This window comes from Enterobacter cloacae complex sp. IR5422 (assembly GCF_049238165.1).
GTDB classification, from domain to species: Bacteria; Pseudomonadota; Gammaproteobacteria; order Enterobacterales; family Enterobacteriaceae; genus Enterobacter; species Enterobacter roggenkampii.
The window spans coordinates 57406-115076 of the sequence record NZ_JBMKHT010000003.1 but is presented as its reverse complement, the minus strand read 5'-3'; the positions used below and the strand labels follow the sequence as shown (position 1 = coordinate 115076).

Here is a 57671-nt window from a genome sequence, read left to right as displayed (position 1 = left end):
GCCACCGAAGCGGGACTGCTGGGCAAAAACATTCTCGGCACCGGGTTTGACTTCGAACTGTTCGTGCACACCGGTGCCGGGCGTTACATCTGCGGTGAAGAGACCGCGCTGATTAACTCCCTGGAAGGTCGCCGTGCGAACCCGCGTTCCAAGCCACCGTTCCCGGCAAGCTCCGGCGTGTGGGGTAAACCGACCTGCGTCAACAACGTCGAGACCCTGTGCAACGTTCCGGCTATCCTCGCGAACGGCGTGGAGTGGTATCAGGGCATCTCCTCAAGCAAAGATGCCGGTACCAAGCTGATGGGCTTCTCCGGCCGCGTAAAAAATCCTGGCGTCTGGGAACTGCCGTTCGGTACCACCGCACGCGAAATTCTTGAAGACTACGCCGGCGGCATGCGCGATGGCCTGAAATTCAAAGCCTGGCAGCCGGGTGGGGCAGGGACAGACTTCCTGACCGAAGCCCACCTTGACCTGCCGATGGAATTCGAAAGCATTGGTAAAGCAGGCAGCCGTCTGGGTACGGCGCTGGCGATGGCCGTCGACCATGAGATCGGCATGGTCTCGCTGGTGCGTAACCTGGAAGAGTTCTTCGCCCGTGAGTCCTGCGGCTGGTGTACACCGTGCCGTGACGGTCTGCCGTGGAGCGTGAAGATCCTGCGTGCAATCGAACGTGGCGAAGGCCAGCCTGGCGATATCGAAACGCTTGAGCAACTGTGTCGATTCTTAGGCCCGGGTAAAACCTTCTGTGCCCACGCACCGGGTGCCGTCGAACCTCTGCAGAGCGCGATCAAATATTTCCGCGACGAGTTCGAAGCAGGCATCAAGCAGCCGTTCAGCAATACCCATGCGATTAATGGGATTCAGCCGAACCTGCTTAAAGCGCGCTGGTAACGACAAGAATTTTGATTAACGCTCGGTTTCGACCGAGCCAACTGGAAGCATGCTAATGGCTACGATTCATGTAGACGGCAAAGAATACGAAGTCAACGGGGCGGACAACCTGCTGGAAGCTTGTCTGTCTCTTGGCCTCGATATTCCGTACTTTTGCTGGCATCCGGCGCTGGGCAGCGTCGGTGCTTGCCGCCAGTGTGCGGTGAAGCAATATCAAAACGCGGAAGACACGCGTGGTCGCCTGGTGATGTCCTGTATGACGCCAGCCACCGAAGGCACCTTTATTTCGATTGATGACGAAGAAGCGAAACAGTTCCGTGAAAGCGTTGTGGAATGGTTGATGACCAACCACCCGCACGACTGCCCGGTCTGTGAAGAGGGCGGTAACTGCCACCTTCAGGATATGACCGTGATGACCGGTCACAGCTTCCGTCGCTATCGCTTTACCAAGCGTACTCACCGTAACCAGGACCTGGGGCCGTTCATCTCTCACGAAATGAACCGCTGCATCGCCTGCTACCGCTGCGTGCGTTACTACAAAGATTACGCAGACGGTCAGGATCTGGGCGTGTATGGCGCACATGACAACGTCTACTTCGGTCGTCCGGAAGACGGTACGCTTGAGAGCGAATTCTCCGGTAACCTGGTGGAAATCTGTCCGACCGGCGTATTCACCGATAAAACCCACTCCGAGCGTTACAACCGTAAGTGGGACATGCAGTTTGCGCCAAGCATCTGCCAGCAGTGTTCGCTGGGCTGTAACACCAGCCCGGGTGAGCGCTACGGCGAACTGCGTCGTATCGAAAACCGTTACAACGGTACCGTAAACCATTACTTCCTGTGCGACCGCGGTCGTTTCGGCTATGGCTATGTGAACCTGAAAGACCGTCCGCGTCAGCCGGTTCAGCGCCGTGGCGACGACTTCATCACCCTGAACGCTGAACAGGCGATGCAGGGTGCGGCAGATATTCTGCGTCAGTCGAAGAAAGTGATCGGTATCGGTTCCCCGCGCGCCAGCATCGAAAGCAACTTCGCGCTGCGCGAGCTGGTCGGGGCGGAAAACTTCTACACCGGTATCGCTCAGGGCGAGCAGGAACGTCTGCAGCTGGTACTGAAAGTGCTGCGCGAAGGCGGTATTCATACCCCTGCGCTGCGCGAAATCGAATCGTATGATGCGGTTCTGGTGCTGGGCGAAGATCTGACGCAGACCGGCGCCCGCGCGGCTCTGGCGGTTCGTCAGGCGGTGAAGGGGAAAGCACGTGAAATGGCAGCGGCGCAGAAAGTGGCTGACTGGCAGATTGCGGCAATCCTGAACATCGGCCAGCGCGCGAAGCATCCTCTGTTTGTGACCAACGTCGACAATACCCGTCTGGACGATATTGCGGCGTGGACCTACTGCGCACCGGTTGAAGATCAGGCGCGTCTTGGCTTTGCCATTGCCCACGCGCTGGACAACAACTCACCGGCCGTTGAGCTGGATCGCGACCTGCAAAACAAGGTTGACGTGATTGTTCAGGCCCTGGCCGGTGCGAAGAAACCGCTGATTATTTCCGGTACCAACGCCGGTAGCGCAGAGATCATTCAGGCAGCAGCCAACGTGGCCAAAGCTCTGAAAGGCCGCGGTGCTGACGTTGGCGTGACCATGATTGCCCGTGCGGTGAACAGCATTGGTCTGGGCATGATCGGCGGCGGCTCGCTGGAAGCCGCGTTGAGCGAACTGGAATCCGGTTCCGCTGACGCCGTGGTGGTGCTGGAAAACGACCTGCATCGTCATGCTTCTGCCGCTCGCGTAGACGCCGCGCTCTCCAAAGCGCCGCTGGTGATGGTGATTGACCATCAGCGCACCGCGATTATGGACAAAGCGCACCTGGTGCTCTCTGCGGCAAGCTTCGCAGAAAGCGACGGTACCGTTATCAACAACGAAGGCCGCGCACAGCGTTTCTTCCAGGTTTATGACCCGTCTTACTACGACAGCAACACCGTGATGCTGGAAAGCTGGCGCTGGCTGCACTCCCTGCACAGCACCGTGCAGAGCCGTGAAGTGGACTGGACGCAGCTCGACCACGTTATCGACGCGGTGGTGGAAAAACTGCCTCAGCTGGCAGGCATTAAAGATGCCGCGCCTGAAGCGAGCTTCCGCATTCGCGGCCAGAAACTGGCGCGTGAACCGCACCGTTACAGCGGCCGTACCGCAATGCGCGCCAACATCAGCGTGCACGAACCGCGCCAGCCGCAGGATAAAGACACCATGTTCGCCTTCTCTATGGAAGGGAACAACCAGCCGTCTGCGCCGCGTTCGCAAATCCCGTTCGCATGGGCACCGGGCTGGAACTCCCCGCAGGCATGGAACAAGTTCCAGGCTGAAGTGGGCGGCTCCCTGCGCCACGGCGATCCGGGCGTGCGTCTGATTGAAGCCTCCGAAACCGGTCTGGACTTCTTCACCACCGTACCGGCGAGCTTCCAGGCGCAGGACGGTAGCTGGCGTATTGCCCCGTACTACCACCTGTTCGGTAGCGACGAGCTGTCCCAGCGTTCACCGGTCTTCCAGACCCGCATGCCGCAGCCGTACATCAAGCTCAACCCGGCGGACGCCGCGAAGCTTGGCGTTAACGCGGGCGCGAACATCGCCTTTAGCTATGACGGCCAGACCATCAGCCTGCCGCTGATTATTTCTGAAAGTCTGACAGCAGGGCAGGTCGGTCTGCCGATGGGTATGCCTGGCATCGCGCCGGTTCTGGCGGGTGCGCGTCTTGATAATCTGCAGGAGGCAAAAGCATGAGTTGGTTAACGCCGGATCTTATCGACATCCTGCTGAGCATTCTGAAAGCGATTGTTATCCTGCTGGTGGTGGTCACCTGCGGCGCGTTCATGAGCTTTGGTGAACGTCGTCTGCTCGGTCTGTTCCAGAACCGTTACGGACCGAACCGCGTGGGCTGGGGTGGTTCACTCCAGCTGGTCGCGGACATGATCAAGATGTTCTTTAAAGAGGACTGGATCCCGCGCTTCTCGGATCGCGTGATCTTTACTCTGGCACCGATGATCGCCTTCACCTCGCTGCTGCTGGCGTTTGCTATCGTTCCGGTCAGCCCGACCTGGGTGGTCGCTGACCTGAACATCGGCATTCTGTTCTTCCTGATGATGGCAGGTCTCGCGGTTTACGCGGTCCTGTTCGCAGGCTGGTCCAGTAACAACAAATACTCGCTGCTGGGTGCGATGCGTGCGTCCGCGCAGACGCTGAGCTACGAAGTGTTCCTGGGTCTCTCCCTGATGGGCGTGGTGGCGCAGGCCGGTTCATTTAACATGACCGACATCGTCAACAACCAGGCCGAGATCTGGAACGTGATTCCGCAGTTCTTTGGGTTTATTACCTTTGCTATCGCGGGCGTGGCGGTGTGTCACCGTCACCCGTTTGACCAGCCAGAAGCCGAACAGGAACTGGCCGACGGTTACCACATCGAATATTCCGGTATGAAATTCGGTCTGTTCTTCGTGGGCGAGTACATCGGTATCGTCACCATTTCCGCGTTGATGGTAACGCTGTTCTTCGGTGGCTGGCATGGCCCGTTCTTACCGCCGTTCATCTGGTTCGCGCTGAAAACCGCGTTCTTCATGATGATGTTCATTTTGATTCGCGCAGCGTTACCGCGTCCGCGTTATGACCAGGTAATGTCCTTCGGCTGGAAAGTGTGCCTGCCGCTGACGCTCGTCAACTTGTTGGTAACGGCCGCTGTCATTCTCTGGCAGCAGCCATAAGGGGCTATAGACCATGACCTTAAAAGAATTACTGGTAGGCTTCGGGACCCAGGTACGCAGTATCTGGATGATCGGCCTGCACGCGTTTGCCAAACGCGAAACCCGGATGTACCCGGAAGAGCCGGTATATCTGCCGCCGCGCTACCGTGGTCGTATCGTGCTGACGCGCGACCCGGACGGTTCCGAGCGCTGCGTTGCCTGTAACCTGTGTGCGGTTGCGTGTCCGGTTGGCTGTATCTCTCTGCAGAAAGCCGAGACGGTAGACGGCCGCTGGTACCCTGAGTTCTTCCGCATCAACTTCTCACGCTGCATTTTCTGCGGTCTGTGTGAAGAAGCGTGCCCAACCACGGCGATTCAGCTGACTCCAGACTTCGAGCTGGGTGAGTACAAGCGTCAGGACCTGGTGTACGAGAAAGAGGATCTGCTGATTTCCGGTCCGGGCAAATACCCGGAATATAACTTCTACCGGATGGCGGGTATGGCAATCGACGGCAAAGATAAGGGCGAAGCAGAGAACGAAGCCAAGCCTATCGACGTCAAGAGCCTGTTACCGTAAGGAGAGGGCAATGGAATTCGCTTTTTATATCTGTGGCCTTATCGCCATCCTGGCTACGCTGCGAGTGATTACGCACACCAATCCGGTGCATGCGCTGCTGTACTTAATCATCTCGCTGCTTGCCATTTCCGGGGTGTTCTTCGCACTGGGCGCGCACTTCGCCGGTGCGCTGGAAATCATCGTCTACGCCGGGGCCATCATGGTGCTGTTCGTGTTCGTCGTGATGATGCTGAACCTGGGCGGCTCTGAAATCGAGCAGGAACGTCAGTGGTTAAAACCGCAGGTGTGGATCGGCCCGGCAATTTTGTCGGCCATCATGCTGGTGGTGATCGTGTACGCCATTCTGGGTGTTAACGATCAGGGCATCGACGGCACGCCGATCGGCGCTAAAGAGGTCGGTATTACGCTCTTTGGCCCATACGTTCTGGCGGTTGAACTGGCCTCCATGCTGCTGCTGGCAGGTCTGGTTGTGGCCTTCCACGTTGGCCGCGAAGAGCGTGCTGGCGAGGTGCTGAGCAACCGCACTGACGACCGCGCGAAAAGAAAAACGGAGGAGCGCGCATGATCCCCTTAACACATGGACTGATCCTCGCTGCGATTTTATTCGTTCTGGGTCTGACTGGTCTGGTTATCCGCCGCAATCTGCTGTTTATGCTGATCGGGCTGGAAATCATGATTAACGCCTCCGCGCTGGCCTTCGTGGTCGCCGGAAGCTACTGGGGCCAGACCGATGGTCAGGTGATGTACATTCTCGCCATCAGCCTTGCGGCTGCCGAAGCGAGTATTGGCCTGGCGCTGTTGCTGCAGCTCCATCGTCGCCGCCAGAATCTGAACATCGATTCAGTAAGTGAGTTGCGTGGATGAACATGCTTGCCTTAACCATTATTTTTCCGCTGATTGGCTTCGTGCTGCTGGCGTTTTCTCGCGGCCGCTGGTCTGAGAATCTGTCTGCAACCGTCGGCATGGGCTCTGTTGGCCTGGCCGCGCTGGTGACAGCGTATGCGGGTATCGACTTCTTTAACAACGGGCGTCAGCCTTTCAGCGTGCCGCTGTGGACCTGGATGTCAGTCGGTGATTTCAACATCGGTTTCAACCTGGTGCTGGATGGTCTCTCGCTGACCATGCTCTCCGTGGTCACCGGCGTCGGCTTCCTGATCCACATGTTCGCCTCCTGGTATATGCGCGGTGAAGAGGGTTACTCCCGCTTCTTCGCCTACACCAACCTGTTTATCGCCAGCATGGTGGTTCTGGTCCTGGCCGATAACCTGCTGCTGATGTATCTGGGCTGGGAAGGCGTGGGTCTGTGTTCTTACCTGCTGATCGGTTTCTACTATACCGATCCGAAGAATGGCGCAGCGGCCATGAAAGCGTTCGTCGTGACCCGCGTGGGTGACGTCTTCCTCGCTTTCGCGCTGTTCATTCTTTACAACGAACTGGGCACGCTGAACTTCCGCGAAATGGTGGAACTGGCGCCAGCGCACTTCGCCGCAGGCAACAACATGCTGTGGTGGGCAACGCTGATGCTGCTGGGTGGTGCCGTGGGTAAATCCGCGCAGCTGCCGTTGCAGACATGGCTGGCCGACGCGATGGCGGGTCCAACCCCTGTCTCCGCGCTGATCCACGCTGCGACCATGGTTACCGCCGGTGTGTACCTGATTGCGCGTACCCATGGCCTGTTCCTGATGACTCCGGAAATTCTGCACCTGGTGGGTATCGTCGGAGCGGTCACGCTGGTGCTGGCAGGCTTTGCCGCGCTGGTGCAGACCGACATCAAGCGCGTACTTGCGTATTCCACCATGAGTCAGATTGGTTACATGTTCCTCGCGTTGGGCGTTCAGGCCTGGGACGCGGCCATTTTCCACCTGATGACGCACGCGTTCTTTAAAGCGCTGCTGTTCCTCTCATCTGGTTCAGTGATTCTGGCCTGCCATCACGAGCAGAACATCTTCAAAATGGGCGGACTGCGTAAGTCCATCCCGCTGGTGTATGTTTGCTTCCTGGTGGGCGGCGCGGCGCTGGCGGCTCTGCCGCTGATCACCGCGGGCTTCTTCAGTAAGGACGAAATCCTTGCGGGTGCCATGGCGAATGGTCATATCAATCTGATGGTTGCGGGTCTGGTCGGTGCGTTCATGACCTCCCTGTATACCTTCCGTATGATTTTCATCGTATTCCACGGTAAAGAACAAATTCACGCTCACGCAGGGAAGGGGATTACCCATCACCTGCCGCTGATTGTGCTGCTGGTACTGTCCACCTTCGTTGGCGCGATGATTGTGCCTCCGCTGCAGGGCGTGCTGCCAGACACCACCGAGCTTGAGCACGGTCGCGTTCTGACGCTTGAAATCACCTCCGGTGTGGTCGCTATCGCGGGCATCCTGATTGCGGCATGGCTGTGGCTGGGCAAACGTACGCTGGTCACTGCCGTGGCCAACAGTGCGCCGGGCCGCCTGCTGGGCACCTGGTGGTACAACGCGTGGGGCTTCGACTGGCTGTACGACATGATCTTCGTTAAGCCGTTCCTGGGCATCGCGTGGCTTCTGAAGCGCGACCCGCTGAACAGCCTGATGAACATCCCGGCGATCCTTTCCCGCTTTGCAGGCAAAGGCCTGCTGTACAGCGAGAACGGTTACCTGCGCTGGTATGTGGCGTCCATGAGCATCGGTGCGGTTGTCGTGCTGGCGCTGCTGATGGTGTTGCGTTGATCGTTAAGTGAATTTTATTCGAATTCGTTGAAAATCAGGCCCCTGCTGGGGGCCTTAAAAAGGAATGTAAATCGCCATGTTACTACCCTGGCTAATATTAATTCCCTTCATCGGCGGCTTCCTGTGCTGGCAGACTGAACGCTTTGGCGTGAAGATGCCGCGCTGGATCGCGCTGATCACCATGGGATTGACGCTCGCGCTTGGCCTGCAACTGTGGTTGCAGGGCGGTTACTCACTGACCCAGTCTGCGGGCATTCCGCAGTGGCAGTCTGAGTTCATCCTGCCGTGGATCCCACGTTTCGGCATTACGATCCACCTGGCGATTGACGGTCTCTCACTGCTGATGGTGGTGTTGACCGGTCTGCTCGGCGTTCTGGCGGTACTCTGCTCCTGGCGTGAAATCGAAAAATACCAGGGCTTCTTCCACCTGAACCTGATGTGGATCCTGGGCGGCGTAATCGGCGTGTTCCTTGCCATCGACATGTTCCTGTTCTTCTTCTTCTGGGAGATGATGCTGGTGCCGATGTACTTCCTGATCGCGCTGTGGGGCCACAAGGCGTCCGACGGTAAAACGCGTATCACGGCGGCAACCAAGTTCTTCATCTATACCCAGGCGAGTGGTCTGGTGATGCTGATTGCCATTCTGGCGCTGGTGTTTGTTCACCACAACGCGACCGGCACCTGGACCTTCAACTACGAAGACCTGCTGAAGACCCCAATGTCGCACGGCGTAGAATACCTGCTGATGCTGGGCTTCTTCATCGCCTTCGCGGTGAAAATGCCGGTGGTTCCGCTGCACGGCTGGCTGCCAGACGCGCACTCTCAGGCGCCAACGGCGGGTTCCGTTGACCTGGCGGGCATCTTGCTGAAAACCGCGGCCTACGGTCTGCTGCGCTTTGCACTGCCGCTGTTCCCGAACGCCTCCGCAGAGTTCGCACCGATTGCCATGTGGCTGGGTGTGATCGGTATCTTCTACGGTGCCTGGATGGCCTTCACCCAGTACGACATCAAGCGTCTGATTGCCTACACCTCCGTTTCCCACATGGGCTTCGTGCTGATTGCTATCTACACCGGCAGCCAGCTGGCGTACCAGGGTGCGGTGATCCAGATGATTGCGCACGGTCTGTCCGCAGCCGGTCTCTTCATCCTGTGCGGCCAGCTGTACGAACGTCTGCACACCCGCGACATGCGTATGATGGGCGGTCTGTGGAGCAAAATTAAGTGGCTGCCAGCGCTCTCCATGTTCTTCGCGGTGGCGACTCTGGGGATGCCGGGTACCGGTAACTTCGTCGGCGAATTTATGATTCTGTTCGGCAGCTTCAAAGTGGTACCGGTGATTACCGTGATCTCCACCTTTGGTCTGGTGTTCGCTTCCGTCTACTCGCTGGCGATGCTGCACCGCGCTTACTTCGGTAAAGCGAAGAGCGAAATTGCTGCACAAGAACTGCCGGGGATGTCGCTGCGTGAGCTGTTCATCATCCTGCTGCTGGTCGTACTGCTGGTGCTGCTGGGCTTCTTCCCGCAGCCGATTCTGGATACCTCGCACAGCGCGATGGGCAATATCCAGCAGTGGTTTGTTAATTCTGTTTCTACTACAAGGCCGTAATTCGCCATGACAATAACTCCACAACAACTGATCGCGCTGCTACCGCTGCTGATCGTCGGATTGACGGTGGTGGTTGTGATGCTCTCCATTGCGTGGCGACGCAATCACTTCCTGAATGCCACGCTGTCGGTCATCGGCCTGAACGCCGCGTTAGTCTCACTCTGGTTTGTTGGCCAGGGTGGGGCGATGGACGTCACCCCGCTGATGCGCGTTGACGGTTACGCCATGCTGTATACCGGTCTGGTGCTGCTGGCGAGCCTGGCAACCTGTACCTTTGCGTACCCGTGGCTCGAAGGCTACAACGACAACAAAGAAGAGTTTTACCTGCTGGTTCTGATTGCCGCGCTGGGCGGCATTCTGCTGGCGAATGCGAACCACCTGGCCGCGCTGTTCCTCGGCATTGAGCTGATCTCTCTGCCGCTGTTCGGTCTGATTGGTTACGCCTTCCGCCAGAAGCGCTCGCTGGAAGCAAGCATCAAGTACACCATCCTGTCTGCGGCGGCGTCCTCGTTCCTGCTGTTTGGTATTGCGCTGGTGTACGCACAGTCCGGTAACCTCTCCTTTATGGCGCTCGGCAAGAGCCTCGGTGACGGCATGCTGCATGAGCCGCTGCTGCTGGCGGGTCTGGGCATGATGATTGTTGGCCTTGGCTTCAAACTCTCTCTGGTCCCGTTCCACCTGTGGACGCCAGACGTCTACCAGGGGGCACCGGCTCCGGTGTCGACCTTCCTGGCGACGGCGAGCAAAATCGCCATCTTCGGGGTGGTGATGCGTCTGTTCCTGTACGCGCCGGTGGGTGACAGCGAAGCGGTTCGCGTGGTGCTGGGCATCATCGCGTTCGTCTCCATCATCTTCGGTAACCTGATGGCGCTGAGCCAGACCAACATCAAGCGTCTGCTGGGCTACTCGTCTATCTCTCATCTGGGCTACCTGATGGTGGCGCTGATTGCGCTGCAGAGCGGTGAGATGTCGATGGAAGCCGTGGGCGTCTATCTGGCCGGTTACCTGTTCAGCAGCCTCGGCGCCTTCGGCGTGGTGAGCCTGATGTCCAGCCCGTACCGTGGTCCGGATGCCGATTCACTGTTCTCTTACCGTGGTCTGTTCTGGCACCGTCCGATCCTGTCCGCCGTAATGACCGTGATGATGCTCTCTCTGGCCGGTATTCCGATGACGCTTGGCTTTATCGGTAAGTTCTACGTGCTGGCCGTCGGTGTGCAGGCGCACCTGTGGTGGCTGACCGCGGGCGTGGTGATCGGCTCCGCGATTGGTCTGTACTACTACCTGCGCGTGGCCGTGAGCCTGTACCTGAGCGCACCTCAGCAGCTCAATCGTGATGCTCCAGGCAACTGGCAGTACAGCGCTGGTGGCATCGTGGTACTCATCTCCGCGCTGCTGGTGCTGATCTTCGGTATCTATCCGCAACCGCTGATTGATATCGTGCAGCGCGCGATGCCGCTGATGTAAAAACAAAAAACCCGCCTCGGCGGGTTTTTTGTTGCCCAGCGTCGCTACGCTTGCAGGGCCTACGGGTTTTGTAGGTCGGGTAAGCGTAGCGCCACCCGACTAAGCCAGCTGTTTACGGCTAATCAACGGCCCGTCAATCTTCTTCATCGAGCGGTCCAGCACTTCCTCAATCACCGACGACAGCTCGTTCAGCTCAAACTTCGCGACGTAGCCATCCGCCTTCACCTTACGAATATGGTCTTCGTTGGCGTTGCCGGGAAGGGAAGAGTGGATCACCACCGGAATATCTTTCAGAACCGGGTCGGTTTTGATTTTGCGCGTCAGCGTAAAACCGTCCATCTCCGGCATTTCGAGGTCGGTCAGCACCAGCGCGATCTTATCGGTGATCGGCACGCCCTCAGCCTGCGCCTGTGCGGCCAGCACGCCAATTTTTTCCCACGCGTCTTTGCCGGTGATGTGCAGCTGCGCCGGGATCTCCATCGCCTGCAGACCTTTCTCCAGCATCGAACGCGCCACTTTGGAATCTTCCGCCACAATCGCGACCGCGCCCGGCTTAATATGGAATTTGGTGGTCTTCAGATTGGTGGCGTGCAGGTCGTGATTGGCCGGAGTGATGTCATACAGGATCTGCTCAACGTCCAGCACCATCGCCAGATCGTTGGTATCGCTCTTCTCGTCAAGACACGCAATGCTGGTGATGTAGCGACCGCTGACGGCGGTTTCCGCCGCGTGCACCTGCTTCCAGTCCAGACGCATGATGTTCTCAACCGACTCCACGGCAAACGCCTGCACGCTGCGCGCATATTCGGTGATCAGCAGGATGTTCAGCCCGGTGGTGGGCTTACAGCCCGCCACGGCGGCCAGGTCAATCACCGGGATCACCTGATCGCGGATATTCACCATTCCCATCAGCGGTGATTTCATCCCGGCGGGTTTCGTGAACTCCGGCATCGGCACAATTTCACGCAGCTTAAAGACGTTAATGCCAAACAGCTCAGATTTATTTTCGTTAAGAGAGGTGCCAAGACGGAACAGCAACAGTTCAAAACGGTTCGACAGGGTCAGATTCGCCCTGTCATCAATATCTTTCTGGAAATTATCCATTCTACCCTCGAGAGAAATGCTGACCTTTTAATCGTTATCGGCATCCTGAGGGAAAAATGAAGGACTAAACGCTGACCTGAGCGAAATCTTCGGCCAGCTCACATTCCGGGAACAGCGCGAGGCACTCTGCCAGCAGCTTTTCACAGCCCCGCGCGTCGTAGCGCGAGCTGACGTGGGTGACGATGAGCCGCCCGACGCCCGCGTCACGGGCTAGCTGCGCCGCCTGTCGCGTCGAGCTGTGGCCCCGGCCGTTGGCTTTCTCTTCCATCGCCGTTTCAAGGGTCGCTTCATGTACCATCACGTCAACGCCCTGGGCCAGCGTGAGCGCCGCCCGGCACGGGGCCGTGTCGCCAAAAATTGCCAGCTTCTTGCCGGGCTGCGGTGCGGCGAGATAATCCTGCCCATTGATGACGCGCCCGTCCTCCAGCGTGACGGTCTCGCCGTGCTTCAGGCGCTGGAACAGCGGCCCGGGTTTTACGCCATCGGCCATTAGCGCGGCGGCATCCAGCGCGCCGGGTTTGTCATGCGCGTCAATACGGTATCCATAGCACTCGACAGGGTGATTGAGCGGCTGAGCGCTCACCTTATAATCGCCGTCATCGAAAACCAGGCCTTCGCTAATCTCAACGACCTCCAGCGGATAATCCGTCCACGACCCGCTCAGGCGCAGCGTGGTTTCAACGAATTCACGAATACCCGCAGGCCCGTAAATCGTCAGCGGGTTGGCGTTACCGGCCATCGAGCGGCTGCACAGCAGGCCGGGAAGGCCAAACAGATGGTCGCCATGCAGATGGGTGATAAAAATTTTATCCAGCTTGCCGGGGTGATAAGCGGTGTGTAACAGCTGATGCTGCGTCCCTTCACCACAGTCAAACAGCCACAGCCCGCCGCGGGTGGGGTGTTTAAGATCCAGCAGAATCGCCGTCACATTTCGTGAGCGGGTTGGCACGCCCGCGGACGTACCCAGAAAAATCAGTTCCATAACGCAATCAGCCCTTTGCTGAACGGGGAGGGGTTTAGTATAACGTGATGAACCCCAGGAAGGAGACTGACATGATCCAGTGGCAAGATTTACACCATAGTGACCTCACCGTTCATTCACTTTACGCCCTGCTGAAACTGCGCTGCGAAGTGTTCGTGGTTGAACAGACCTGCCCGTATCAGGACATCGACGGCGACGATCTCGTCGGTGAGAACCGCCATATTCTTGGCTGGCGGGATAACGAGCTGGTGGCGTATGCGAGGATTCTGAAAAGCGAGGACGCATTCGAGCCTGTCGTGATTGGTCGGGTCATCATCAGCGGCAAAGCGCGCGGTGAAAAACTGGGCTATCAGCTGATGGAGAAAACGCTGGAGGCATGCCAGAAACAGTGGCCGAACAAGGCGTTATACCTGGGCGCACAGGCGCACCTGCAGTCCTTCTACGGCCACTTTGGTTTCGTGCCGGTCACCGAAGTATACGACGAAGACGGCATTCCCCACGTCGGCATGGCGCGGGAAGCGAAGCAGGCGTAATGGCGAGTCGTTGGCTATAGTTAGCGAACTGGTGTACTAACATGGAGAAAAATATGTCATTTCAATCCTGGGATACCCGTATCGACGACGACCTGGCCTTACTGAGCGAAACGCTGGAAGAGGTGTTACGTTCCTCGGGCGACCCTGCCGATCAGAAATATATTGAGCTAAAAGCCCGTGCCGAGCAGGCGCTGCATGAAGTGAAAAACCGCGTCAGCCATGCGTCTGATAACTACTACTACCGCGCCAAAAAAGCGGTGTACCGTGCCGATGATTACGTGCATGAAAAACCGTGGCAGGGTATTGGCGTGGGTGCTGCCGTAGGCCTGGTACTGGGGCTGCTGTTGGCCCGTCGTTAAGCCGCTTAACCACTCCCTATACGTGGGTACTGCTATTTATGGCCAGTACCCCGTATAATACGAGGTTTTAACAGGGAGAGGTTCGCGTGAATTCGATTTTCCTCGCGCTGGAGCAATTGCGTAACCAGCTTTCGCAAGCGTTACCCGCAACGCCCGGCATACGTCATTTCGACGTCTCTTTCCCGTTAAACGATGCCTTCGACCCTCTCGCCTGGCTTGGGGCGCAGCAGTGCTATCCGCAGTTTTACTGGCAGCAGCGTAACGGCGATGAAGAGCTGGCCGCGCTGGGGGCGGTTATCACCTTTTCCTCTCTGGCGTTAGCCACGCAGTTTTTGCGCGAGCAAAACGCGGCAGGTGATACCCGCATCTGCGGCCTGAACGCCTTTAATCCGGAGCAGGGCAGCCTCTTTTTACCGCGACTGTTCTGGCGACGTACCGCCGGCACCGCTACGCTGCGCCTGCAGCTGTGGAGCGATTATTCACTTCAGGAAGATGCCCATGCCGCGCGGGATTTTTTACAGCGGCTCCAGCCAGCCAGGCCTATCCGCCCGCTGGCCGTTCAGGTTGAGCACGAAAACCATCAGCCGCAACGGGCCGAATGGCTGAGACTTGTCCGCAGGGCGACCGAAACCATCGCGCGCGGTGATTTTGAAAAGGTTGTCCTTGCGAGGGCCACCGATCTTCAGTTTACACAGCGCATTAACCCCGTCGCGCTGATGGCGGCCAGCCGCGCCCTCAATTTACATTGCTATCACTTCTGCATGGTATTCGACGCCAGCAATGCGTTTCTCGGCTCGACGCCCGAGCGTCTCTGGCGGCGACGCGGCACGCTGCTGCGCACCGAAGCGCTGGCGGGCACCGTCGCCAGCCATACCGATGATAAAAAGGCGCAGCGTCTGGGCGAGTGGCTGCTGAACGACGATAAAAACCAGCGCGAGAATATGCTGGTCGTGGAAGATATCTGTCAGCGTCTTCAGCACTCTACGCAGACGCTTGAGGTACTGCCTGCCCAGGTGGTACGCCTGCGTAAGGTGCAGCATTTGCGCCGCTGTATCTGGACCGCGCTCAAACAGGCTGACGACGAGCAGTGCCTGCATATGCTACAGCCGACGGCGGCGGTTGCCGGGCTTCCGCGACAGCCAGCGCGCGAGTTTATTCAGAAGGTTGAGCCCTTTAACCGCGAGTGGTACGCCGGTTCGGCCGGGTATTTATCTCCTGACCAGAGTGAGTTCTGCGTGGCGCTGCGTTCAGCCCGCGTCCATGAGGACTCGCTGCGGCTCTATGCCGGCGCCGGTATTGTCAGCGGATCTGACCCGGAGCAGGAGTGGCAGGAGATTGAAAACAAAGCGGCCGGGTTGCGCTCTCTGCTCCTAAGGGATTAATACTGAATCGCGCAATCCCGATTCACATCAAAATTCCAATTTTTTCTATTATTTATACTGTGTCGCATTCTTGATACCGGACAATCTCATGTCAGTAAGTTCTTTTAACCGACGCTGGGCGGCGGTGATCCTTGAAGCCCTGACGCGCCATGGCGTCAGGCACGTGTGTATTGCACCGGGTTCTCGCTCAACGCCGCTGACGCTGGCGGCCGCCGAAAACCGGGCGTTGATTCACCACACCCACTTTGATGAGCGTGGCCTCGGGCATCTCGCGCTGGGTCTGGCGAAGGTCAGCAAAGAACCCGTGGCGGTGATCGTCACTTCCGGTACTGCCGTGGCGAACCTCTATCCGGCTCTGATTGAAGCCGGGTTAACCGGTGAAAAGCTGATTCTGCTGACGGCCGATCGTCCCCCTGAGCTTATCGACTGCGGCGCCAATCAGGCCATCCGTCAGCCGGGGCTCTTTTCTTCGCATCCTTCGCAGACGATTTCGCTGCCGCGTCCCACCCAGGATATTCCGGCGAGCTGGCTGGTCTCCACCGTCGATCACGCCATGGAGACGCTGCGCGGCGGGGCGCTGCATATCAACTGCCCGTTTGCCGAGCCGCTGTACGGCGAGCTGGACGACACGGGTCTTGACTGGCAGCAGTCTCTCGGTGACTGGTGGGGGAGTGAGAAACCGTGGCTGCGCGAGCAGACGCACCTTGAGAGCGCGAAACAGCGCGACTGGTTCTTCTGGCGGCAGAAGCGCGGCGTGGTTATCGCCGGGCGCATGAGCCCTGCCGAAGGCAAGCTGGTCGCCGAATGGGCGCAAACCCTGGGCTGGCCGCTGATCGGCGACGTGCTTTCCCAGACCGGTCAGCCGCTGCCGTGCGCGGATCTCTGGCTGGGTAATGCCAAAGCGGTCACCGAGCTGTCGCAGGCGCAGATTGTGGTCCAGCTTGGATCGAGTTTAACCGGCAAGCGGTTACTGCAGTGGCAGGCCACCTGCACACCGGACGAATACTGGCTGGTGGACGCGCTGGAAGGGCGTCTTGATCCGGCGCACCACCGCGGTCGTCGTCTGGTCAGCCGTATCGACGCCTGGCTGGCGCTCCATCCGGCTGAAAAACGCAAACCCTGGGCGGTTACCCTCCCGGACCTGTCGCGCCAGGCGTGGGAACTGACCCATGCGCGCTGTGAAGCGTTCAGCGAGGCCGGGCTGGCGCACCGTATTCGCCAGTACCTGCCCGAGCAGGGGCAGCTGTTTGTCGGCAACAGCCTGGTCGTGCGGCTGATTGACGCCTTTTCGCAGCTGCCCGCGGGCTACCCGGTGTACAGCAACCGTGGTGCCAGCGGCATCGACGGGCTGATCTCTACGGCGGCGGGCGTGCAGCGCGCCAGCGCAAAATCGACGCTGGCCATCGTGGGGGATCTCTCCGCGCTCTACGACCTCAACGCGCTGGCGCTGCTGCGTCAGGCGTCTGCCCCGTTCGTGCTGATCGTGGTTAACAACAACGGCGGACAGATTTTCTCCCTGCTGCCTACGCCGCAGAGCGAGCGCGAGCGCTTCTATCTGATGCCGCAGAACGTGCAGTTCGAACACGCCGCGGCAATGTTCAGCCTGAAATACCATCGCCCGGAAAGCTGGGAACAGCTGGATGCGGCGCTAAGCTCCGCCTGGAAGCAGCCGGGCGCGACGCTGATTGAGCTGGTGGTGAACGAGGCTGACGGTGCGCAGGCCCTGCAAAGCCTGCTGGCGCAGGTGAGCCAGCTGTGATCCTCTCGGGCGTGCAGCAGGCTGGAAAACCAGGCTATCCCTGGCTGGTCTTTTTGCACGGTTTTTCCGGCGATTGCCGCGAGTGGCAGGGGGTTGGTGAGCGGCTTTGTGATTACCCCCGGCTGTATCTGGATCTGCCGGGACACGGTAGATCCCAGGATCTGGGCGTGACGGGCTTCGACGAGATGAGCGCGTTGCTTACCCGAACTCTGATTAGTTACAACATACTGAAATTCTGGCTCGTCGGGTACTCCCTCGGCGGCCGCATTGCGATGTTCCATGCCTGCCAGCAGCCGAAGGGGCTGTTGGGTGTGACGGTAGAAGGCGGCCATCCGGGCCTGCAGGATGCCGATGCGCGACAGGCGCGGCTGGCATCCGACCGCCGCTGGGCGACGCGTTTTCGCAGCGAACCGCTGGAAAAGGTATTCGCTGACTGGTACCAACAGCCCGTGTTTGCCTCCCTGACGGACGCCCAGCGCGACGCGCTGATTACCCTGCGCAGCCAGAACAACGGCGCGGCGCTGGCGATGATGCTCGAGGCGACGTCGCTGGCCGTGCAGCCCGACCTGCGTACCGCGTTAAGCGCACGTGATTTCACTTTTGATTATCTCTATGGCGAACGTGATGAGAAGTTTGCGGCCCTTGCTGCGGAGCTGAACGCCGTCTGCCATGCAATTCCCAACGCCGGACACAACGCCCACCGGGAAAACCCCGACGCGGTTGCCGCGAGTCTGGCTCAGATACTGCGTCTTCGAATAAAGGACACTCTATGATCTATCCTGATGAACACATGCTTTACGCCCCGGTTGAATGGCAGGACTGCTCCGAAGGCTACACCGACATTCGTTACCACAAATCCACCGACGGTATTGCCAAAATCACCATCAACCGCCCGCAGGTGCGTAACGCCTTCCGTCCGCTGACCGTGAAAGAGATGATTCAGGCCCTGGCGGATGCGCGCTATGACGACAACATCGGCGTGATTGTCCTGACCGGCGAAGGCGAGAAAGCGTTCTGCTCCGGTGGCGATCAGAAAGTGCGCGGCGACTACGGCGGATACCAGGACGATGCGGGTACGCACCACCTGAACGTCCTCGATTTCCAGCGTCAGATCCGCACCTGTCCAAAACCGGTGGTGGCGATGGTGGCGGGCTACTCCATCGGTGGCGGCCACGTGCTGCACATGATGTGCGACCTGACCATTGCCGCTGAAAACGCCATCTTCGGCCAGACCGGCCCGAAAGTGGGATCTTTCGACGGCGGCTGGGGTGCCTCCTACATGGCGCGCATCGTCGGGCAGAAAAAAGCCCGTGAAATCTGGTTCCTGTGCCGTCAGTACAACGCGCAGGAAGCGCTGGATATGGGCCTGGTGAATACCGTGGTGCCGCTTGCCGATCTCGAAAAAGAGACCGTGCGCTGGTGTCGCGAAATGCTGCAAAACAGCCCGATGGCGCTGCGCTGCCTGAAAGCGGCACTCAACGCCGACTGCGACGGTCAGGCGGGTCTGCAGGAGCTGGCGGGCAACGCCACCATGCTGTTCTACATGACCGAAGAGGGTCAGGAAGGGCGCAACGCGTTTAACGAAAAACGCCAGCCAGACTTCAGCAAATACAAACGGAATCCGTAATGCGTCGCGCGCAGGTTTACCGCTGGCAGATACCGATGGACGCGGGCGTGGTGCTGCGTGAACGGCGGTTAAAAACCCGTGACGGTTTCTTCGTGCATCTGCAGCAGGGCGAGCGGGAAGGCTGGGGCGAGATTTCGCCTCTGCCGGGGTTTAGCCTCGAGTCGCTGGATGACGCGCGGGCGGCCTTGCTGGCGTGGGCGGACGCGTGGCGCGAGGGGGCGGATCCGGCGCTGCCGGACGTCCCTTCCGCGGCCTTTGGTATCAGCTGCGCGCTGGCGGAGCTGGACGGCAGCCTGCCGGAAGCGGGGAATTACCGCGCGGCGCCGCTCTGTACGGGCGATCCGGACGAGCTGTTCGCGCAGCTCTCCGCCATGCCGGGCGAGAAGGTCGCGAAAATCAAAGTCGGGCTTTATGAAGCGGTACGTGACGGCATGGTCGCCAACCTGCTGCTGGAGGCGATCCCCGATCTGCATCTGCGTCTGGACGCCAACCGTGCCTGGACGCCGCTTAAGGCGCAGCAATTTGCAAAGTACGTCAATCCGGCGTACCGCAGCCGCATTGCCTTCCTCGAAGAGCCGTGCAAAACCCGCGAGGATTCGCGCGCGTTCGCTCGCGAAACGGGGATTGCCATCGCCTGGGATGAAAGCCTGCGCGAGGCCGATTTTGAATTCGCTGCCGAGCCCGGCGTCAGCGCGGTGGTGATTAAACCTACGCTGACCGGCAGCCTGGCGAAAGTGCGCGAGCAGGTCGCGGCGGCGCACGCCTTAGGGCTGACGGCGGTCATCAGCTCGTCGATTGAGTCCAGCCTTGGGCTAACCCAGCTGGCGCGCATTGCCGCCTGGTTAACGCCTGACACGGTCCCCGGCCTCGACACGCTGAACCTGATGCAGGCTCAGCTTCTTCGCCCGTGGCCGGACAGCGCGCTGCCGTGCCTCGACGTCGCGGCGCTGGAGCCGTTGCGATGAGTTTTACCGACTGGCCGTGGCGGCACTGGCGTGCGCAATTTACCGATAAACCGGCCCTGAGGCTGAACGACGAGGTGCTCAGCTGGCAACAGCTGTGCGCGCGCATCGACAGCCTTGCGGCGGGCTTTCACCGTCAGGGCGTGGAGGAGGGCGACGGCGTGCTGCTGCTGGCCCATAACCACCCGCACACCCTGCTGGCGTGGCTGGCGCTGCTCCAGTGCGGGGCGCGTATTCTTCCCGTTAATCCGCAGCTGCCGCGCCCGCTGCTGGACGTGCTGCTCCCGCAGATGACGCTGCGCTTTGCGCTGGTGCTGGAGGGCAGCTACGACGGCCTTCCTGCCCTGAGCATGCGCGAGACCGCCGATGCGTATTGCGCTGCGTGGCAACCGGCGCGGCTGGCCTCCATGACGCTGACCTCCGGCTCCACCGGTCTGCCGAAAGCAGCGGTCCATACCTGCGAGGCCCATCTCGCCAGCGCGCGCGGCGTTTTGTCGCTGATGCCCTACGGTGAAGACGACGACTGGCTGCTTTCGCTACCGCTGTTCCACGTTTCCGGCCAGGGGATTTTATGGCGCTGGCTGCAGGCTGGCGCGCGGTTAACCGTGCGCGAGAAACAGCCTCTGGAGCAGGCGCTGTGCGGCTGCACCCACGCCTCGCTGGTGCCAACCCAGCTCTGGCGTCTGCTTAATGCCCACCAGCCTGTCGCACTGAAAGCGGTGCTGCTGGGCGGGGCAGCCATTCCTGTTGAATTGACCGAACAGGCGCGAGAGCAGGATATTCGCACCTTCTGCGGCTACGGTCTGACCGAGTTCGCCTCTACCGTCTGTGCGAAAGAGGCCGACGGCGAGCCGGACGTGGGCTATGCGCTGCCGGGCAGAGAGGTGCAGGTCGTTAACGGTGAAGTCTGGATCAGAGCGCAAAGCATGGCCTCAGGCTACTGGCGGGACGGCGCGCTGATACCGCTGACCAACGCGCAGGGCTGGTTTGCCACTCGCGATCGCGGGGAATGGCATGACGGCCGTCTGACGATCCTCGGCCGCATGGATAACCTCTTTTTTAGCGGCGGAGAAGGGATCCAGCCGGAATCGCTCGAGCGCGTTATCGCCACGCACCCGCAGGTTAACCAGGTGTTTATCGTTCCGCTGGACGACGCTGAATTCGGGCAACGTCCGGTGGCGGTGGTGGAGTGCGAGCCGGGAACGGATATCACCACTTTACCCGACTGGGTCAGGGACAAGGTGGCGCGTTTTGAACAACCCGTCCGCTGGCTGCTTTTGCCGACCGAACTCAAAAATGGCGGCATTAAAGTTTCGCGCCGCGCGCTGCAGGAGTGGGTGAACGCAACGCTGAAGGGATAATAGCCGTTTCAAATAGTTACAATCTACTGGCCTGCCGCACGCAGAGTGCTTGATCCCCGGAAGACCCAGGTTAAAATCTCGCGGTTTTGGGACTTCTCTATAAAAATTGTGCGGGATCACGACAATGAAAAAAGTGGCATTACTGGGCTTCGGCCTGATGGTTGTATCTGCGGCGGCGAACGCCATTAGCATTAACGGCTCGGCGGGTCAGGATTATACCCACCTGGGCTTCGGCATGGGTACCGAGACATCCGGTCTGGCGATGACCGGCGGCTGGACGCATAACGATGACGACGGCGACGCGGCAAGCCTCGGCCTGGGCCTCAACATTCCTCTGGGCCCGTTCCTGGCGACCGTCGGCGGTAAAGGTATCTATACCAACCCAAATGACGGTGACGAAGGATATGCGGCGGCAGTGGGCGGCGGCCTGCAGTGGAAAATTGGCGACAGCTTCGGCCTGTTTGGCGAGTACTACTACTCTCCAGATTCCCTCTCAAGCGGTATCGACAGCTATGAGGAAGCCAACGCCGGCGCGCGCTGGACCATCATGCGTCCAATCACCATCGAAGCAGGCTATCGCTATCTGAACCTGGCCGGTAAAGACGGCAACCGCGACAACGCGCTGGCCGACGGTCCGTACGTGGGCGTGAGCGCAGGCTTCTAATCTCTCCGGCGCGGCATGCTGTCGCGCCAGTTTCTCCTCTTCTCCACCCCGCGTTTGCGCTATAGTGTTTTGACCAAATAAGCGGGAGAACACAATGATTAACGTGGAGATGTTATCCACCGGCGACGAAGTGCTGCATGGACAAATTATTGATACCAATGCTGCCTGGCTTGCCGATCTTTTCTTTGAGCAAGGATTACCGTTAACGCGCCGCAATACGGTGGGCGACAATCTTGAGTCACTGGTCGCTGTTCTGCGCGAGCGCAGTGAACAGTGCGACGTGCTGATTGTGAACGGCGGGCTCGGCCCCACCAGTGACGATCTCAGTGCCCTGGCCGCCGCGACCGCAAAAGGCGAAGGGCTGGTGCTGCATGAGGCGTGGCTCTCGCAGATGGCGCGTTTTTTCTCCGAACGTGGCCGCGTCATGGCCCCCAGCAACCGCAAACAGGCTGAAATTCCCGCCAGTGCTGAACTGGTCGATAACCCGGTCGGTACCGCGTGCGGGTTTGCCATGCAGCTGAACCGCTGCCTGATGTTCTTCACGCCGGGCGTGCCCTCAGAATTTAAAGTGATGGTCGAGCAGCAGATCCTGCCGCGCCTTCGCCAGCGTTTTACCCTGCCGGAACCCCCGCTGTGCCTGCGTCTGACCACTTTTGGCCGTTCGGAAAGCGATCTGGCTCAGAGCCTCGATCACCTCTCACTCCCGCCGGGCGTGTCTATGGGCTATCGTTCATCCATGCCGATCATTGAGCTCAAGCTGACCGGACCGGCCACCCAGAAAGAGGCGATGCTGGCGCTGTGGCCTGAGGTGCAGCGCGTAGCGGGTGAAAGCCTGATCTTTGAAGGCACGGAAGGGCTACCGGCGCAGATTGCGAAGCATCTGCAGTCGCGTCAGCTGAGTGTGACCTTAAGCGAGCAGTTCACCGGTGGCCTGCTGGCGCTGCAGCTGTCGCGCGTCAACGCGCCGCTGCTGGCCAGCGAAGTGGTGCCGTTCCAGCAGGAGACTCTCGCGCAAACCGCCCGCTGGGCGTCCGAGAGAAGGGTGAAGCATTTTGCCGGTCTGGCGCTGTTTGTCGGCGGGCTGGATGAGGAATACCTCAACTTCGCGCTGGCGACGCCTGAGGGCACCCACGCCCTGCGGGTAAAAATGAGCATTACCCGCCACAGCCTGGCGGTGCGTCAGGAGGTGTGCGCCATGATGGCGCTGAACATGCTGCGCCGCTGGCTGAATGGCAAAGAGGTGGCCAGCGAGCACGGCTGGATTAACGTGGTTGAATCGCTGTTCGTGGAGTAACGCCTGTGCCGGGGCCTTTCGCCCCGGCCATGTTCACCCGAGCGCCTTTGCCAGCAGCGTAATCGGATGCTCGCAGCGCTTGCTGGTGGACATCTCAATCTGCCACTTGCAGGTTTCGCAGTCCGTCACCACGATATCCGCGCCGCTCTCCTCAATCTGACGGAACAGCGGGGCGCCGATCGCCTGCGACGTTTCGTAGTTTTCACGCTTAAAGCCGTAGGTTCCCGCAATCCCGCAGCAGCGTGAGTCCAGCACCGTCAGCTCCAGCCCCGGAATTAACCGCAGCAGCTCAAGCGTATAGAGCGACCAACCCATTTTCTCCATATGACACGGCGTGTGGTACACCACTTTCAGGGGTAATTTCCCCAGCGGCAACGTCTGTCCGCTGTCCAGCTTGCGCCACAGGAAGCGCGTCGCCAGCTCGATGTGCTCGCGCAGGCCGGTGTTGTCCACGTCCAGCAGATGCGGATACTCGTCGCGCAGGGTGAAGGTACAGGTGGATGAGGTCGCCAATACCGGTATGCCTTTCTCGACAATCGCCTCGCGCAGGGAGGTGACATTGCTTTGAGCCTGCCTGCGCGCTTTATCGGTAAACCCGTTGGCAATCAGCGGCACGCCGCAGCACTTTTCTTTATTCAGTAGCTGAACGCCCGTTCCCATGGCGTTCAGCACCTTCAGCAGATCTTTACCCAGCTGCGGGTGGTTGTAATTCACATAGCAGCCGTGGAAAAAAGCCACCTGCTCGGCGTACTGCGCCTGCTCCGCCGCCACGGATTTATACCAGCGGCGGAAGGTGCCGTGAGAATATTTCGGCAGGCTGCGGTGATGGTCTATCTTCAGCGTGGCATCCAGCAGCTGGCGCACCGGCTTGAGAGCGGTCGCGGCATTCACCAGCGGGGCAAACGGCGTCGAGACGCTGCCCAGCAGATCGGTGTGGCTCAGAATCGCGTCCCGCAGCGACGGCTTTTGCGTGCTGTAGCGCGCCCGGGCGCGCTGGATAATATCGCCGATTTTCACATCCGACGGGCAGGCGACTTCGCAGCGTTTGCAGTTAATGCAGTATTTCAGCGCTTCATCGTACAGCTTGCCGTCCTTCAGGCGCAGACGCTCGCCGTCCGGCCCGGCCTGCTTTGGCCCGGGATAGCGTGGGTTCACGCCGCTGACCGGGCAGACGGTGGTACACACCGTGCATTTGATGCAGCTTTCAAAACGGGTATCGTTCATTGTTCAGCCTCCGTGCGCTGGCTAATCTGCTCTGCCACATACAGCGCCGTGACGGCGCAGACTCCGCCACCGCATCCCTGGGTAATGGGATCGTACCCGCCCAGCAGCGAGCCGATGGCAAAGAGATTACTGACGGGCTTACCGGCAAGCTGCGGATGCAGCTTGTTATCGACAATCACGCCGAACTGCTGCCAGGGCTGCGGCGAGAAGAAATCACTCTGATACCAGTCCGCGCGGGAGGCTCGCTGGCGAACATCCAGCCCCATAATGGCTTCCCGGATGCCCTCCCGGCTGCTCAGCAGCCCGTTGCTGAAGAAGCTGCCGCTTGCCAGCACCGTATAGCGGGCGCGAAGCGGAATATCGTCGTGGCTGCGCGTCCAGATTTCGCTCACCGCGCCGTCTGTCAGGGTGATTTTTTTCACTTCATCACCTGCCATCCAGACGCCACCCTGCGCAACAAACTTACGCTGGAGCTGGGTATGCAGGCGAATGCCGGGGACAGACGGGGGCAGCGTGGGCAACAAACCGAGCGTGCTGGGCAGACGGTCTGAGAGCCAGCGCCAGAGTCGGTTATCGTTCAGGCCAAAGCACGCGGGCATCAATAGCGCATCGCATCCTTCCGCAAGCGGGCTGAGCGCCTCATACAGCAGCGGCCATTTGTCCTCGTTATCCAGAAAACGGGCAATATTCACCGCGCGAAATTCGCTCGGGTTATCGCGCAGGACATCAAGCTCAGGCAGCTCTATCTCTGCCGTTTCGGCGTTAACGCCCTGGCGACAAAGTGACGCCGCCGCGAGATGGGGCTGAAAATCCAGAAAGCCGCTAATCCCTACCACCCGCACGCGTCCCGCGCGAATGGGAGCAACGGGCACTTCCTCCGGGCTGAGCCAGGCGGAACGCAGGGTGCCGAGCGGCGTAACGCGCTGGTGATTGAATCTGGCGCTGCCCTGCAGACGCGCGCCGCACTCCGCCAGCAGCGCTTCGGTTTCCAGCGCAAAGCGGTCAATATGCTGTGCACCAACCAGGTGATAAGGGTGCTCCGGCGGCAGCTTATCGCGGTACGCTTCGTCCACCAGATCCAGCGAGCCCGACGAGAAGTGCAGGGCGCTCTGCCCCCGGGTGATAATGGCGCAGCGCAGCCCCTGCTTCGTGAGCTTAATGCCGCAGAGCAGGCCCGCCAGCCCGCCGCCGACAATCACGGTATCAAATTTCATCGTGTTGCTCCTTCTCCAGACCGCAAAGCCCCTGGTAGACCCAGCGGGTAAATTCACTTTCACGCAGGGCATCGCCCCAGGCGACAGGCTGAATGCCTTTCCAGCGCTCGTTTAAAAACGCGCTGAGCTGATCGAGCGACTGGGTGGCGGTGGTGGTATGAAAGCGCTGCAGCAGCCCCGCAGCACGGCAGGCGCACAGCTCGCCCTGACAGGTGCCCATTCCGACGCGGGTGCGGCGGCGGAGATCGAGCAGGCTGTTGACCGTCAGGTTCTCCACCGCGTACTGCACTTCACCGGCCGTCACGGCTTCGCACTCGCACACCAGGCTGCGGCTCAATCTTCCTTCACCAAGCCACGGTGGCGTTCTGTCGCCGTGGCGGTATACCGCGGACCCGCGCAGCGGCGCGGGCAGGGAGATGATTTTCTGCAGCGTTTTTTCGGTGGACTGACGCGATCCCGGCAGCGGCTGTTCTGCCGTGACGCACGGCTCGGTATTTCCGAGCTTGCGGCAGACGGCATCGGTCGCCCACTCGGCCATCAGGCGATAGGTCATCAGCTTGCCGCCGGTGATGGTGATAAACCCGTCCATGCCGTCGCGCGCGGCGTGATCGAGCAGCACGATGCCCCGGCTGACGTTCCGTCCGCTCGGGTCGTTGTCGCTGGCGACCAGCGGACGCACGCCCGCGTAGGCGCGCAGAATGCGCGTCTGGGCCATTACCGGGGCCAGTTTTTCCCCTTCCCGCAGCAGGATATCCACCTCTTCAGCGGTGACGCGGTTGTAATCAATCTCGCTGTAGTCCACGTGCGTTGAAGTCGTCCCGATTAACGAAATGGTGTCGCCCGGAACGAGGATATCGGCGTCAGACGGCTTGCGGCAGCGGTTAATCACGTGGTTATTGATGCGGTGGTCGAGGATCAGCAGCGAGCCTTTCGCCGGGAACATGCGCACCGACAGGTCCGCATGTTCCGCAATACGCTGGCCCCAGATCCCCGCCGCGTTAACCACTACGGCGGCATACAGCTCGCCGTGCTCGTTGTACTGCGTATCAAACACCCGCACCCCACAGATGCGATGACCTTCGCGAATAAGCCCGGTCACTTCATGTCCGGTCAGAATGCGTGCGCCATGCTCACGGGCGTCCAGCATATTGGCGGCGGTCAGGCGGAACGGATCGACGGTACCGTCAGGGACTTTCACCGCGCCGATAAGCGCCGGGTTAACCGACGGTTCCAGCCGCCGCGCCAGCGCCGGATCCATGGCCTCCGCCTGAATGCCCGCGGCAGTGCAGGCGGTAATAAAGGTGTCCTGAAAGGCGAGGTCATCTTCGGGAAGGGTAATAAAGAGGCCGTCGGTCGGCTCAATGCAGTGGCGTGCGATACGCTTGAGGATCTGGTTTTCAGCAATACATTCGCGCGCGGATTCCGCGTCGGTGACCGCATACCGGGCGCCGCTGTGCAGCAGGCCGTGGTTCCGTCCGGTTGCGCCCGTGGCGATATCATGGCGTTCCAGAAGCGTAACGCTTAAGCCGCGAAGGGCGCAATCGCGCGCGATCCCGGCGCCGGTTGCGCCACCACCAATGATTATCACATCACTATAACGAGGATCGTGACTGGTCATTGTTTACCCTCTATGTTCGTTTTTTATCATTTAGCCATAGTAATTTTGTGGTTTGTTTGATTTCGAACATAAACGCGCGGAATTCGAAAGTGAAACGTGATTTCATGCGCTTTTTTGCGCATTCTGTCATATTTCTGTAACAATCTGTGCGTTGATTCACAGTAACAATCACCGTGATTTCTTAACATCCCCGCCTCTGGAATTCAGGTGCGAGCCACCTGCTCACTCATTTCAAGGCCACGGAGGCTGTTATGCTCAGTATCTTCAAACCTGCGCCCCACAGGGCGCGTCTGCCAGAGGCAGAAATAGATCCGCTCTATCGCCGTCTGCGTTGGCAAATCTTCCTGGGGATCTTCTTCGGGTATGCGGCGTACTACCTTGTACGTAAAAACTTCGCGCTCGCCATGCCGTATCTGGTGGAGCAGGGCTTCTCCCGCGGCGATCTGGGGTTCGCGCTGTCGGGGATATCCATCGCCTACGGTTTTTCCAAATTCATCATGGGTTCCGTGTCGGATCGCTCGAATCCGCGCGTGTTCCTGCCTGCCGGTCTGATCCTGGCGGCAGCGGTGATGCTGTTTATGGGCTTTGTGCCATGGGCAACCTCCAGCATTGCCATCATGTTCGTGCTGCTGTTCCTCTGCGGCTGGTTCCAGGGAATGGGGTGGCCGCCGTGCGGACGCACCATGGTGCACTGGTGGTCGCAGAAAGAGCGCGGCGGCATCGTGTCGGTGTGGAACTGCGCCCATAACGTGGGCGGCGGTATTCCGCCGCTGCTGTTCCTGCTGGGGATGGCCTGGTTCAACGACTGGCACGCGGCGCTCTACATGCCTGCCTTTGGTGCCATTCTGGTGGCGATTATTGCTTTCGCCCTGATGCGCGATACGCCGCAGTCCTGCGGCCTGCCGCCGATTGAAGAGTACAAAAACGACTATCCGGATGATTACAGCAAGGAGCACGAAGAAGAGCTGACCGCAAAACAGATCTTCATGAAGTACGTCCTGCCGAACAAGCTGCTGTGGTACATCGCGGTGGCGAACGTGTTCGTTTACCTGCTTCGCTACGGCATCCTCGACTGGTCCCCGACCTACCTGAAAGAGGTGAAGCACTTCGCGCTGGATAAGTCCTCCTGGGCCTATTTCCTGTATGAATATGCCGGGATCCCAGGCACGCTGCTTTGCGGCTGGATGTCAGATAAGGTGTTTAAAGGCAACCGCGGCGCGACGGGCGTGTTCTTTATGACCCTGGTCACCATCGCGACCGTCGTTTACTGGCTCAATCCGCCGGGCAACCCATCAGTAGACATGGCCTGTATGATCGTCATCGGCTTCCTGATTTACGGTCCGGTGATGCTGATCGGTCTTCACGCCCTGGAGCTGGCGCCGAAGAAAGCGGCGGGAACGGCGGCGGGCTTTACCGGCCTGTTCGGCTACCTCGGCGGTTCGGTCGCGGCGAGCGCCATCGTGGGCTATACCGTTGACTTCTTCGGCTGGGACGGCGGCTTTATGGTGATGATCGGCGGAAGCGTGCTGGCGGTACTGCTGCTGATTGTTGTGATGATCGGGGAAAAACGTCACCACGCGGAAGTGCTGGCGCGTCGTCAATAAGGAGCTTTGCGATGAAATTAACTCAGTTAGCAACCGGCCTGCTGCTGGCGGGCCTGATGACAGGCTCCGCGCTGGCGGCGGATAAAATCGTTATTGCCCACCGCGGTGCGAGCGGCTATCTGCCGGAGCATACGCTCCCGGCGAAAGCGATGGCCTATGCGCAAGGCGCGGATTACCTGGAGCAGGATCTGGTGATGACGAAGGACGACCAGCTGGTCGTCCTGCACGACCATTATCTTGACCGCGTGACGGACGTGGCAGAGCGTTTCCCGAATCGCGCCCGCAAAGATGGCCGCTTCTACGCCATTGACTTCACGCTGGCGGAGATCCGCTCCCTGAAGTTCACCGAAGGCTTCGAGATTGAAAACGGCAAGAAGGTGCAGGTCTATCCGGGACGTTTCCCGATGGGCAAATCTGACTTCCGGATCCATACCTTCCAGGAAGAGATTGAGTTTGTTCAGGGGCTGAACCACTCCACCGGTAAAAACATCGGCATCTACCCGGAAATCAAAGCCCCATGGTTCCACCATCAGGAAGGGAAAGACATTGCCGCGAAGACGCTGGAGGTGCTCAAACAGTACGGCTACACCAGCAAGCAGGACAAAGTCTACCTGCAGTGTTTTGACGCCGCCGAGCTGAAGCGCATCAAAACCGAGCTGGAGCCGAAGATGGGGATGGATCTCAATCTGGTGCAGCTGATTGCCTATACCGACTGGAATGAAACCCAGGAGAAGCAGCCGGACGGCAAGTGGGTGAACTACAGCTACGACTGGATGTTTAAGCCGGGTGCGATGAAGCAGATTGCGCAGTACGCCGACGGCATCGGGCCGGATTACCACATGCTGGTGGCGGAAGGCTCAACGCCGGGACACGTGAAGCTGACGGCGATGGTGAAAGAGGCGCATGCTAGCAAGATGCAGGTGCATCCGTACACCGTGCGTGCAGACCAGCTGCCGCCGTATGCCACGGATGTGAATCAGCTTTATGAGGTGTTATATAACCAGGCGGGCGTGGACGGACTGTTTACGGATTTCCCGGATAAAGCGGTCAGCTTCCTGAAGGATTAACGCTGAAATTGCCGGGTGGCGGCTGCGCCTTACCCGGCCTACGAACTGCGGTTTTGTAGGTCGGGTAAGCGAAGCGCCACCCGACACCATCACATCTCGATCTCGATATCGCCTTTTGCCCGGCAGCAGCAGGGCAAAATTTCCCCTTCGTTGATAAAGGCCAGCGGTTCGGTCAGCCAGTCCACCTGGCCGGCGACCAGACGGCAGCGGCAAGAGCCGCAGTAGCCGGAACGACACTGGTACTCTACTTCGACCTGATGCGCCTCAAGCGCTACCAGCAGAGAAGGGTGCTCTTCCCGACACAGTACCTCAGTGCCGGAAAGACGTAACGTGACGCGTGGCATCAGAGCTGGAAGTCGCTCAGGTCGTCGGTGTTGACTTCAGAATCAATCTGACCGACCAGATAAGAACTCACTTCCACTTCCTGCGGCGCAACCTGCACGTTATCGGACACCAGCCAGGTGTTGATCCACGGGATAGGGTTAGAGCGCGTCTGGAACGGCAGGTCGAGACCGACCGCCTGCATGCGGATGTTGGTGATGTACTCAACGTACTGGCACAGGATGTCTTTGTTCAGGCCAATCATGGAGCCGTCGCGGAACAGGTAGTCTGCCCACTCTTTCTCCTGCTGAGCCGCCAGCACGAACAGGTCGTAGCACTCCTGCTTGCACTCTTCGGCGATTTCCGCCATCTCCGGATCGTCCGTGCCGCTGCGCAGCAGGTTCAGCATGTGCTGGGTACCGGTCAGGTGCAGGGCTTCATCGCGGGCAATCAGACGGATGATTTTGGCGTTGCCTTCCATCAGCTTGCGCTCGGCAAAGGCGAAGGAGCAGGCGAAGCTGACGTAGAAGCGGATCGCTTCCAGCGCGTTAACACTCATCAGGCACAGGTACAGCTGTTTTTTCAGCGCGCGCAGGTTCACGGTGATGGTTTTACCGTTCACATGGTGAGTGCCTTCGCCCAGCAGGTGCCAGTAGCTGGTCATCTCGATCAGCTCATCATAGTAATGGGCAATGCCTTCCGCGCGCTTCTGGATCTGCTCGTTGGTGACGATATCGTCAAATACCACCGCCGGATCGTTCACGATGTTGCGGATGATGTGTGTGTAAGAGCGGGAGTGGATCGTCTCGGAGAACGCCCAGGTTTCCACCCAGGTTTCCAGCTCAGGAATCGAGATCAGCGGCAGCAGCGCCACGTTCGGGCTACGGCCCTGGATGGAGTCCAGCAGCGTCTGGTACTTCAGGTTGCTGATGAAGATATGTTTTTCGTGATCCGGCAGAGACTGGTAGTCAATACGGTCGCGGGAGACGTCCACTTCTTCCGGACGCCAGAAGAAGGAGAGTTGCTTTTCAATCAGCTTTTCGAAGATGTCATATTTTTGCTGATCGTAGCGTGCCACGTTGACCGGCTGGCCGAAGAACATCGGCTCTTTGAGCTGGTCGTTTTTCGTCTGTGAAAAGGTGGTATATGCCATGAGTGTGTCCTAAAAACGTAGGCCGGGTAAGCGTAGCGCCACCCGGCATTTACATTAGATCTTACATGCGCCGCTTTCGCAGCCATCGTCCTGAATTGACGGAACCAGGTCATCCTGCGCGTCTTCCGCACCGTCACGGGTGTTGTGATAGTACAGCGTTTTCACGCCAAACTTGTAGGCGGTGAGCAGGTCTTTCAGCAATTGCTGCATCGGAACCTTGCCGGACGGGAAGCGCGTCGGGTCATAGTTGGTATTGGCAGAGATCGACTGGTCGATAAACTTCTGCATGATACCCACCAGCTGCAGGTAGCCGTCGTTGTTTGGCATTTCCCACAGCAGCTCGTAGTTGTCACCCAGCGTCTCGTAATCCGGTACCACCTGACGCAGCACGCCGTCTTTCGAGGCCTTGATGCTGACGTGGCCGCGCGGCGGCTCAATACCGTTGGTGGCGTTAGAGATCTGCGAAGAGGTCTCGGACGGCATCAGGGCAGAGAGCGTGGAGTTACGCAGGCCGTGAGTCTTGATGGACTCGCGCAGGCCTTCCCAGTCGAGGTGCAGCGGCTCGCTGACGATCGCATCCAGGTCTTTCTTGTAAGTGTCGATTGGCAGAATGCCTTTCGCGTAGGTGGTTTCGTTGAACCACGGGCACGCGCCTTGCTCTTTCGCCAGCTCGTTGGACGCTTTCATCAGGTAGTACTGAATCGCTTCGAACGTCTGGTGCGTCAGGTTGTTGGCGCTGCCGTCGGAGTAACGCTTGCCGTTTTTCGCCAGCCAGTAGGCGAAGTTGATCACGCCGATACCCAGGGTACGACGCCCCATCGCACCGCGTTTCGCGGCCGGGATTGGGTAATCCTGGTAGTCCAGCAGGGCGTCGAGCGCACGAACCGCCAGCACGGCCAGCTCTTCCAGCTCGTCCAGGCTCTTGATGGCACCCAGGTTGAACGCGGACAGCGTACACAGCGCAATTTCACCGTTTTCGTCGTTCACGTCTTCCAGCGGTTTGGTCGGCAGGGCGATCTCCAGGCACAGGTTAGACTGGCGCACTGGTGCAACCACCGGATCAAACGGGCTGTGGGTGTTGCAGTGGTCAACGTTCTGGATGTAGATACGGCCGGTAGAGGCACGTTCCTGCATCATCAGGGAGAACAGGTCCACCGCCTTCACGCGCTGCTTGCGGATGCTGTCGTCTTTTTCGTATTTGGTGTACAAACGCTCGAATTCGTCCTGATCGGCGAAGAACGCGTCATACAGGCCCGGGACGTCGGACGGGCTGAACAGGGTGATCTCTTCGCCCTTCAGCAGACGGGTGTACATCAGCTTGTTGATCTGCACGCCGTAGTCCATGTGACGCACGCGGTTGCCTTCAACACCACGGTTGTTTTTCAGGACCAGCAGGCTTTCCACTTCCAGGTGCCACATAGGGTAGAACAGGGTCGCAGCACCGCCGCGCACGCCGCCCTGAGAGCAGGATTTTACTGCCGTCTGGAAGTGCTTATAGAACGGGATACAGCCGGTGTGGAACGCTTCACCGCCGCGAATCGGGCTGCCCAGCGCACGGATGCGACCGGCGTTGATGCCGATACCGGCACGCTGGGAAACGTATTTCACGATGGCGCTGGACGTGGCGTTGATGGAATCCAGGCTGTCACCACACTCGATCAGTACGCAGGAGCTGAACTGACGGGTTGGGGTGCGCACGCCAGACATGATTGGCGTCGGCAGTGAAATCTTGAACGTCGATACCGCATCGTAGAAACGCTTCACGTAATCCAGACGGGTGTCACGCGGATAGTTAGAGAACAGGCAGGCAGCCACCAGAATATAGAGGAACTGGGCGCTTTCGTAGATCTCACCGGTTACACGGTTCTGAACCAGGTATTTGCCTTCGAGCTGCTTCACCGCTGCGTAGGAGAAGTTCATGTCGCGCCAGTGATCGATAAACCCGTTCATCTGCTCGAACTCTTCTTCCGTATAGTCTTCCAGCAGATGCGTGTCGTATTTGCCCAGCTCAACCATTTTCACCACGTGATCGTAAAGCTTCGGCGGCTCAAACTGGCCGTAGGCTTTTTTACGCAGGTGGAAAATCGCCAGACGTGCAGCGAGGTACTGATAATCCGGTGCTTCGCGGGAGATGAGGTCCGCCGCCGCTTTAATGATCGTTTCGTGGATATCAGACGTTTTGATGCCGTCGTAGAACTGGATGTGTGAACGCAGTTCAACCTGGGAGATAGATACGTTGTTCAGTCCTTCTGCTGCCCAGTCGAGAACTCGATGGATTTTGTCCAGATTGATACGCTCGGTAGTACCGTCGCGCTTTGTCACCAGCAGACTCTGATTCATGTGGGGTTTACCTGTCCGTGAAATAAAAAAATATCCCCCGCTTATCCACAGAACCGTCTTGTGACTAACTCTGTGGATAAATACTACATATAGGGGGTTTGCGATAAGAAAAACGCTATATGGTGAGTATTCTAGTAAGGATTCTTTTCAGTACAAGGGTTGATTTTGACGTTAAATTGAGGTTGTGAAAGGGTAAAAAAGGCTAAGTCCTCGTACCGTAAGGCCTGGAAGACATGTCAATAATTAAGAAAAAAAATTCAAAATTTGATCGAGTGCTGATTTCTTCAACGGGCGGTCAGAATTGCGCAACATGATGTCGCGCAATCTTTATAAGAATAACGAATGACGTTAGTCGTTTTTGGCGGTTGTATGCAACATATAGTTAACATCAACGCCCGGTGCGAGTTTGAATTTATTGGTCAGCGGATTGTAGTGCAGACCGGTGATGTGCTGCTCCTTGAGCCACGTCTGGTCGACCCAGCTTAACAGTTCCGCAGGCTTGATGAATTTCTTCACGTCATGCGTGCCTTTCGGCACCATGCGCAGCACATACTCCGCGCCAACGACGGCCATCAGCCAGGCTTTACCGTTGCGGTTGATGGTCGAGAAGAAGACCTGTCCACCCGGTTTCACCAGTTTTGCACAGGCGTGCACCACGGACTGCGGATCGGGAACGTGTTCCAGCATCTCCATGCAGGTCACCACATCGTACTGATGGGCATGTTTTGCCGCGTGTTCTTCCACGGTTTCCTGCACGTAGTCCACCTGTATGCCAGACTCCAGCGCATGAAGACGAGCAACCTGCAGCGGTTCAAAGCCCATATCCAGGCCCGTGACGTTCGCCCCTTCGCGCGCCATGCTTTCCGCCAGGATACCGCCACCGCAGCCGACATCGAGCACTTTTTTACCGAACAGACCGCCGGAGCGCTCCGCGATATAGCCCAGACGCAGCGGGTTAATACGGTGCAGCGGTTTGAACTCGCCTTCGAGATCCCACCAGCGGGACGCCACCGCTTCAAATTTGGCAATCTCTTCGTGGTCAACGTTGTGAGCCACCGGGGATTTTTCGGCATTCATGGGCGCTTTTACTCCTTATTTAGCAAGACGAATGAGTATATCAGGCAATCCCTGTGAATAAAGCGTATAGGTTTACCTCAATCACCTCGGCTGTGTTATAATTTGCGACCTTTGAATCCGGGATACAGTAGAGGGATAGCGGTTAGATGAGCGACCTTGCGAGAGAAATTACACCGGTTAACATCGAGGAAGAGCTGAAGAGCTCCTATCTGGACTATGCGATGTCGGTCATTGTTGGCCGTGCGCTGCCGGACGTCCGCGATGGCCTTAAGCCGGTACACCGTCGCGTACTATACGCCATGAACGTATTGGGCAATGACTGGAATAAAGCCTATAAAAAATCTGCCCGCGTCGTCGGTGACGTCATCGGTAAATATCACCCGCATGGTGATATCGCCGTTTATGACACCATCGTTCGTATGGCGCAGCCATTCTCCTTGCGCTACATGCTGGTAGATGGTCAGGGTAACTTTGGTTCAGTCGACGGCGACTCCGCTGCGGCGATGCGTTATACGGAAATCCGTATGTCGAAAATCGCTCATGAGCTGATGGCCGACCTGGAAAAAGAGACCGTTGATTTCGTCGATAACTACGACGGCACCGAGCGCATCCCAGATGTGATGCCCACCAAGATCCCGAACCTGTTAGTGAACGGTTCGTCCGGTATCGCGGTCGGTATGGCAACCAACATTCCGCCGCACAATATCACCGAGGTGATCAACGGCTGTCTGGCTTATATCGACGATGAAGACATCAGCATTGAAGGGCTGATGGCACACATCCCGGGCCCGGACTTCCCGACGGCGGCGATCATCAACGGTCGTCGCGGCATTGAAGAAGCGTACCGTACCGGCCGCGGCAAGATTTACATCCGTGCCCGCGCTGAAGTAGAAGCGGACGCCAAAACCGGCCGTGAAACCATTATTGTTCACGAGATCCCGTATCAGGTGAACAAAGCGCGTCTGATTGAAAAAATCGCCGAGCTGGTAAAAGAAAAACGCGTTGAAGGCATCAGCGCGCTGCGTGACGAGTCTGATAAAGACGGTATGCGCATCGTGATTGAGATCAAACGCGACGCGGTGGGTGAGGTTGTCCTGAATAACCTGTACTCCCAGACGCAGCTTCAGGTCTCCTTCGGTATCAACATGGTTGCGCTGCACCATGGTCAGCCGAAGATCATGAACCTGAAAGAGATCCTGAGCGCGTTCGTCCGTCACCGCCGTGAAGTGGTGACCCGTCGTACCATCTTCGAACTGCGCAAAGCGCGCGACCGTGCACACATCCTTGAAGCGCTGGCGGTTGCGCTGGCCAACATCGACCCGATCATCGAGCTGATCCGTCGTGCGCCAACCCCGGCGGAAGCGAAAACCGCGCTGGTTTCCCGTCCGTGGGATCTGGGCAACGTCGCCGCGATGCTGGAACGTGCGGGCGATGACGCGGCGCGTCCTGAATGGCTGGAACCTGAGTTCGGCGTGCGTGACGGTCAATACTACCTGACTGAACAGCAGGCCCAGGCGATTCTGGATCTGCGTCTGCAGAAACTGACCGGCCTTGAGCATGAAAAACTGCTCGACGAATACAAAGAGCTGCTGGAACAGATTGCTGAGCTGCTGCATATCCTGGGCAGCGCAGAGCGCCTGATGGAAGTGATTCGCGAAGAGCTGGAGCTGGTCCGCGATCAGTTCGGCGACGAGCGCCGCACCGAAATCACCGCCAACAGCGCGGACATCAACATCGAAGACCTGATCAACCAGGAAGACGTTGTGGTGACCCTGTCTCACCAGGGCTACGTGAAGTATCAGCCGTTAACGGACTACGAAGCACAGCGTCGTGGCGGTAAAGGTAAATCTGCAGCACGTATTAAAGAAGAAGACTTTATTGACCGCCTGCTGGTGGCGAACACCCATGACACGATCCTCTGCTTCTCCAGCCGCGGTCGTCTGTACTGGATGAAAGTCTATCAGCTTCCGGAAGCAAGCCGTGGCGCACGTGGTCGTCCAATCGTCAACCTGCTGCCGCTGGAAGCGAACGAACGTATCACCGCCATTCTGCCGGTACGCGAGTACGAAGAGGGCGTGAACGTCTTTATGGCGACCGCCAGCGGTACCGTGAAGAAAACCGCGCTGACCGAATTCAGCCGTCCGCGTTCTGCCGGTATTATCGCCGTGAACCTGAACGAAGGCGACGAGCTGATTGGCGTGGATCTGACCTCGGGCTCCGATGAAGTCATGCTCTTCTCTGCGGCCGGTAAAGTGGTGCGCTTCAAAGAAGACGCCGTCCGTGCAATGGGCCGTACCGCGACGGGCGTTCGTGGTATCAAACTGGCTGGCGAAGACAGCGTTGTTTCTCTGATTATTCCGCGCGGTGAAGGGGCTATCCTGACCGTCACGCAGAATGGTTACGGTAAACGTACGGCGGAAGGGGAATACCCAACCAAGTCTCGTGGCACGCAGGGCGTTATCTCCATCAAGGTGACCGAGCGCAACGGTTCCGTTGTCGGCGCGGTGCAGGTAGACGATGCCGACCAGATCATGATGATCACCGATGCCGGTACGCTGGTGCGTACCCGCGTGTCTGAGATCAGCGTGGTGGGTCGTAACACTCAGGGCGTGATCCTCATCCGTACAGCGGAAGATGAAAACGTGGTGGGTCTGCAGCGCGTTGCCGAGCCGGTGGATGACGAAGAGCTCGACTCCATCGACGGTAGCGTCGCGGAAGGCGATGAGGACATCGCGCCAGAAGCCGACACCGACGATGACGTAGCGGATGACGCTGACGAGTAATGTCTCCTGATGTAAAAAAGGGCCGGATTCCGGCCCTTTTCTTTTGCAGAAGCAGATAAGTCAACGTTGCGACCTGGCGCGTTTACCGCTACCTTAACCACATTCTTTTGACCCCGACGGCGGAGCCTCGCCCCCTTGAAATACCTCGTCTCCTTTCGTACTACGCTGAAAGTCTCTCGCTATCTGTTTAGAGCGCTGGCGCTCCTGCTTTGGCTGCTGGTGGCCTTGTTCTCGGTGTTTTACATCGTTAATGCGCTGCATCAGAAAGAAGCGGAGATCCGCCAGGAGTTTAACTTAAGCTCCGACCAGGCCCAGCGCTACATTCAGCGAACGTCTGACGTCATGAAGGAGCTGAAGTATATTGCCGAGAATCGTCTGACGGCGGAAAACGGTATTCTTGCGCTCCGCGGGCGTAACGACAAAACCGAAGTTCCGGACTTCCAGCCGCTGTTCCCGGATTCCGATTGCTCCACCATGAGCAATACCTGGCGCGGGTCGCTGGAATCGCTAGCCTGGTTTATGCGCTACTGGCGCGACAACTTCTCCGCCGCCTATGACCTGAACCGCGTCTTCCTGATTGGCAGCGAAAATCTCTGCATGGCTGACTTTGGCCTGCGCGACGTGCCCGTTGAGCGTGACAATGCGCTGAAAAGCCTGCATGAACGTATTGTGAAATACCGCAATGCACCACAGGACGAGCGCGGGAATAACATCTTCTGGGTGAGCCAGGGCCCGCGCCCCGGCGTGGGCTATTTCTATGCCCTGACGCCGGTTTATCTCGGGAATCGCCTGCAGGCACTGATGGGGATTGAGCAGACCATCCGCATGGAAAACTTCTTCACCCCTGGCAGCCTGCCCATGGGGGTGACCATTCTGGATGAAAACGGCCATCAGCTGATCTCGCTTGCCGGGCCCGATAACCGGCTGAACGTCGAACCGCACTGGATGCAGGAGCGGTCGTGGTTTGGCTATACCTCGGGCTTCCGCGAGCTGGTGCTGAAGAAGAGCCTGCCGCCTTCGTCACTGAGTATCGTCTATTCGCTGCCGGTGGATATGGTACTTGAGCGGATACGCATTCTTATCATGAATGCAATTCTGCTCAACCTGCTGGCGGGGGGCGCGCTGTTTACGCTGGCGCGCATGTATGAGCGGAAAATCTTTATTCCCGCCGAAAGCGACGCCCAGCGCCTGGAGGAACACGAGCAGTTTAACCGCAAGATTGTTGCCTCGGCGCCGGTGGGGATCTGTATCCTGCGTACCCAGGACGGGACCAACATCCTGAGTAACGAACTGGCGCATAACTACCTGAACATGCTGACGCACGAAGACCGGCAGAGGCTGACGCAGATTATCTGCGGTCAGCAGGTTAACTTCGTTGACGTGCTCACCAGTACGCACACCAACCTGCAGATAAGCTTTGTCCATTCCCGCTATCGCAATGAAAACGTGGCGATTTGCGTGCTGGTGGATGTCTCCGCGCGCGTGAAGATGGAAGAGTCGTTGCAGGAGATGGCGCAGGCGGCGGAGCAGGCCAGCCAGTCAAAATCCATGTTCCTTGCGACCGTCAGCCACGAGCTGCGTACGCCGCTGTACGGGATTATCGGTAACCTCGATCTGTTGCAGACGAAGGAATTGCCGAAAGGCGTCGACCGGCTGGTGACGGCGATGAACAACTCCTCCAGCCTGCTGCTGAAAATCATCAGCGATATTCTCGACTTCTCTAAAATTGAGTCCGAGCAGCTGAAAATCGAGCCGCGCGAGTTTTCACCGCGCGAGGTGATGAACCACATTAGCGCCAACTATCTGCCGCTGGTGGTGCGTAAACAGCTGGGGCTCTACTGCTTTATTGAACCGGACGTGCCGCTGACGCTGCACGGCGATCCGATGCGCTTGCAGCAGGTCATCTCTAACCTGCTCAGCAACGCCATCAAATTTACCGATACCGGCTGTATTGTGTTGCACGTCTGCCGGGCAGGAGATTACCTGAGCATTCGCGTGCGCGACACGGGGGTCGGCATTCCGGCGAAGGAGGTGGTTCGTCTGTTCGATCCGTTCTTCCAGGTCGGTACCGGCGTGCAGCGTAACTTCCAGGGCACCGGACTGGGGCTGGCGATTTGTGAGAAGCTCGTCAGCATGATGGACGGCGATATCTCTGTGGATACCGAGCCCGGCATGGGCAGCCAGTTCACCATCCGCATTCCGCTCTATTCGGCGCAATATCCGGCAAAAGCCACGGTAGACGGGCTGAGCGATAAGCGCTGCTGGCTGGCGGTGCATAACGCCTCGCTGAATGACTATCTGACGGCGCTGCTGACCCACTGCGGCGTGAGGGTGTGCCGCTATGAAGGTCAAACACCGGACGTTGACGATGTGCTGATCGCCGACGAGATGCAAGAGCAGCAGTGGCAGGGGAGAGGGTCGGTGCTCTTCTGCCGTCGCCACATCGGCATTCCCGTCGAGCGCGCGCCTGGGGAATGGGTACACAGTGTTGCGACGCCGCACGAGCTGTTGAGCCTGCTGGCACGCATCTACAAAGTGGAGCTGGAAGAGCGCGACGGCGCGGGCGGATTGCCGTCACCGGAGTCTCTGGCGTCGGTGAATGACGATATGATGATTCTGGTGGTGGATGACCATCCGATTAACCGCCGCCTGCTGGCTGACCAGCTTGGATCGCTGGGCTACCAGTGCAAAACCGCCAATGACGGCGTGGATGCGCTGAACGTGCTGAGTAAGAATCATATTGATATCGTGCTGAGCGATGTCAACATGCCTAACATGGACGGCTACCGTCTGACGCAGCGCATCCGGCAGCTTGGCCTGACGCTGCCGGTGGTGGGCGTAACGGCGAACGCGCTGGCGGAAGAGAAGCAGCGCTGTCTGGAGTCAGGCATGGACAGCTGTCTGTCGAAACCGGTGACGCTGGACGTGCTGAAGCAGACATTGTCGATTTACGCAGAGCGCGTGAGAAAAACGAGAATATAAAAAAGGCCCGGAAGGGCCTTTTTTATTTGCCCGGCGACGCTGCGCTTGCGCGGGCCTGCGGGGTCTGTAGGCCGGGTTAGCGTGAGCGCCACCCGGCATAGACAGCGGAGATCAATCTTTGTCAGTTGCACTCAGCGTGACGGAGGAGAGATAGTTCAGCAAAGCAATATCGTTGTCCACACCCAGTTTCATCATCGCTGATTTCTTCTGGCTGCTGATGGTTTTAATACTACGGTTCAGCTTCTTGGCAATCTCGGTCACCAGGAAACCTTCTGCGAACAGGCGCAGAACTTCACTCTCTTTCGGCGACAGACGTTTGTCACCGTAGCCACCCGCGCTGATTTTTTCCAGCAGACGAGAAACGCTTTCAGGCGTGAACTTCTTGCCTTTCTGCAGCGCCGCAAGCGCTTTAGGCAGATCGGTCGGTGCGCCCTGTTTCAGCACAATCCCTTCGATATCCAGATCCAGTACCGCGCTCAGGATCGCCGGGTTGTTGTTCATGGTCAGAACAATGATCGAGATATCCGGGAAGTGACGTTTAATATATTTGATGAGCGTGATCCCATCACCGTATTTGTCTCCGGGCATGGAGAGATCGGTAATGAGCACGTGTGCATCAAGCTTTGGGAGGTTATTGATCAGTGCTGTAGAGTCTTCAAATTCACCGACTACATTCACCCACTCGATCTGTTCAAGTGATTTGCGAATACCGAACAGTACAATCGGATGGTCATCGGCAATAATTACGTTCATATTGTTCATGTATAAGGCTACCTTGCTACAGCAAGCTTTTGACGTAGGCGTCAATGTCGCTGATGTATTTTTCAATGCCAGAGGCATCTTTCTCACGAATTAGATGTTCCAGCGTTTCACATAACTGCTTGCCGGGAACCAGATTAAGCATGGCAAACACCCCTTTAAGCCGGTGTGCTGTCTGTGCCAGCGCTGCAAAATCATTCGCAGCGGACTCAGTATACAACCGCTTAACATCATCTGGTACTGTATCAACAAAGAGTGAATAGTATCCGCTGGCGTGAAGCTCGGCATTTTCATTACCGCCAAGCGGGGATTCCGCTATCTCTTCCTGCGCCAGCTGCTCTTCTATTAGTTGTAGTACAGCTTCCTGCATCGCATTGCTTATATTAAAGTTGACGCGCAGCTGGCCAGGGCCGATTTTCCGCACGCCTGACTCATCATCGCTTAAAAGCAAGCCGGAGGCAGTAAGATTAGACGGATTATCAGTTAAAAACAGATCAAATTCTTGACTTGCAAGTCTTTCATCCGGCGTGATGCAGGCCGCCCCCCAGTTTTCTAACTGACGAACGACAATATTGCGGATCTCGTTCGAGGTCACATCGACCATCACCACGACATCATCCAGCAGACGCTCTTCATCTTCTTCCTGCGGATTGGCCGCCATTTTCACGTGCAGAGAATAGCGGGTGCCGAGGGATTCACGGGCTTTGATATTCAGATGGCCGCCGAGCTTGCGCGCCAGCTGATCGCACAGCCAGAAGGTGAGGGCATTGGCCTTGCCGTAGCGATCGCTTTGCGTGTCGTTCAGGAACGGGAAGTGGAGATTATCAATTTCACTCGTGGTGACGCCTTCCCCGGTGTCGAGGATGCGGAACGTCAGGCGGTCTTCTGCCGACTCCTCCGTACTGACTTCGAGGGTGATCTTGCCGATCTGCGTGGTCGTCACCGCGTACTGAATAATCATCAACAGTATGCGGCGCAGCGCTTCACGATCGCCGTGGCGCTCGTCATTTGCCGGAAGATTGTTATTGATCAGCAGCTGCAACCCTTTACGCTTAATCACGGGCAGGACTTCCGGAACGACTTCATCGATCAGGTCCTGAATAGAGAAGAGGGTTGGTGTTCCTTTCCAGAAATCATTCTCCAGCATGTTCGCCAGCTGGATCTCGTCAACCATTCTGACCAGCGAGTCGGCCTGACAGGCAAGCTGGTGGCTTTCTGACGTATTTAACGCCGCCGCCTGGGTCGCCAGCGTTTTTAACGGCTGCTTAAAGGCATCGCCAATGTTCTGCATAAATGCGGCGCGCCCCTGCTGGTTTTTCTCATACAGTCTTTGCGCCTGCTTGAGCTTTTTATTCACCAGCACCTCGCGATCCTGATCGCGAATGATGAAAATTTGCGTGCGGGAGGCGACCTGGCTGCGGAACTGACGGATCTCGTACAGCTCATTGTTGATGGTGGCCTGGATCACCCCCTGGTGCTGATCCGCCATGGTGGTGATGTTCTGCAGGTTAAGATGTGGCAGCAGATGGTCGGCAATTTTATTGCTCATTACCGTACGATTCGCTTCCTGATCGTGAACTAAGACCCCAAGCGGCAGCACGGAAATAATCTCTTCATTTAGCGCACGTAACACGCGCAGTTCATTGCTGGTGCCTGCCGGGACCGCAGAGGCGTCGCTCTGACGCCCCGGCTGGAAACGGAAGGTGCTGTAGCCAAACAGCGCCAGCGCCAGCAGACCGATATTCAGCAGCAGAGGCAGCAGGATATTTTGCAGCGTGTCGAGCAACAGCGTGCCAAACGGCACCTGCCACACCAGACGCATACCGGTCGAGTTCAGGGATGAGGCAATTTCGATTTTTGAGCCGTTAAAGGAGATCGAGACGCTTTCTGCGGCCTCTTTGTCAGATGCCGCACGCATGTTCTGGGTGCTGTTGTCGGGCTCCAGACGGAAGCTGTCGAGCGGCATGTCCGGCGGGATTAAATCGTTAATCGGTAAATCGAAGGCCACAACCGTCGCCAGATGTCCTGGCTGGTTGAAGGTGGTGCGCAGGGTAAAATAATGACCGTTTTGCCAGGCCAGACGACGCAGGGAAGAGAAGCTCTCACGTTCATCAAGGGCATTCGCCTGCTGCAGCATCTCTGCCCGGCGGGAGTCGACGATGCTGCCCACGGTGGTCTCTTTAAACCCGGAAGAGAGATCTTTTAACGGCAGCGTGGAGATCAGGATCATGCTGTTGTCCTGACCGTTCAGATAGTACATCGACCATGGCACCGTTTCGGCACCCCAGAGAGTATCCAGATAGGTCGAAATACGCTGTGTCATCTCGAGCGTTGCGCTGTCGTGAGAGCCAAAAATGAGCGCCTCAGTCTTACGCTGCGGTTTTTCGAGGTAATAGACATCCTGCTTAAGCCGCGTCTCCTGAAGTCCATCTCCGGATGAGGAGGCCGGGGTGGCCGCAATATTGTCGTAAATCTGCCAGGTGGCGTAGCGCCAGGTATCGATGCGCTTATGCACGGCGTGGGTGATATCGACGACCTGATAGCTCTTATCCTTCAGCCAGGCGTTAACCGCGCTTTGTACCATCACCCCCATGGTCACTAACAGCACAACGATCAAAAGAAGAAAGAAACGGGTGATGCTCCCGGGGAGGAGGGAGAATTTGCTCGGGGCGGTGGTTTCAGTCTGACTCATTGATATCTTTAACCCGTCATGGTCATGCTCTGTGGCGATAGGGCAGTATAAAGGGTAATAACTGAATTTCCAGCGCCACCGTCCGGGAACAGGCGACTTTTTCAACGGACAATACCGGCGGCGGGTGGCGCGGTAAACATGTACAAACTCGTCCTGCGCGTACAAATAAAAAGTGCGGCTGGCCAGCAAATAGCACGAATTAACAAGAAATTAAGTTTTACATCAATTGTGTGTTAGCGAACGATCGCAGGGGAGAATTTAGTTAATAGTCGTTACAATTTCGGTGCGGTAGCACAAAAAATGAGGCGTTGCGTAAAGAAAGGTAAAAAAAAACCGAATGCGAAGCATCCGGCTCAATTAGGGATAAACAGACATTCAAAACTGAATGACGGTAATAAATAAAGTTAATGATGATAGCGAGAGATATTTTAGAGATTAGCCGCGATCTTGTTTTGTCATTCAGTGCTGTAACGATTTTTATTATAAGTTATTGATTACTATATGTATGATTTTTCTTTTGATTATAAGTGCTAAATTTATAAGCTATTTGTGCTTTGTAAAAGTTCCTTGATATTTACATTTTGAAACATCTTGATGGACAAATGAAACATCTTCAAAGTTTTCGTATCATATTCGCATTGGATTATTCTGTAATTTTGCGGAGAATGAAATTGCCGACTGGTTAATGAGGGTTAACCAGTAAGCAGTGGCAATTATAAGGCATATAACAGAGGGTTAATAAAATGAAAGTTAAAGTACTGTCCCTCCTGGTACCAGCACTCCTGGTGGCAGGCGCAGCAAATGCGGCCGAAATTTATAACAAAGATGGCAACAAATTAGATCTGTACGGCAAAGTCGATGGTCTGCACTATTTCTCCGATGACGATAGCGCAGATGGCGACCAGACCTACATGCGTCTTGGCTTTAAAGGCGAAACTCAGGTTAACGATCAGCTGACCGGTTACGGCCAGTGGGAATACCAGATTCAGGGTAACTCAGGTGAGAACGAAAACAACGCCTGGACCCGTGTGGCGTTTGCCGGTCTGAAATTTGGTGACGCGGGTTCTTTCGACTACGGTCGTAACTACGGTGTGGTTTACGATGTAACTTCCTGGACCGACGTTCTGCCAGAATTCGGCGGCGACACCTACGGTTCTGACAACTTCATGCAGCAGCGTGGTAACGGCTTTGCGACCTACCGTAACAGCGATTTCTTCGGCCTGGTTGATGGCCTGAACTTCGCTGTTCAGTATCAAGGTAAAAACGGTAGCGTAAGCGGTGAAGATCAGACTAACAACGGTCGTGAAGCACTGCGTCAGAACGGTGATGGCGTTGGCGGTTCTATCACTTATAACCTGGGCGAAGGCTTCGGTATTGGTACTGCCGTGTCCAGCTCTAAGCGCACCAGTTCCCAGAACGACATGGGCTTCGGTACTGGCGACCGTGCTGAAACCTACACCGGTGGTCTGAAATACGACGCGAACAACATCTACCTGGCTGCTCAGTATACCCAAACCTACAACGCGACTCGCGCAGGCGATCTGGGTTGGGCTAACAAAGCGCAGAACTTCGAAGTGGTTGCTCAGTACCAGTTCGACTTCGGCCTGCGTCCATCCGTGGCTTACCTGCAGTCTAAAGGCAAAGACATCGAAAACTTCGGCGATCAGGATCTGCTGAAATATGTTGATGTGGGTGCGACTTACTACTTCAACAAAAACATGTCCACCTACGTGGATTACAAAATCAACCTGGTTGATGAAAATGAATTCACCCGTCAGGCGGGTATCGGTACTGACGATATCGTCGCGCTGGGTCTGGTTTACCAGTTCTAATCGCGCCATCGTGTGACGTAAGGGGCCTGATGGCCCCTTTTTTTGTGCCTTTCTGATTCTCACAACTCACCTGTTTTGGTGTACTCTTGCCGCCCTGGCATGAGGATAATAATGAATGGACATGACTTTTTTACGCGCCAGCTTTCTGGCTATGCTTTTTTTCCTGACCGCGTGTGACGATCCCGCGCCCGTGGCGAAAACCGACGCACCTGCCGCGACGGTGCTCGAAGGCAAAACGATGGGCACCTTCTGGCGCGTCAGCGTGATGAACCTCGATAAAACGCGCACGGATGAGCTTCGCGGCAAAATCCAGGCACAGCTGGACGCCGACGATCAGCTGCTGTCGACCTATAAAAATGACTCGGCGCTGATGCGCTTTAACCTCTCAACCAGCACCTCTCTGTGGCCGGTGAGCGAGGCGATGGCCGATATCGTGACCGAGGCAATGCGCGTAGGTTATAAAACCAACGGGGCGATGGATGTCACCGTCGGCCCTCTGGTGAACCTCTGGGGATTTGGCCCGAATAAACAGCCGGTGAAGACGCCCGAACAGGCGGCCATTGATGACGCCCGCGCCCGGACCGGGCTACAGCATCTGACCGTCATCAACCAGTACGGGCAGCAGTACCTGCAGAAAGATATTCCCGATCTGTTTGTCGATCTGTCGACGGTCGGGGAAGGCTATGCGGCGGATCATCTTGCTGCACTGATGGCGCAGGAGGGGATTTCCCGTTATCTGGTCTCCGTGGGCGGCGCGTTGGTCAGTCGGGGCATGAACGCCAGCGATAAACCGTGGCGCGTGGCGATTCAAAAACCGACGGATCGGCAAAATGCCGTGCAGGCGATAGTGGATATCAACGGACATGGCATCAGCACTTCCGGAAGCTATCGCAACTATTATGAGCTTGACGGGAAGCGTATTTCGCACGTGATTGATCCGCAGACCGGCCGCCCCATCACGCATAACCTGGTCTCGGTGACGGTCATTGCCCCCACCGCGCTGGAAGCGGATGCCTGGGATACCGGATTAATGGTTCTTGGCCCGGAGAAAGCCAAAGAGGTGGTTCGTCAGGAAGGGCTGGCGGTTTATATGATCACCAAAGAGGGCGACGGGTTTAAAACCTGGAGCTCGCCGCAGTTCAACAGTTTCCTGGTCAGCGACAAAAATTAAAAAGCAAGGTTGCGGGTTTTTTATCGGTGGCGCTCAGGCACGCTCTATGTATGCTTATACGAGGAGCCGATCATGAAAAACCCAACCTTCACTACCGATGAGGATCGCTGGCAGGCCGTGCTGGCCCGCGATCCGCTCGCTGACGATCAGTTTGTCTTCGCCGTGCAGACGACCGGTATTTTCTGCCGTCCGTCATGCCGCGCCCGCCACGCGCTGCGTAAAAATGTCCGCTTTTATCCCGATGCCCGGCACGCCGCTCAGGCGGGCTTTCGTCCGTGCAAGCGCTGCATGCCGGACAAGCGCGATCCGCAGGCGCAAAAGCTGGCAAAAGTGGAACACGCCTGCCGGCTTCTGGAGCAGGATCCTGCGCTAACTCTGGAGAGGCTGGCGGAGCAGGTTGCCATGAGTCCTTTCCATTTCCACCGCCTGTTTAAATCCGTGACCGGCATGACGCCAAAAGCCTGGCAGCAGGCGGCGCGGGGTCAGCGTCTGCGCACCGCGCTTGCGCAGGGAGACAAAATTACCGATGCCGTGCTGGCAGCGGGATTTCCCGACAGCAGCAGCTATTATCGTAAAGCCAACGATGCGTTGGGCATGACGGCGAAGCAGTACCGTAAAGGAGAGGTGGCCGTTCGGTATGCCATCGATGACTGTTCGTTAGGACGCTGTCTGGTCGCCGAAAGCGAGCGGGGGATCTGCGCGATTCTGCTGGGTGACACCGATGCTGAATTAACCGCAGAGCTTGCCACGCAATTTCCAAAAGCGACGCACGCGCCGCGGGACGACGCCTTCGTACAGCGGATCCACCAGGTCATTGCCAGTATTGATAACCGCGACGTACCGCTTGCGCTGCCGCTGGATATTCGCGGTACCGCGTTCCAGCAGCGCGTCTGGCAGGCCCTTCGCGCAATTCCCTGCGGTGAAACGGCAAGTTACCAGCAGGTGGCGCAGGCGATTGGTCAGCCCAGTGCGGTACGCGCCGTCGCCGGAGCATGTGCGGCCAACACGCTGGCGATTGTGATCCCCTGTCATCGCGTGGTTCGCAACGACGGCGCGCTGTCGGGCTATCGCTGGGGGGCGGCGCGAAAAGCGCTATTACTAAAACGTGAGGCGAAACGCCGGGAGGGATAATGCTCGATCTTTTTGCGGATGCTGAACCCTGGCAGGAGCCGCTTGCGCCGGGGGCGGTTATCCTGCGCCGCTTTGCTCTCTCCCGTGCGGGGGCGTTGCTTGCCGGTATCAACGAGGTGACGGCGGCTTCACCGTTTCGCCATATGGTGACGCCGGGCGGCTACACCATGTCGGTGGCCATGGCCAACTGCGGCGAACTGGGCTGGGCGACAAACGAACGTGGGTATGTGTATGCTCCGAACGATCCCACGACAGGTCGGCCGTGGCCTCCCATGCCTGCGGTTTTCCAGGCACTTTGTCACGAGGCTGCCGTGGCGGCGGATTATCCTGACTTCCGTCCTGACGCCTGTCTGATCAACCGCTACGCCGTCGGGGCGAAGCTCTCGCTGCACCAGGACAAGGATGAGCCCGATCTGCGCGCGCCTATCGTTTCGGTATCGTTAGGCCTGCCCGCCGTCTTTCAGTTTGGGGGATTACGCCGCAACGATCCGCTCAAACGCATCATGCTGGAACATGGCGATGTGGTGGTGTGGGGCAGGGAATCGCGGCTTTACTATCACGGCATTCAGCCGCTGAAACCCGGCGTTCACCCCCTCACGGGCGAGTACCGCTTTAATCTGACCTTCCGTCAGGCGGGGATGCGTAAACTAAAATAAGAATTATTCTTGATGTCCGCGCAGGGCAGTTTACACTGCTCGCTGATTTTTTATTGTCCGGATTGCCTGCATGCAACTACTTCTCCTCGTCTGGCGTCAGTACCGCTGGCCCTTCGTCGCCGTCATGGCGTTAAGCCTGGCCAGCGCCGCGCTGGGTATTGGCCTGATCGCGTTTATTAACGTGCGGTTGATTGAAATGGTCGACACCTCGCTCTCCGTATTGCCGGAGTTTCTCGGCCTGCTGCTTCTGTTGATGGCGGTTACGCTCGGCTCCCAGCTGGCGCTGACTGCGCTCGGCCACCATTTCGTTTTCCGTTTGCGCAGCGAGTTTATCAAGCGCATCCTGGACACTCAGGTCGAGCGCGTCGAGCAGCTCGGCAGCGCCTCCCTGCTGGCGGGGCTGACCAGCGACGTTCGCGCCATTACTATCGCGTTCGTTCGTCTGCCGGAGCTGGTGCAGGGGATCATTCTGACCTTCGGCTCGGCGGCCTATCTCGCCTGGCTCTCCAGCAAAATGCTGGCGGTGACTGCGCTGTGGATTGCCATCACCATCTGGGGCGGTTTTGTGCTGGTGTCCCGCGTCTATAAACACATGGCGGTGCTGCGCGAAACCGAAGATAAGCTCTATAACGATTACCAGACGGTACTGGAAGGGCGCAAAGAGCTCACCCTGAACCGCGAGCGCGCCGAGTATATCTTTAACCATCTCTATATTCCGGACGCGCGCGAATACCGGCACCATATCATTCGCGCCGATACCTTCCACCTGAGCGCGGTGAACTGGTCAAACATTATGATGCTGGGCGCCATTGGCCTGGTGTTCTGGATGGCGAACAGCCTGGGCTGGGCGGATACCAACGTCGCGGCAACCTACTCACTGACGCTGCTGTTTTTGCGCACGCCGCTGCTCTCGGCGGTGGGCGCATTGCCCACCTTGCTGAGTGCGCAGGTGGCCTTTAATAAACTCAAAAAATTCGATCTCGCGCCGTTTAAGCCCGAATTCCCGCGCCCGCAGGCCTTCCCGAACTGGCAGACGCTCGAGCTGCGTAACGTCACGTTCCGCTATCAGGACAGCGCCTTCTCCGTGGGGCCGCTCAATCTGACGATCCGCCGCGGCGAGCTGCTGTTCCTGATTGGCGGCAACGGCAGCGGTAAATCGACGCTGGCGATGCTGCTCACCGGGCTTTATCAGCCGCAGTCGGGCGAGATTTTACTGGATGGCACGGCGCTGAGTGCGGAGAAGCCCGAGGACTACCGCAAGCTTTTCTCGGCGGTGTTCACCGACGTCTGGCTGTTTGATCGGCTGCTGGGGCCGGAAGGGCAGCAGGCCAATCCTGCGCTGGTGGAAAAATGGCTGGCGCACCTGCAGATGTCGCACAAGCTGGAACTTCAGGACGGCAAGATCCTTAACCTCAAACTCTCCAAAGGGCAGAAAAAACGCGTGGCGCTGCTGCTGGCGCTGGCGGAAGAGCGTGACATCATTCTGCTCGACGAGTGGGCGGCGGATCAGGACCCGCACTTCCGCCGCGAGTTTTATCAGGTGCTGCTGCCGCTGATGCAGGAGATGGGCAAAACCATTTTCGCCATCAGCCACGACGATCATTACTTTATTCACGCTGACCGCTTGCTGGAGATGCGCGACGGCAGGCTGAGCGAGCTGACCGGTGAAGCGCGCGATGCGGCCTCGCGTGACGCGGTGGCGCGAACGGCCTGATGCCCGTGTGCCGGGTGGCGGCTTCGCCTTACCCGGCCTGGGATTTTGTAGGCCCGTGCAAGCGTAGCGCTGCCGGGCACAATGATTTGCACGAAATGCCGCTTTTTTCTCCATCCCGGCCCGTTGTTTATTCTTATTTACATATCCTCGCGCTATGCTTAATACCAACTTATTTCATGGATTTATGATTGATGTCGGTATTAAAGAAAAACAGCGCCAGGCAGCGTGACCAGGAACGTGCGCGACTGATCTGGCTTCTCACGACCGATAAAGCGGTCACGTCTACGCTATTAGGCAAACTGACCCTGGCTGAGCAATATGATGTCGGCACGTTAGCCGACGATATTGCTGAGGTAGGTGCGCTGGTTGCTCATCTCCCGCCGCCGGATCTGGCGGACACCCTGGAAGCGCTTCCCTCGGAAGAACGTCACGCCCTGTGGCGGCTGGTGCAGGATCACGAGCGCGGACAGGTGCTGCTTGAGGCCTCGGAAAACGTCTGGGACGACCTGATCGACGAGATGAGCGACCGGGATATTCTTGACGCCCTGCAAACGCTGGATATCGACGAACAGATTTACCTGGTTCAACACCTGCCGCGAAACCTGACCGGCCGCCTGCTGGCGTCACTGCCTGCCGATGAACGCGCGCGCGTGCGCCAGGTGATGCATTACGAGAAAAACAGCGTCGGCGCGATTATGGAGTTTGGCGTTATCACGGTGCGCCCGGACGTGACGCTCGGCACCGTGCAGCGCTATCTGCGCCGCCTGGGCAAAATGCCGGATAACACCGATAAGCTGTTTGTCACCTCCCGGGATAAAACCCTGCTTGGCGAGCTGGAGCTGAAAACCATCCTGCTCAACAGCACCCAGCGGAAGGTGAGCGAGGTGATGGAAAACGAGCCGATGGTCTTCTCCCCGGAGGACGATGCGGAAAAAGCGGCGCGTACCTTCGAACGTGATGACCTCGTGAGTGCCGCCGTCGTGGACTCCGTCGGCAAACTGATGGGGCGTCTGACCATCGACGAGATCGTTGACGTGGTTTATGAAGAAACCGATAACGATCTGCGTGCGCTGGGGGGGATCAGCGCGGAAGATGACGTCCATGCTTCCGTCGGCAAGGCGGTGAAAACGCGCTGGGCGTGGCTGGCCATTAACCTGTGTACCGCGTTCATCGCTTCCCGCGTGATTGACGGCTTTGAACACACCATTTCGCAGCTGGTGGCGCTGGCCTCGCTGATGCCGATTGTGGCCGGGATTGGCGGCAACACCGGAAACCAGACCATTACCATGATCGTCCGCGCGCTGGCGCTGGAAAAAATTCAGCCCGGCAACTTCGCCTTTCTGATCTTCAGAGAGATGGGCGTAGCGCTGATCAACGGCCTGGTATGGGGCGGCATTATGGGCGGCATCACCTGGTGGCTGTATGACGATATGGCGCTAGGCGGCGTGATGATGCTGGCGATGGTGCTGAATCTGCTGGTGGCATCGATGATGGGCGTTATTATCCCGTTGACCATGACCAAACTGGGGCGCGACCCCGCGGTGGGGTCGAGCGTGATGATCACCGCCATCACCGATACCGGCGGTTTCTTTATTTTTCTTGGGCTGGCGACGATTTTTCTGCTTTAAGCCGACGCTTAATGCGGGCGGGAAGCAGCACCATGACGATTATCCCGCCCAGCACGCCAATCGCCAGATTGCCGGTTGATACCGTGGCGGCAACGGTGACCAGCATGACGACCGTTTCTGCAATCGGGGCCGTTTTCAGCGCGGCCGGCTGAAGGCTGTGCCAGCTGAAGGTTTTGACGGCGACGATGGCCATAATGCCCGCCAGCACCGCCATCGGGATGTTGGCCATCACGTCGCTGAGCGCCGTCACCAGGATCAGCAGCACGATGCCCGCAGCGAAGGTTGAAATTCGGCTTCGGCCTTTCCCCATCTCTACGTTAACGATGGTTTGTCCGATCATCGCGCAGCCTGCAATCCCACCGTAAAATCCGGCCAGAATATTGCCGACGCCTAATCCAATGCTTTCGCGGCGTTTACTTGACGGCGTCGCGGTCAGCTCATCCACCAGCTTTGCGGTCAGCAGGGATTCCAGCAGGCCGACAAACGCGATGCTCAACGCGCACGGCCAGATTATGCTCAGCGTCTGTAGATTGAGTGGGACCAGAAGTTCGCTAAGACCCGGCCAGCCGCCGCTCATGGCGCCTTCATCGCCCACGGTCGGCAGGCTTTGCCCGGTTGAAACGGTAAACAAGGTTAACAGCACAATCGCAATCAGTGGGGAAGGGATGCTTTTGAAATAGCGCGGCACCCACAGCACGATCAGTACCGTCAGCACGAACAGGCCCACAATCAGCGGGCTTCGGCTCCAGAAATGCGGAACCTGCGCAAAGAAAATCAATATCCCGAGGGCGTTAACAAACCCGGTCATGACCGACTGGGGAATAAAGCGCATCAGTCTGGCCATGCCGAGGAGGCCAAACAGAATCTGAATTACGCCAGCCATGAGCACGGCGGGAAGAATGTACTGTACGCCGTGCTCATGCACCATGGGCCCAATAACCAGCGCCACGGAACCGGCCGCGGCCGTGACCATCGCCGGGCGACCGCCCAGTACAGACAGGGCAAGACAGAGCACAACGGAAGCGATCAGGCTGACCTTCGGGTCAACGCCCGCCACAACGGAAAATGAGATGACCTCGGGGATCAGCGCCAGGGCGGTAATCACGCCAGCCAGCGTTTCACGCGTCAGCTGCTTAGGGGAACGCAGCACGCTGGCGACACGGTTTTCGGGAGAGACAGCAGAATGGGGTAGGGACATAACGTTTCGCTGGTTAGGGCAGGCTTCCGTGCGCGCGATCACAAAACGCAACATACTAGCCAGTTAAACCGCGCTTTACCAGACGCTTCGATAATTCCTCACAAACAATCCATCATTAAATTTCACAATTACAATAATTTCGTAACCTTTAAACAATATTTAAAAGTTGTTACCGTGCCCCCGCAGCTTGTTTCACCTGCACTTTCCACGCATCAAGCACTTTTACACTAAGGCATAAATTATGAAAAAAATGACTGCCATGCTCTTTTCTCTGGCCGTGGGGCTTAACACCGTCTCCATGGCGGCGAAAGCTGACGCACCAAAAGAGCAGGAAACGGACGTCCTTTTAATCGGTGGCGGTATCATGAGCGCCACGCTGGGAACCTATCTGCAAGAACTGCAGCCGGACTGGTCAATGACCATGGTCGAGCGCCTTGATGGCGTGGCGCAGGAGAGTTCGAACGGCTGGAACAACGCCGGTACCGGCCATTCGGCACTCATGGAACTGAACTATACGCCGCAGAAAAAGGACGGTTCCATTAGTATCGAGAAGGCGGTAGAGATCAACGAGGCGTTCCAGGTTTCTCGCCAGTTCTGGTCTCACCAGGTCAACAGCGGCGTACTGCACGACCCGCACTCTTTCATCAACACCGTACCGCACATGAGCTTTGTGTGGGGCGAGCAGAACGTCAACTTCCTGCGCGCGCGCTACGCCGCACTGCAGCAGAGCACGCTGTTCCGCGGAATGAAATACTCTGAAGACCACGCGCAGATTAAAGAGTGGGCTCCGCTGGTCATGGAAGGTCGTGACCCGAACCAGAAAGTGGCGGCGACCCGTACCGAAATTGGTACCGACGTCAACTACGGTGAAATTACCCGTCAGCTGGTGACGTCTCTGAAGAAAAAAGAGAACTTCAACCTGCAGCTCAGCACCGAAGTGCGCGGTTTCAAGCGCAACGCGGATAACAGCTGGAGCGTGACCGTTGCCGATCTGAAAAACAACGAAGCCGAGCACGTCATCAAGGCGAAGTTTGTCTTTATCGGTGCGGGCGGTGCCGCGCTGAAACTGCTGCAGGAGTCCGGTATTCCGGAAGCGGATGACTACGCGGGCTTCCCGGTGGGCGGTCAGTTCCTGGTGTCCGATAACCCGGAAGTGGTGAATCGTCATCTGGCAAAAGTGTACGGTCAGGCTTCCGTGGGCGCGCCGCCAATGTCTGTTCCGCACATCGATACCCGTATGCTTGACGGCAAACGCGTGGTGCTGTTTGGCCCGTTCGCGACCTTCTCCACTAAATTCCTGAAAAACGGCTCCCTGTGGGATCTGCTGAGCGCAACCACCACCTCTAACGTCAAGCCGATGATGGACGTGGGGCTGGATAACTTCGATCTGGTGAAATACCTGATTAGCCAGGTGATGCTGTCTGACGACGACCGTTTCGAAGCGCTGAAAGAGTACTATCCTGAGGCGAAGAAAGAAGACTGGCGTCTGTGGCAGGCGGGTCAGCGCGTGCAGATCATCAAGCGCGATCCGAAAGAGGGCGGCGTGCTGCGTCTGGGCACCGAAGTGGTGAGCGATAAGGACGGCACCATCGCCGCGCTGCTGGGGGCGTCACCGGGTGCGTCTACCGCTGCGCCAATCATGCTGCACCTGATGGAAAAAGTGTTTAAAGATAAAGTCGCCAGTCCGGAATGGCAGGCGAAGCTGAAGACCATTATTCCATCCTACGGCACGAAGCTGAACGGTAACGTGAGCGCGACGGAGCAGGAGCTGGAATACACCAGCCGCGTACTGCAGCTGCAGTACATCAAACCGCAGGCTGCGGATGCTGCGCCAAAAGCGGAGCTGAAGCCTCAGCCGGAAAACAAACCGGTTGCGGATATCGCGCTGTAAGGTAAAAAAGCCGGGTGGCACTGACGCCTACCCGGCGTATGTTCGGTGTTATTTTGTAGGTCGGGTAAGGCGAAGCCGCCACCCGACTTAATTTCAACGTACGACAGCCTGCTCAATCTTCTCTTCAGCTTTCCACACGCGATACTTCACTTCCACATTTTCAGGCGTATAGACCACGATCGGCAACTTGCTGTTGTAGCGCAGCAGGCTGTTGTCGCCCAGATAGGCGGTCACAAATTTCTTCTCTTTCTTGCCATCCGGGCAGGCCATCATGGTGGAGACTGGAGAGGTGACTTTATCAAAGACGTAATAGTCGTAACCCCAGCCTTCCAGCGTTTTGCTTTCCAGCTGACCACCCAGACGATGCTGGTTGCAGTCCACTTCCAGCGTCTTGCCAATTAACAGCTCCACTTTGTAGTTCGCTTCATCCTGCTGAACCGGAAGCTGAATCACCTGACGCGTCATCCCTTTATCCGCTTTCGGATACGGGGCGACTTTTTCCAGCGGCTGCTCTTTAGGTGTTTCGCTGGCGAAAGCGCTGGTGCTGACACACGCGGCGGCGATGAGTGCGATGGCAAATTTAGGTGCGTTTTTCATTGTCATTCCTTTATGTCAAAACGATCCTGCACAGGTTAACATAGCGACCGTGAATGATTGGTGTTATTTACTTACATTTTCAATATATACAGCGTAATAAACCAGCTATTTGTTATTTATGCAGGTGTTTGTACTGGCGTGGAGTCTGACAGGCGTTTGTGTTATTTTAGACACTATATAATGTTATTCATCTGTAAAAGGGAAGAGAGATGGTTCGTGCAAAACTGAAAACGCCTGAAGGCCGCAAGTTCCTCCTGGCGCTGCTGGTCGTGTTTATGATTGCTGCCGCGTGCGTGGGGCGGGCCACGATTGTTGGCGTCATCGAACAGTACAACATTCCTCTCTCTGCCTGGACAACCAGCATGTATGTCCTGCAATCGGCGATGATCTTTGTCTACAGCCTGGTATTCACCGTTCTGCTGGCTATACCGCTGGGTATTTTTTTCCTGGGCGGACGTGAGAAGCACTAAGCACCGATTTGCGATAACTGAGCCATCCTGCGGGGTGGCTTTTTTTATGCCTGATAATTTTTATTCGCCTTTCCAGGATATTCTGTTGAGAGCACCTTTGTTTACAGAAAGCAGGAGAGGCTTAATGCAATCCCGGTTTGCCACGCTCCGCCAGATCCCAAAAGGTGTCTGGGTGGTCGGTGGAGTAAGTATGTTGATGGATATCTCTTCGGAGATCATTCACAGCCTGCTGCCATTGTTTATGGTCACGACGCTGGGCGCCAGCGTGATTTTCATTGGTTTGATTGAAGGCCTGGCTGAGGCCACTGCGCTGTTTATCAAGGTGTTTTCCGGCGCCATCAGTGACTATCTGGGCAAGCGTAAAGGGCTGGCGGTTCTGGGCTACGGTCTTGGCGCGTTGAGTAAACCGTTGTTCGCTATCGCCTCTTCTTCAGGCATGATTCTGGGGGCACGCTTAATCGACCGGGTCGGGAAGGGGATCCGGGGAGCGCCGCGCGATGCGCTGGTTGCTGACGTTACGCCGCCGGAACTTCGCGGCGCGGCCTTTGGGCTGCGTCAGTCGATGGACACCATCGGCGCATTTCTCGGGCCGCTGCTGGCAGTAGGATTGATGCTGCTGTGGAACGATGATTTTCGCACGATTTTCTGGATCGCGGTGATCCCCGGCGTGCTCGCCGTGGCGCTGCTTTTCTTCGGCCTGCATGAGCCGAAAACGCCCGTCGAACATAAACGCACGAACCCCATCAAAAAAGAGAACCTCAGGCGTCTCGGGAAAGGCTGCTGGTGGGTGATTGGTCTGGGGGCCATCTTCACGCTCGCACGCTTCAGTGAAGCCTTTCTTGTCCTGCGCGCACAGCAGTCGGGGGTGCCGCTGGCGCTGATCCCGCTGGTGATGGTGGCCATGAATCTGCTCTATTTCCTCTCTGCCTATCCGTTTGGCAAGTTATCGGACCGGATGAGCCACACCCGGCTACTGCAGTGGGGTCTGGTGATGCTGATTGGAGCAGATATTGTGCTGGCGCTGAGCACCCACTGGGCTGGAATGCTTCTGGGCGTTGCGCTTTGGGGAGTGCATATGGGGATGACGCAGGGGCTGCTGGCGGCAATGATCGCAAAAACGGCGCCTGCAGATCTGCGCGGTACCGCCTACGGCATTTTTAGTCTGGTCAGCGGCGTGGGATTGTTAGTCGCCAGCCTGGGGGCAGGAGCCATCTGGGAAACGTTTGGGGCGGAATATACGTTTTATGCCGGGGCGGTGATTTGTCTGGTAACGCTTGTGTACCTGCGCAAAACGCCGGACGAGGCGAAATAAAAAACCAGCCATAAGAGGCTGGTTTTCAATGTATTTTTGGTCGGCACGAGAGGATTTGAACCTCCGACCCCCGACACCCCATGACGGTGCGCTACCAGGCTGCGCTACGTGCCGACGCATAGAAAGAATACTACTCGATTCCGTTTTGAATGCAAGGAAATCCGTCGCTAACTGGTTTATTATTAATCAGTTAGCGACAAAACGCTTCTCATCCGTCAGGACCTGCAGCAGCAGGCTC

The 57671-nt window shown here is 57.7% G+C and carries 46 protein-coding genes and 1 tRNA gene (2 of these 47 only partly in view); 32 read left to right on the top strand and 15 right to left on the bottom strand.

Going from position 1 to position 57671, the window contains the following annotated elements; translation table 11 throughout:
• The 9 genes from nuoF to nuoN all read left to right on the top strand — a co-directional run.
• Positions 1-891, top strand: partial view of an NADH-quinone oxidoreductase subunit NuoF gene (nuoF, locus tag ACOTXT_RS02850; protein ID WP_008500209.1) — the 3' portion only. Its footprint begins 447 nt before the window's first position; only the last 891 of its 1338 coding nucleotides appear in the window; its start codon lies beyond the left edge, outside the window; its stop codon occupies positions 889-891.
• Between the two features lie 55 nt (positions 892-946).
• Complete coding sequence (gene nuoG / locus ACOTXT_RS02845) at positions 947-3670, top strand: NADH-quinone oxidoreductase subunit NuoG (RefSeq protein WP_055321571.1); 2724 nt, start codon at positions 947-949, stop codon at positions 3668-3670.
• Positions 3667-4644: an NADH-quinone oxidoreductase subunit NuoH gene (gene nuoH, locus ACOTXT_RS02840; protein WP_055321570.1), complete on the top strand. Its 978-nt coding sequence runs from the start codon at positions 3667-3669 to the stop codon at positions 4642-4644. Before nuoG ends, nuoH begins: the two co-directional genes overlap by 4 nt.
• A gap of 13 nt (positions 4645-4657) precedes the next feature.
• The gene (gene nuoI / locus ACOTXT_RS02835; protein ID WP_003861491.1) at positions 4658-5200 is read left to right on the top strand and encodes an NADH-quinone oxidoreductase subunit NuoI; all 543 of its coding nucleotides are present in this window, start codon (positions 4658-4660) and stop codon (positions 5198-5200) included.
• A 10-nt stretch (positions 5201-5210) separates the two neighbouring features.
• Complete coding sequence (nuoJ, locus tag ACOTXT_RS02830; RefSeq protein ID WP_008500212.1) at positions 5211-5765, top strand: NADH-quinone oxidoreductase subunit J; 555 nt, start codon at positions 5211-5213, stop codon at positions 5763-5765.
• On the top strand, positions 5762-6064 hold the full coding sequence (gene nuoK / locus ACOTXT_RS02825) for an NADH-quinone oxidoreductase subunit NuoK (RefSeq protein WP_003861496.1): 303 nt from the start codon (positions 5762-5764) through the stop codon (positions 6062-6064). Before nuoJ ends, nuoK begins: the two co-directional genes overlap by 4 nt.
• Complete coding sequence (gene nuoL / locus ACOTXT_RS02820) at positions 6061-7902, top strand: NADH-quinone oxidoreductase subunit L (RefSeq protein ID WP_023325763.1); 1842 nt, start codon at positions 6061-6063, stop codon at positions 7900-7902. Before nuoK ends, nuoL begins: the two co-directional genes overlap by 4 nt.
• A gap of 76 nt (positions 7903-7978) precedes the next feature.
• A complete protein-coding gene (gene nuoM, locus ACOTXT_RS02815; RefSeq protein WP_008500214.1) occupies positions 7979-9508 on the top strand; it encodes an NADH-quinone oxidoreductase subunit M in 1530 nt (509 codons plus the stop codon).
• Positions 9509-9514: 6 nt separating this feature from the next.
• The gene (gene nuoN / locus ACOTXT_RS02810; protein WP_008500215.1) at positions 9515-10972 is read left to right on the top strand and encodes an NADH-quinone oxidoreductase subunit NuoN; all 1458 of its coding nucleotides are present in this window, start codon (positions 9515-9517) and stop codon (positions 10970-10972) included.
• Between the two features lie 99 nt (positions 10973-11071).
• On the opposite strand, the gene ACOTXT_RS02805 is transcribed toward nuoN, so the two are convergent.
• Positions 11072-12076, bottom strand: coding sequence for a chemotaxis protein (locus ACOTXT_RS02805; RefSeq protein ID WP_333164069.1), 1005 nt, complete (start codon positions 12074-12076; stop codon positions 11072-11074).
• A 64-nt stretch (positions 12077-12140) separates the two neighbouring features.
• A complete protein-coding gene (rbn, locus tag ACOTXT_RS02800) occupies positions 12141-13058 on the bottom strand; it encodes a ribonuclease BN (RefSeq protein WP_055321569.1) in 918 nt (305 codons plus the stop codon).
• 71 nt (positions 13059-13129) lie between these two features.
• Between rbn and ACOTXT_RS02795 the strand changes: the two genes are divergently transcribed.
• The 10 genes from ACOTXT_RS02795 (at position 13130) to ACOTXT_RS02750 (ending at position 22999) form a co-directional block, all read left to right on the top strand.
• Complete coding sequence (locus tag ACOTXT_RS02795) at positions 13130-13591, top strand: GNAT family N-acetyltransferase (RefSeq protein ID WP_023294116.1); 462 nt, start codon at positions 13130-13132, stop codon at positions 13589-13591.
• A 53-nt stretch (positions 13592-13644) separates the two neighbouring features.
• Complete coding sequence (elaB, locus tag ACOTXT_RS02790; protein WP_045351798.1) at positions 13645-13950, top strand: stress response protein ElaB; 306 nt, start codon at positions 13645-13647, stop codon at positions 13948-13950.
• A gap of 86 nt (positions 13951-14036) precedes the next feature.
• Complete coding sequence (gene menF / locus ACOTXT_RS02785; protein WP_333164073.1) at positions 14037-15332, top strand: isochorismate synthase MenF; 1296 nt, start codon at positions 14037-14039, stop codon at positions 15330-15332.
• Positions 15333-15420: 88 nt separating this feature from the next.
• Positions 15421-17091: a 2-succinyl-5-enolpyruvyl-6-hydroxy-3-cyclohexene-1-carboxylic-acid synthase gene (menD, locus tag ACOTXT_RS02780; RefSeq protein WP_069598616.1), complete on the top strand. Its 1671-nt coding sequence runs from the start codon at positions 15421-15423 to the stop codon at positions 17089-17091.
• On the top strand, positions 17088-17864 hold the full coding sequence (menH, locus tag ACOTXT_RS02775) for a 2-succinyl-6-hydroxy-2,4-cyclohexadiene-1-carboxylate synthase (protein WP_333164078.1): 777 nt from the start codon (positions 17088-17090) through the stop codon (positions 17862-17864). The genes menD and menH overlap by 4 nt, the downstream gene beginning before the upstream one ends.
• Positions 17861-18718, top strand: coding sequence for a 1,4-dihydroxy-2-naphthoyl-CoA synthase (gene menB, locus ACOTXT_RS02770; RefSeq protein WP_008500223.1), 858 nt, complete (start codon positions 17861-17863; stop codon positions 18716-18718). The genes menH and menB overlap by 4 nt, the downstream gene beginning before the upstream one ends.
• On the top strand, positions 18718-19683 hold the full coding sequence (gene menC, locus ACOTXT_RS02765; RefSeq protein ID WP_055321565.1) for an o-succinylbenzoate synthase: 966 nt from the start codon (positions 18718-18720) through the stop codon (positions 19681-19683). The genes menB and menC overlap by 1 nt, the downstream gene beginning before the upstream one ends.
• On the top strand, positions 19680-21041 hold the full coding sequence (gene menE, locus ACOTXT_RS02760) for an o-succinylbenzoate--CoA ligase (RefSeq protein ID WP_055321564.1): 1362 nt from the start codon (positions 19680-19682) through the stop codon (positions 21039-21041). Before menC ends, menE begins: the two co-directional genes overlap by 4 nt.
• 124 nt (positions 21042-21165) lie before the next feature.
• On the top strand, positions 21166-21705 hold the full coding sequence (locus tag ACOTXT_RS02755; protein WP_023294110.1) for a YfaZ family outer membrane protein: 540 nt from the start codon (positions 21166-21168) through the stop codon (positions 21703-21705).
• Positions 21706-21799: 94 nt separating this feature from the next.
• Positions 21800-22999 carry a nicotinamide mononucleotide deamidase-related protein YfaY gene (locus ACOTXT_RS02750; protein ID WP_021241545.1) on the top strand — a complete coding sequence of 400 codons (1200 nt, stop codon included), beginning with the start codon at positions 21800-21802 and terminating at the stop codon, positions 22997-22999.
• 33 nt (positions 23000-23032) lie between these two features.
• Here the strand turns inward: ACOTXT_RS02750 and glpC are convergent, their stop codons facing one another.
• From glpC to glpA, 3 genes are read right to left on the bottom strand one after another with little or no spacing between them, the layout of a single operon-like run.
• Positions 23033-24223 carry an anaerobic glycerol-3-phosphate dehydrogenase subunit GlpC gene (glpC, locus tag ACOTXT_RS02745; RefSeq protein WP_055321563.1) on the bottom strand — a complete coding sequence of 397 codons (1191 nt, stop codon included), beginning with the start codon at positions 24221-24223 and terminating at the stop codon, positions 23033-23035.
• A complete protein-coding gene (glpB, locus tag ACOTXT_RS02740) occupies positions 24220-25437 on the bottom strand; it encodes a glycerol-3-phosphate dehydrogenase subunit GlpB (protein WP_055321562.1) in 1218 nt (405 codons plus the stop codon). Before glpB ends, glpC begins: the two co-directional genes overlap by 4 nt.
• The gene (glpA, locus tag ACOTXT_RS02735; RefSeq protein ID WP_055321561.1) at positions 25427-27055 is read right to left on the bottom strand and encodes an anaerobic glycerol-3-phosphate dehydrogenase subunit A; all 1629 of its coding nucleotides are present in this window, start codon (positions 27053-27055) and stop codon (positions 25427-25429) included. The genes glpB and glpA overlap by 11 nt, the downstream gene beginning before the upstream one ends.
• Before the next feature lie 251 nt (positions 27056-27306).
• Between glpA and glpT the strand changes: the two genes are divergently transcribed.
• Both glpT and glpQ read left to right on the top strand, forming a co-directional pair.
• Positions 27307-28659: a glycerol-3-phosphate transporter gene (gene glpT, locus ACOTXT_RS02730; RefSeq protein ID WP_045354273.1), complete on the top strand. Its 1353-nt coding sequence runs from the start codon at positions 27307-27309 to the stop codon at positions 28657-28659.
• 11 nt (positions 28660-28670) lie between these two features.
• A complete protein-coding gene (gene glpQ, locus ACOTXT_RS02725; protein ID WP_045407690.1) occupies positions 28671-29726 on the top strand; it encodes a glycerophosphodiester phosphodiesterase in 1056 nt (351 codons plus the stop codon).
• Between the two features lie 89 nt (positions 29727-29815).
• Here the strand turns inward: glpQ and yfaE are convergent, their stop codons facing one another.
• From yfaE to ubiG, 4 genes are all read right to left on the bottom strand, one after another.
• The gene (gene yfaE / locus ACOTXT_RS02720; protein WP_045407687.1) at positions 29816-30070 is read right to left on the bottom strand and encodes a class I ribonucleotide reductase maintenance protein YfaE; all 255 of its coding nucleotides are present in this window, start codon (positions 30068-30070) and stop codon (positions 29816-29818) included.
• Positions 30070-31200 carry a class Ia ribonucleoside-diphosphate reductase subunit beta gene (gene nrdB, locus ACOTXT_RS02715; protein WP_008500235.1) on the bottom strand — a complete coding sequence of 377 codons (1131 nt, stop codon included), beginning with the start codon at positions 31198-31200 and terminating at the stop codon, positions 30070-30072. Before nrdB ends, yfaE begins: the two co-directional genes overlap by 1 nt.
• A 54-nt stretch (positions 31201-31254) precedes the next feature.
• Positions 31255-33540, bottom strand: coding sequence for a class 1a ribonucleoside-diphosphate reductase subunit alpha (gene nrdA / locus ACOTXT_RS02710; RefSeq protein ID WP_008500237.1), 2286 nt, complete (start codon positions 33538-33540; stop codon positions 31255-31257).
• 348 nt (positions 33541-33888) lie between these two features.
• Complete coding sequence (ubiG, locus tag ACOTXT_RS02705; protein ID WP_021241539.1) at positions 33889-34617, bottom strand: bifunctional 2-polyprenyl-6-hydroxyphenol methylase/3-demethylubiquinol 3-O-methyltransferase UbiG; 729 nt, start codon at positions 34615-34617, stop codon at positions 33889-33891.
• 146 nt (positions 34618-34763) lie between these two features.
• Here ubiG and gyrA point away from each other — a divergent pair, with 146 nt between their 5' ends.
• Together gyrA and rcsC are read left to right on the top strand one after the other, a co-directional pair.
• Positions 34764-37400: a DNA topoisomerase (ATP-hydrolyzing) subunit A gene (gene gyrA, locus ACOTXT_RS02700; protein ID WP_021241538.1), complete on the top strand. Its 2637-nt coding sequence runs from the start codon at positions 34764-34766 to the stop codon at positions 37398-37400.
• Between the two features lie 135 nt (positions 37401-37535).
• Complete coding sequence (gene rcsC, locus ACOTXT_RS02695; RefSeq protein WP_021241537.1) at positions 37536-40382, top strand: two-component system sensor histidine kinase RcsC; 2847 nt, start codon at positions 37536-37538, stop codon at positions 40380-40382.
• A gap of 111 nt (positions 40383-40493) precedes the next feature.
• Here rcsC and rcsB read toward each other — a convergent pair whose 3' ends face one another.
• Together rcsB and rcsD are read right to left on the bottom strand one after the other, a co-directional pair.
• Positions 40494-41144 (bottom strand): response regulator transcription factor RcsB, encoded by a 651-nt coding sequence (gene rcsB, locus ACOTXT_RS02690; RefSeq protein ID WP_003859405.1) that lies wholly within the window; start codon positions 41142-41144, stop codon positions 40494-40496.
• A gap of 16 nt (positions 41145-41160) precedes the next feature.
• Positions 41161-43833, bottom strand: a complete 2673-nt coding sequence (gene rcsD, locus ACOTXT_RS02685; RefSeq protein ID WP_333164084.1) for a phosphotransferase RcsD — start codon at positions 43831-43833, stop codon at positions 41161-41163.
• A gap of 743 nt (positions 43834-44576) precedes the next feature.
• Here rcsD and ACOTXT_RS02680 point away from each other — a divergent pair.
• The 6 genes from ACOTXT_RS02680 (at position 44577) to mgtE (ending at position 51965) form a co-directional block, all read left to right on the top strand.
• Positions 44577-45665: a porin OmpC gene (locus tag ACOTXT_RS02680; protein WP_021241535.1), complete on the top strand. Its 1089-nt coding sequence runs from the start codon at positions 44577-44579 to the stop codon at positions 45663-45665.
• Positions 45666-45780: 115 nt separating this feature from the next.
• Positions 45781-46836, top strand: coding sequence for an FAD:protein FMN transferase ApbE (gene apbE, locus ACOTXT_RS02675; RefSeq protein WP_021241534.1), 1056 nt, complete (start codon positions 45781-45783; stop codon positions 46834-46836).
• A gap of 72 nt (positions 46837-46908) precedes the next feature.
• Positions 46909-47967: a bifunctional DNA-binding transcriptional regulator/O6-methylguanine-DNA methyltransferase Ada gene (gene ada / locus ACOTXT_RS02670; protein WP_008500244.1), complete on the top strand. Its 1059-nt coding sequence runs from the start codon at positions 46909-46911 to the stop codon at positions 47965-47967.
• The gene (alkB, locus tag ACOTXT_RS02665; protein WP_021241532.1) at positions 47967-48623 is read left to right on the top strand and encodes a DNA oxidative demethylase AlkB; all 657 of its coding nucleotides are present in this window, start codon (positions 47967-47969) and stop codon (positions 48621-48623) included. The genes ada and alkB overlap by 1 nt, the downstream gene beginning before the upstream one ends.
• Positions 48624-48693: 70 nt before the next feature.
• Entirely contained in the window at positions 48694-50337 is a 1644-nt protein-coding gene (locus tag ACOTXT_RS02660; RefSeq protein WP_032664075.1) for a multidrug ABC transporter permease/ATP-binding protein, read from the top strand.
• A 191-nt stretch (positions 50338-50528) separates the two neighbouring features.
• Complete coding sequence (gene mgtE, locus ACOTXT_RS02655) at positions 50529-51965, top strand: magnesium transporter (RefSeq protein ID WP_045372658.1); 1437 nt, start codon at positions 50529-50531, stop codon at positions 51963-51965.
• Here the strand turns inward: mgtE and ACOTXT_RS02650 are convergent.
• The gene (locus tag ACOTXT_RS02650; RefSeq protein WP_333164092.1) at positions 51928-53217 is read right to left on the bottom strand and encodes a SulP family inorganic anion transporter; all 1290 of its coding nucleotides are present in this window, start codon (positions 53215-53217) and stop codon (positions 51928-51930) included. The genes mgtE and ACOTXT_RS02650 overlap by 38 nt on opposite strands.
• Positions 53218-53404: 187 nt before the next feature.
• On the opposite strand from ACOTXT_RS02650, the gene mqo reads away from it, so the two are divergent.
• The gene (mqo, locus tag ACOTXT_RS02645; protein ID WP_023325740.1) at positions 53405-55054 is read left to right on the top strand and encodes a malate dehydrogenase (quinone); all 1650 of its coding nucleotides are present in this window, start codon (positions 53405-53407) and stop codon (positions 55052-55054) included.
• A gap of 93 nt (positions 55055-55147) precedes the next feature.
• Here the strand turns inward: mqo and eco are convergent, their stop codons facing one another.
• The gene (gene eco, locus ACOTXT_RS02640) at positions 55148-55651 is read right to left on the bottom strand and encodes a serine protease inhibitor ecotin (RefSeq protein ID WP_039024004.1); all 504 of its coding nucleotides are present in this window, start codon (positions 55649-55651) and stop codon (positions 55148-55150) included.
• A 209-nt stretch (positions 55652-55860) separates the two neighbouring features.
• On the opposite strand from eco, the gene ACOTXT_RS02635 reads away from it, so the two are divergent.
• Together ACOTXT_RS02635 and ACOTXT_RS02630 are read left to right on the top strand one after the other, a co-directional pair.
• On the top strand, positions 55861-56121 hold the full coding sequence (locus ACOTXT_RS02635) for a DUF2534 family protein (RefSeq protein WP_008500962.1): 261 nt from the start codon (positions 55861-55863) through the stop codon (positions 56119-56121).
• A 124-nt stretch (positions 56122-56245) separates the two neighbouring features.
• Positions 56246-57433, top strand: a complete 1188-nt coding sequence (locus ACOTXT_RS02630; RefSeq protein WP_023294093.1) for an MFS transporter — start codon at positions 56246-56248, stop codon at positions 57431-57433.
• 37 nt (positions 57434-57470) lie between these two features.
• On the opposite strand, the gene ACOTXT_RS02625 is transcribed toward ACOTXT_RS02630, so the two are convergent.
• Together ACOTXT_RS02625 and yejM are read right to left on the bottom strand one after the other, a co-directional pair.
• A tRNA-Pro gene (locus ACOTXT_RS02625) sits at positions 57471-57547 on the bottom strand.
• A gap of 72 nt (positions 57548-57619) precedes the next feature.
• On the bottom strand, positions 57620-57671 hold the 3' portion of the coding sequence (yejM, locus tag ACOTXT_RS02620) for an LPS biosynthesis-modulating metalloenzyme YejM (RefSeq protein WP_216280205.1). The gene runs 1709 nt beyond the window's last position; the window shows 52 of its 1761 coding nt (coding positions 1710-1761); the start codon falls outside the window, past its right edge — the gene reads right to left on this strand; it ends in the stop codon at positions 57620-57622.

Bases quoted from the DNA above. Each gene is read 5' to 3' on its own strand.
- nuoG (WP_055321571.1), top strand. From the start codon at position 947: ATGGCTACGATTCATGTAGACGGCAAAGAATACGAAGTCAACGGGGCG.
- nuoH (WP_055321570.1), top strand. From the start codon at position 3,667: ATGAGTTGGTTAACGCCGGATCTTATCGACATCCTGCTGAGCATTCTG.
- nuoI (WP_003861491.1), top strand. From the start codon at position 4,658: ATGACCTTAAAAGAATTACTGGTAGGCTTCGGGACCCAGGTACGCAGT.
- nuoJ (WP_008500212.1), top strand. From the start codon at position 5,211: ATGGAATTCGCTTTTTATATCTGTGGCCTTATCGCCATCCTGGCTACG.
- nuoK (WP_003861496.1), top strand. From the start codon at position 5,762: ATGATCCCCTTAACACATGGACTGATCCTCGCTGCGATTTTATTCGTT.
- nuoL (WP_023325763.1), top strand. From the start codon at position 6,061: ATGAACATGCTTGCCTTAACCATTATTTTTCCGCTGATTGGCTTCGTG.
- nuoM (WP_008500214.1), top strand. From the start codon at position 7,979: ATGTTACTACCCTGGCTAATATTAATTCCCTTCATCGGCGGCTTCCTG.
- nuoN (WP_008500215.1), top strand. From the start codon at position 9,515: ATGACAATAACTCCACAACAACTGATCGCGCTGCTACCGCTGCTGATC.
- ACOTXT_RS02805 (WP_333164069.1), bottom strand. From the start codon at position 12,076: ATGGATAATTTCCAGAAAGATATTGATGACAGGGCGAATCTGACCCTG.
- rbn (WP_055321569.1), bottom strand. From the start codon at position 13,058: ATGGAACTGATTTTTCTGGGTACGTCCGCGGGCGTGCCAACCCGCTCA.
- ACOTXT_RS02795 (WP_023294116.1), top strand. From the start codon at position 13,130: ATGATCCAGTGGCAAGATTTACACCATAGTGACCTCACCGTTCATTCA.
- elaB (WP_045351798.1), top strand. From the start codon at position 13,645: ATGTCATTTCAATCCTGGGATACCCGTATCGACGACGACCTGGCCTTA.
- menD (WP_069598616.1), top strand. From the start codon at position 15,421: ATGTCAGTAAGTTCTTTTAACCGACGCTGGGCGGCGGTGATCCTTGAA.
- menB (WP_008500223.1), top strand. From the start codon at position 17,861: ATGATCTATCCTGATGAACACATGCTTTACGCCCCGGTTGAATGGCAG.
- menC (WP_055321565.1), top strand. From the start codon at position 18,718: ATGCGTCGCGCGCAGGTTTACCGCTGGCAGATACCGATGGACGCGGGC.
- menE (WP_055321564.1), top strand. From the start codon at position 19,680: ATGAGTTTTACCGACTGGCCGTGGCGGCACTGGCGTGCGCAATTTACC.
- ACOTXT_RS02755 (WP_023294110.1), top strand. From the start codon at position 21,166: ATGAAAAAAGTGGCATTACTGGGCTTCGGCCTGATGGTTGTATCTGCG.
- ACOTXT_RS02750 (WP_021241545.1), top strand. From the start codon at position 21,800: ATGATTAACGTGGAGATGTTATCCACCGGCGACGAAGTGCTGCATGGA.
- glpC (WP_055321563.1), bottom strand. From the start codon at position 24,223: ATGAACGATACCCGTTTTGAAAGCTGCATCAAATGCACGGTGTGTACC.
- glpB (WP_055321562.1), bottom strand. From the start codon at position 25,437: ATGAAATTTGATACCGTGATTGTCGGCGGCGGGCTGGCGGGCCTGCTC.
- glpA (WP_055321561.1), bottom strand. From the start codon at position 27,055: ATGACCAGTCACGATCCTCGTTATAGTGATGTGATAATCATTGGTGGT.
- glpT (WP_045354273.1), top strand. From the start codon at position 27,307: ATGCTCAGTATCTTCAAACCTGCGCCCCACAGGGCGCGTCTGCCAGAG.
- glpQ (WP_045407690.1), top strand. From the start codon at position 28,671: ATGAAATTAACTCAGTTAGCAACCGGCCTGCTGCTGGCGGGCCTGATG.
- yfaE (WP_045407687.1), bottom strand. From the start codon at position 30,070: ATGCCACGCGTCACGTTACGTCTTTCCGGCACTGAGGTACTGTGTCGG.
- nrdB (WP_008500235.1), bottom strand. From the start codon at position 31,200: ATGGCATATACCACCTTTTCACAGACGAAAAACGACCAGCTCAAAGAG.
- nrdA (WP_008500237.1), bottom strand. From the start codon at position 33,540: ATGAATCAGAGTCTGCTGGTGACAAAGCGCGACGGTACTACCGAGCGT.
- ubiG (WP_021241539.1), bottom strand. From the start codon at position 34,617: ATGAATGCCGAAAAATCCCCGGTGGCTCACAACGTTGACCACGAAGAG.
- gyrA (WP_021241538.1), top strand. From the start codon at position 34,764: ATGAGCGACCTTGCGAGAGAAATTACACCGGTTAACATCGAGGAAGAG.
- rcsB (WP_003859405.1), bottom strand. From the start codon at position 41,144: ATGAACAATATGAACGTAATTATTGCCGATGACCATCCGATTGTACTG.
- rcsD (WP_333164084.1), bottom strand. From the start codon at position 43,833: ATGAGTCAGACTGAAACCACCGCCCCGAGCAAATTCTCCCTCCTCCCC.
- ACOTXT_RS02680 (WP_021241535.1), top strand. From the start codon at position 44,577: ATGAAAGTTAAAGTACTGTCCCTCCTGGTACCAGCACTCCTGGTGGCA.
- apbE (WP_021241534.1), top strand. From the start codon at position 45,781: ATGGACATGACTTTTTTACGCGCCAGCTTTCTGGCTATGCTTTTTTTC.
- ada (WP_008500244.1), top strand. From the start codon at position 46,909: ATGAAAAACCCAACCTTCACTACCGATGAGGATCGCTGGCAGGCCGTG.
- alkB (WP_021241532.1), top strand. From the start codon at position 47,967: ATGCTCGATCTTTTTGCGGATGCTGAACCCTGGCAGGAGCCGCTTGCG.
- ACOTXT_RS02660 (WP_032664075.1), top strand. From the start codon at position 48,694: ATGCAACTACTTCTCCTCGTCTGGCGTCAGTACCGCTGGCCCTTCGTC.
- mgtE (WP_045372658.1), top strand. From the start codon at position 50,529: ATGTCGGTATTAAAGAAAAACAGCGCCAGGCAGCGTGACCAGGAACGT.
- ACOTXT_RS02650 (WP_333164092.1), bottom strand. From the start codon at position 53,217: ATGTTGCGTTTTGTGATCGCGCGCACGGAAGCCTGCCCTAACCAGCGA.
- mqo (WP_023325740.1), top strand. From the start codon at position 53,405: ATGAAAAAAATGACTGCCATGCTCTTTTCTCTGGCCGTGGGGCTTAAC.
- eco (WP_039024004.1), bottom strand. From the start codon at position 55,651: ATGAAAAACGCACCTAAATTTGCCATCGCACTCATCGCCGCCGCGTGT.
- ACOTXT_RS02635 (WP_008500962.1), top strand. From the start codon at position 55,861: ATGGTTCGTGCAAAACTGAAAACGCCTGAAGGCCGCAAGTTCCTCCTG.
- ACOTXT_RS02630 (WP_023294093.1), top strand. From the start codon at position 56,246: ATGCAATCCCGGTTTGCCACGCTCCGCCAGATCCCAAAAGGTGTCTGG.